General features: G+C 70.9%; 50 protein-coding genes (2 of these 50 only partly in view). 31 read left to right on the top strand and 19 right to left on the bottom strand.

The genetic code is table 11. The features are described from left to right. A protein-coding gene (locus AWQ70_RS18100) for an MmyB family transcriptional regulator (protein WP_067177448.1) crosses the window boundary here: on the bottom strand, positions 1-400 show its 5' portion. The gene continues 176 nt to the left of window position 1, outside the view; the window shows 400 of its 576 coding nt (coding positions 1-400); its start codon is at positions 398-400; its stop codon lies beyond the left edge, outside the window. A gap of 281 nt (positions 401-681) precedes the next feature. Here AWQ70_RS18100 and AWQ70_RS18095 point away from each other — a divergent pair, with 281 nt between their 5' ends. Further along, positions 682-1,704 (top strand): zinc-dependent alcohol dehydrogenase family protein, encoded by a 1,023-nt coding sequence (locus tag AWQ70_RS18095; RefSeq protein ID WP_067177446.1) that lies wholly within the window; start codon positions 682-684, stop codon positions 1,702-1,704. An 84-nt stretch (positions 1,705-1,788) separates the two neighbouring features. Here the strand turns inward: AWQ70_RS18095 and AWQ70_RS18090 are convergent, their stop codons facing one another. Further along, entirely contained in the window at positions 1,789-3,156 is a 1,368-nt protein-coding gene (locus AWQ70_RS18090) for a sensor histidine kinase (protein ID WP_067177564.1), read from the bottom strand. An 800-nt stretch (positions 3,157-3,956) separates the two neighbouring features. Here AWQ70_RS18090 and AWQ70_RS18085 point away from each other — a divergent pair. Genes AWQ70_RS18085 through AWQ70_RS18075 form a run of 3 tightly spaced genes read left to right on the top strand, consistent with a single transcriptional unit; the run spans position 3,957 to position 5,230 of the window. Next, a complete protein-coding gene (locus AWQ70_RS18085; protein ID WP_067177445.1) occupies positions 3,957-4,418 on the top strand; it encodes an SRPBCC family protein in 462 nt (153 codons plus the stop codon). Further along, complete coding sequence (locus tag AWQ70_RS18080) at positions 4,415-4,765, top strand: ArsR/SmtB family transcription factor (protein WP_067177443.1); 351 nt, start codon at positions 4,415-4,417, stop codon at positions 4,763-4,765. Before AWQ70_RS18085 ends, AWQ70_RS18080 begins: the two co-directional genes overlap by 4 nt. Before the next feature lie 21 nt (positions 4,766-4,786). Beyond that, entirely contained in the window at positions 4,787-5,230 is a 444-nt protein-coding gene (locus AWQ70_RS18075; protein ID WP_067177441.1) for an SRPBCC family protein, read from the top strand. 246 nt (positions 5,231-5,476) lie between these two features. Here the strand turns inward: AWQ70_RS18075 and AWQ70_RS18070 are convergent, their stop codons facing one another. The 6 genes from AWQ70_RS18070 to AWQ70_RS18045 are packed head-to-tail and all read right to left on the bottom strand — an operon-like array spanning position 5,477 to position 12,347. Beyond that, on the bottom strand, positions 5,477-7,096 hold the full coding sequence (locus AWQ70_RS18070) for an ABC transporter substrate-binding protein (RefSeq protein ID WP_067177439.1): 1,620 nt from the start codon (positions 7,094-7,096) through the stop codon (positions 5,477-5,479). Positions 7,097-7,113: 17 nt separating this feature from the next. Further along, entirely contained in the window at positions 7,114-7,917 is an 804-nt protein-coding gene (locus AWQ70_RS18065) for an ATP-binding cassette domain-containing protein (RefSeq protein WP_067177436.1), read from the bottom strand. Continuing rightward, positions 7,914-8,885, bottom strand: a complete 972-nt coding sequence (locus AWQ70_RS18060) for an ABC transporter ATP-binding protein (protein WP_067177434.1) — start codon at positions 8,883-8,885, stop codon at positions 7,914-7,916. The genes AWQ70_RS18065 and AWQ70_RS18060 overlap by 4 nt, the downstream gene beginning before the upstream one ends. Then, a complete protein-coding gene (locus AWQ70_RS18055; protein WP_067177432.1) occupies positions 8,882-9,742 on the bottom strand; it encodes an ABC transporter permease in 861 nt (286 codons plus the stop codon). The genes AWQ70_RS18060 and AWQ70_RS18055 overlap by 4 nt, the downstream gene beginning before the upstream one ends. After that, positions 9,742-10,689 (bottom strand): ABC transporter permease, encoded by a 948-nt coding sequence (locus tag AWQ70_RS18050; protein WP_067177430.1) that lies wholly within the window; start codon positions 10,687-10,689, stop codon positions 9,742-9,744. Before AWQ70_RS18050 ends, AWQ70_RS18055 begins: the two co-directional genes overlap by 1 nt. Next, complete coding sequence (locus tag AWQ70_RS18045; protein WP_067177562.1) at positions 10,686-12,347, bottom strand: ABC transporter substrate-binding protein; 1,662 nt, start codon at positions 12,345-12,347, stop codon at positions 10,686-10,688. The genes AWQ70_RS18050 and AWQ70_RS18045 overlap by 4 nt, the downstream gene beginning before the upstream one ends. A 305-nt stretch (positions 12,348-12,652) precedes the next feature. Here AWQ70_RS18045 and AWQ70_RS18040 point away from each other — a divergent pair, with 305 nt between their 5' ends. The 7 genes from AWQ70_RS18040 (at position 12,653) to AWQ70_RS18010 (ending at position 20,289) form a co-directional block, all read left to right on the top strand. After that, positions 12,653-13,336 carry a pyroglutamyl-peptidase I gene (locus tag AWQ70_RS18040; RefSeq protein ID WP_084517291.1) on the top strand — a complete coding sequence of 228 codons (684 nt, stop codon included), beginning with the start codon at positions 12,653-12,655 and terminating at the stop codon, positions 13,334-13,336. Between the two features lie 5 nt (positions 13,337-13,341). After that, positions 13,342-14,574, top strand: coding sequence for an amidohydrolase family protein (locus AWQ70_RS18035; protein ID WP_157530137.1), 1,233 nt, complete (start codon positions 13,342-13,344; stop codon positions 14,572-14,574). Next, positions 14,571-15,965, top strand: a complete 1,395-nt coding sequence (locus AWQ70_RS18030; protein ID WP_067177427.1) for a dihydroorotase — start codon at positions 14,571-14,573, stop codon at positions 15,963-15,965. Before AWQ70_RS18035 ends, AWQ70_RS18030 begins: the two co-directional genes overlap by 4 nt. Continuing rightward, the gene (locus tag AWQ70_RS18025; RefSeq protein ID WP_067177425.1) at positions 15,953-17,002 is read left to right on the top strand and encodes an aminopeptidase; all 1,050 of its coding nucleotides are present in this window, start codon (positions 15,953-15,955) and stop codon (positions 17,000-17,002) included. Before AWQ70_RS18030 ends, AWQ70_RS18025 begins: the two co-directional genes overlap by 13 nt. 61 nt (positions 17,003-17,063) lie before the next feature. Next, positions 17,064-17,825 (top strand): (S)-ureidoglycine aminohydrolase, encoded by a 762-nt coding sequence (gene allE, locus AWQ70_RS18020; RefSeq protein ID WP_067177423.1) that lies wholly within the window; start codon positions 17,064-17,066, stop codon positions 17,823-17,825. Beyond that, positions 17,812-19,089 (top strand): amidohydrolase family protein, encoded by a 1,278-nt coding sequence (locus AWQ70_RS18015; RefSeq protein ID WP_157530136.1) that lies wholly within the window; start codon positions 17,812-17,814, stop codon positions 19,087-19,089. Before allE ends, AWQ70_RS18015 begins: the two co-directional genes overlap by 14 nt. 90 nt (positions 19,090-19,179) lie before the next feature. Further along, the gene (locus AWQ70_RS18010; protein ID WP_084517331.1) at positions 19,180-20,289 is read left to right on the top strand and encodes a LacI family DNA-binding transcriptional regulator; all 1,110 of its coding nucleotides are present in this window, start codon (positions 19,180-19,182) and stop codon (positions 20,287-20,289) included. An 80-nt stretch (positions 20,290-20,369) separates the two neighbouring features. Here the strand turns inward: AWQ70_RS18010 and AWQ70_RS18005 are convergent, their stop codons facing one another. From AWQ70_RS18005 to AWQ70_RS17990, 4 genes are all read right to left on the bottom strand, one after another. After that, positions 20,370-20,903, bottom strand: coding sequence for a DUF421 domain-containing protein (locus AWQ70_RS18005; protein ID WP_218004566.1), 534 nt, complete (start codon positions 20,901-20,903; stop codon positions 20,370-20,372). Positions 20,904-21,087: 184 nt separating this feature from the next. Further along, a complete protein-coding gene (locus tag AWQ70_RS18000) occupies positions 21,088-21,405 on the bottom strand; it encodes a dihydrofolate reductase family protein (RefSeq protein ID WP_174552397.1) in 318 nt (105 codons plus the stop codon). A gap of 78 nt (positions 21,406-21,483) precedes the next feature. Continuing rightward, positions 21,484-23,874, bottom strand: a complete 2,391-nt coding sequence (locus AWQ70_RS17995) for a bifunctional metallophosphatase/5'-nucleotidase (RefSeq protein WP_067177414.1) — start codon at positions 23,872-23,874, stop codon at positions 21,484-21,486. Between the two features lie 252 nt (positions 23,875-24,126). Continuing rightward, the gene (locus AWQ70_RS17990; RefSeq protein WP_067177411.1) at positions 24,127-24,804 is read right to left on the bottom strand and encodes a winged helix-turn-helix transcriptional regulator; all 678 of its coding nucleotides are present in this window, start codon (positions 24,802-24,804) and stop codon (positions 24,127-24,129) included. Between the two features lie 86 nt (positions 24,805-24,890). Between AWQ70_RS17990 and AWQ70_RS17985 the strand changes: the two genes are divergently transcribed. From AWQ70_RS17985 to AWQ70_RS37760, 3 genes are all read left to right on the top strand, one after another. Further along, the gene (locus tag AWQ70_RS17985; RefSeq protein ID WP_067177409.1) at positions 24,891-25,733 is read left to right on the top strand and encodes a class I SAM-dependent methyltransferase; all 843 of its coding nucleotides are present in this window, start codon (positions 24,891-24,893) and stop codon (positions 25,731-25,733) included. 242 nt (positions 25,734-25,975) lie between these two features. Further along, positions 25,976-26,941 carry an endonuclease/exonuclease/phosphatase family protein gene (locus tag AWQ70_RS17980; protein WP_067177557.1) on the top strand — a complete coding sequence of 322 codons (966 nt, stop codon included), beginning with the start codon at positions 25,976-25,978 and terminating at the stop codon, positions 26,939-26,941. A gap of 259 nt (positions 26,942-27,200) precedes the next feature. Next, complete coding sequence (locus AWQ70_RS37760; RefSeq protein ID WP_157530134.1) at positions 27,201-29,663, top strand: cellulase family glycosylhydrolase; 2,463 nt, start codon at positions 27,201-27,203, stop codon at positions 29,661-29,663. A gap of 94 nt (positions 29,664-29,757) precedes the next feature. Here AWQ70_RS37760 and AWQ70_RS17970 read toward each other — a convergent pair whose 3' ends face one another. Beyond that, positions 29,758-31,836: an alpha-galactosidase gene (locus AWQ70_RS17970; RefSeq protein WP_067177407.1), complete on the bottom strand. Its 2,079-nt coding sequence runs from the start codon at positions 31,834-31,836 to the stop codon at positions 29,758-29,760. 107 nt (positions 31,837-31,943) lie between these two features. On the opposite strand from AWQ70_RS17970, the gene AWQ70_RS17965 reads away from it, so the two are divergent. The 12 genes from AWQ70_RS17965 to AWQ70_RS17910 all read left to right on the top strand — a co-directional run bounded on the left by AWQ70_RS17965 (position 31,944) and on the right by AWQ70_RS17910 (position 47,595). After that, positions 31,944-33,149, top strand: a complete 1,206-nt coding sequence (locus AWQ70_RS17965) for an ROK family protein (RefSeq protein ID WP_067177404.1) — start codon at positions 31,944-31,946, stop codon at positions 33,147-33,149. Between the two features lie 272 nt (positions 33,150-33,421). After that, positions 33,422-34,690 (top strand): ABC transporter substrate-binding protein, encoded by a 1,269-nt coding sequence (locus AWQ70_RS17960; protein WP_067177402.1) that lies wholly within the window; start codon positions 33,422-33,424, stop codon positions 34,688-34,690. A 2-nt stretch (positions 34,691-34,692) separates the two neighbouring features. Further along, positions 34,693-35,664, top strand: a complete 972-nt coding sequence (locus AWQ70_RS17955; protein WP_067177400.1) for a carbohydrate ABC transporter permease — start codon at positions 34,693-34,695, stop codon at positions 35,662-35,664. Between the two features lie 2 nt (positions 35,665-35,666). Continuing rightward, positions 35,667-36,506 (top strand): carbohydrate ABC transporter permease, encoded by an 840-nt coding sequence (locus tag AWQ70_RS17950; protein ID WP_067177398.1) that lies wholly within the window; start codon positions 35,667-35,669, stop codon positions 36,504-36,506. 4 nt (positions 36,507-36,510) lie between these two features. Next, on the top strand, positions 36,511-38,511 hold the full coding sequence (locus AWQ70_RS17945; RefSeq protein ID WP_067177397.1) for a beta-galactosidase: 2,001 nt from the start codon (positions 36,511-36,513) through the stop codon (positions 38,509-38,511). Continuing rightward, positions 38,511-40,382: a glycoside hydrolase family 5 protein gene (locus AWQ70_RS17940; protein ID WP_067177395.1), complete on the top strand. Its 1,872-nt coding sequence runs from the start codon at positions 38,511-38,513 to the stop codon at positions 40,380-40,382. The genes AWQ70_RS17945 and AWQ70_RS17940 overlap by 1 nt, the downstream gene beginning before the upstream one ends. 15 nt (positions 40,383-40,397) lie before the next feature. Further along, positions 40,398-42,410: a phosphocholine-specific phospholipase C gene (locus tag AWQ70_RS17935; RefSeq protein ID WP_067177394.1), complete on the top strand. Its 2,013-nt coding sequence runs from the start codon at positions 40,398-40,400 to the stop codon at positions 42,408-42,410. 24 nt (positions 42,411-42,434) lie between these two features. Further along, positions 42,435-43,271: an EamA family transporter gene (locus AWQ70_RS17930; RefSeq protein ID WP_245647025.1), complete on the top strand. Its 837-nt coding sequence runs from the start codon at positions 42,435-42,437 to the stop codon at positions 43,269-43,271. A 247-nt stretch (positions 43,272-43,518) separates the two neighbouring features. Beyond that, on the top strand, positions 43,519-44,052 hold the full coding sequence (locus AWQ70_RS17925) for a hypothetical protein (protein ID WP_067177389.1): 534 nt from the start codon (positions 43,519-43,521) through the stop codon (positions 44,050-44,052). Between the two features lie 43 nt (positions 44,053-44,095). After that, positions 44,096-45,112 (top strand): hypothetical protein, encoded by a 1,017-nt coding sequence (locus tag AWQ70_RS17920; RefSeq protein ID WP_067177387.1) that lies wholly within the window; start codon positions 44,096-44,098, stop codon positions 45,110-45,112. Between the two features lie 23 nt (positions 45,113-45,135). Continuing rightward, the gene (locus tag AWQ70_RS17915) at positions 45,136-46,470 is read left to right on the top strand and encodes a Dyp-type peroxidase (protein ID WP_067177386.1); all 1,335 of its coding nucleotides are present in this window, start codon (positions 45,136-45,138) and stop codon (positions 46,468-46,470) included. Between the two features lie 255 nt (positions 46,471-46,725). Next, complete coding sequence (locus AWQ70_RS17910; protein WP_067177384.1) at positions 46,726-47,595, top strand: bile acid:sodium symporter family protein; 870 nt, start codon at positions 46,726-46,728, stop codon at positions 47,593-47,595. 92 nt (positions 47,596-47,687) lie between these two features. Here the strand turns inward: AWQ70_RS17910 and AWQ70_RS17905 are convergent, their stop codons facing one another. After that, positions 47,688-48,047, bottom strand: a complete 360-nt coding sequence (locus AWQ70_RS17905; protein ID WP_067177382.1) for a hypothetical protein — start codon at positions 48,045-48,047, stop codon at positions 47,688-47,690. A gap of 142 nt (positions 48,048-48,189) precedes the next feature. Here AWQ70_RS17905 and AWQ70_RS17900 point away from each other — a divergent pair, with 142 nt between their 5' ends. Then, positions 48,190-48,864: a response regulator transcription factor gene (locus tag AWQ70_RS17900; RefSeq protein WP_067177381.1), complete on the top strand. Its 675-nt coding sequence runs from the start codon at positions 48,190-48,192 to the stop codon at positions 48,862-48,864. Beyond that, the gene (locus AWQ70_RS17895) at positions 48,864-50,180 is read left to right on the top strand and encodes a sensor histidine kinase (RefSeq protein WP_067177380.1); all 1,317 of its coding nucleotides are present in this window, start codon (positions 48,864-48,866) and stop codon (positions 50,178-50,180) included. The genes AWQ70_RS17900 and AWQ70_RS17895 overlap by 1 nt, the downstream gene beginning before the upstream one ends. 42 nt (positions 50,181-50,222) lie before the next feature. On the opposite strand, the gene AWQ70_RS17890 is transcribed toward AWQ70_RS17895, so the two are convergent. Next, positions 50,223-52,616, bottom strand: coding sequence for a glycoside hydrolase family 3 protein (locus AWQ70_RS17890; protein WP_306303405.1), 2,394 nt, complete (start codon positions 52,614-52,616; stop codon positions 50,223-50,225). A gap of 186 nt (positions 52,617-52,802) precedes the next feature. Between AWQ70_RS17890 and AWQ70_RS17885 the strand changes: the two genes are divergently transcribed. Continuing rightward, positions 52,803-53,396, top strand: a complete 594-nt coding sequence (locus tag AWQ70_RS17885) for a TetR/AcrR family transcriptional regulator (protein ID WP_067177376.1) — start codon at positions 52,803-52,805, stop codon at positions 53,394-53,396. 170 nt (positions 53,397-53,566) lie between these two features. Here the strand turns inward: AWQ70_RS17885 and AWQ70_RS17880 are convergent, their stop codons facing one another. The 4 genes from AWQ70_RS17880 to AWQ70_RS17865 all read right to left on the bottom strand — a co-directional run bounded on the left by AWQ70_RS17880 (position 53,567) and on the right by AWQ70_RS17865 (position 57,288). Beyond that, entirely contained in the window at positions 53,567-54,805 is a 1,239-nt protein-coding gene (locus AWQ70_RS17880; protein WP_067177375.1) for an MFS transporter, read from the bottom strand. A 97-nt stretch (positions 54,806-54,902) separates the two neighbouring features. Next, a complete protein-coding gene (locus AWQ70_RS17875; RefSeq protein WP_067177374.1) occupies positions 54,903-55,595 on the bottom strand; it encodes an alpha/beta fold hydrolase in 693 nt (230 codons plus the stop codon). Positions 55,596-55,676: 81 nt separating this feature from the next. After that, positions 55,677-56,579: a 5'/3'-nucleotidase SurE gene (gene surE / locus AWQ70_RS17870; protein WP_067177373.1), complete on the bottom strand. Its 903-nt coding sequence runs from the start codon at positions 56,577-56,579 to the stop codon at positions 55,677-55,679. 133 nt (positions 56,580-56,712) lie between these two features. Next, the gene (locus AWQ70_RS17865; RefSeq protein ID WP_067177371.1) at positions 56,713-57,288 is read right to left on the bottom strand and encodes a TetR/AcrR family transcriptional regulator; all 576 of its coding nucleotides are present in this window, start codon (positions 57,286-57,288) and stop codon (positions 56,713-56,715) included. Positions 57,289-57,347: 59 nt separating this feature from the next. On the opposite strand from AWQ70_RS17865, the gene AWQ70_RS39020 reads away from it, so the two are divergent. Both AWQ70_RS39020 and AWQ70_RS17860 read left to right on the top strand, forming a co-directional pair. Beyond that, a complete protein-coding gene (locus AWQ70_RS39020) occupies positions 57,348-57,491 on the top strand; it encodes a hypothetical protein (protein WP_174552396.1) in 144 nt (47 codons plus the stop codon). Beyond that, positions 57,488-57,513, top strand: partial view of an ABC transporter permease gene (locus tag AWQ70_RS17860; protein ID WP_067177369.1) — the 5' portion only. The gene runs 841 nt beyond the window's last position; 26 of the gene's 867 nt are visible here — the first part of the coding sequence; its start codon is at positions 57,488-57,490; its stop codon lies beyond the right edge, outside the window. Before AWQ70_RS39020 ends, AWQ70_RS17860 begins: the two co-directional genes overlap by 4 nt.

Below are 57,513 nucleotides of genomic sequence, written 5' to 3'. Positions count from 1 at the left end.
CGAGGGTGAGGCCGCCGACCGCGGGGTGGTGAAAGGTCTTGGCGCCGCTGTGGTGGAGGCGGACGTTGTGCTGGGCCCAGCGGGTGCGGAAGTCCGCGCTGCGGGTGCACAGCTCCCCGATCAGGTCGGTGAGGCCCTTGTCGAAGGGGTCGCGGCCGGCCTCGGTGCGCAGCAGGGCGACGGTGATGTCGGCGGAGGTGTCCCAGTCGGGGAAGAAGTCGGGTCCGGCAGGGTCGAGGAACTGGAAGCGGGCGATGTTGGGCGGCTGGGTGGGGCCGGTGACGGGGCGCGGGCCGGGCACCCGGCGGCGCACGCCGGGAGCCAGCCCGGCCTGCTCCGGGGTGATCCTGGCGCGCCGGCTGGCGAGGAAGGCGCGGATCTCGTCGCGGTTGTCGTGCACGTCTTTCACTGTAGGCAGCGGCCGCGGGCGGAAGGGGGTAGAGGTTGTCCCCCCGATAAACGCGACCTCCCGCACGCGCGACGCAGCCGGTTTCCTGGGCGTTGCCATAAGGAGTGACGGCATTCCGGCGTTCCCGGGCAGGAACGCCTGTGTCAACCGAAGCCGCAGGAGGGTGATCCGGCCCCGCAACGTACATCGCCGAAGCCGGGGACGACTTCCTCACGATCGGGCGGCCCGCTGACCTGAACTCACACAGCACGTCATAGCGAGGAGATCCACCCATGCGTGGAACAGTTCTGTATGCCCCGGGCGACGTCCGCGTCGAGGACCGCCCGGACCCGAGGATCGAGAAGCCCACCGACGCGGTCATCCGCCTGGCCGCCACCTGCGTGTGCGGCTCGGACCTGTGGCCCTACCGCGGCATCGAAGCGGTGAACCAGCCGACCCCGATGGGCCACGAGTACGTCGGCATCGTGGAGGAAGTCGGAAGCGAGGTCCGCACCATCAGGCCGGGCCAGTTCGTCGTCGGCTCCTTCTTCGCCTCCGACAACACCTGCGCGATCTGCCGGGCGGGCTACCAGTCCCGGTGCGTGCACGCCGAGTTGATGGGCGCCATCGGCACCCAGGCGCAGTACGCCCGTATCCCGCTGGCCGACGGCACTCTGGTCGCCACACCCGGCATGCCCGAGCCCGATCTGATCCCGTCGTTGCTGGCCGCCTCCGACGTCCTGGGCACCGGCTGGTTCGGCGCGGCCGCCGCCGAGGCGGCCCCGGGCAAGACCGTCGCGGTGGTCGGGGACGGCGCGGTCGGCCTGCTCGGCGTGCTGGCCGCCCGGCGGCTGGGCGCCGAGCGGATCATCACGATGAGCCGGCACGAGCCCCGGCAGAAGCTCGCCACCGAGTTCGGCGCCACCGACATCGTCACCGAGCGCGGCGACGACGGCGTCGCCACGATCAAGGAGCTGACCGACGGGCTCGGCGCGCACTCGGTCATCGAGGCCGTCGGCACGCAGGAGTCGATGATGCAGGCGATCCGCTCGACACGTCCCGGCGGGCACGTCGGGTACGTCGGCGTCTCCCATGGCGTCGAGTTGCCCGGCGAGGAGCTGTTCTTCTCCGGGGTGCACCTGCACGGCGGACCCGCCCCGGTGCGCCGGTTCCTACCCGAGCTGATCGACCTGATCTGGAACCGGACGATCGACCCGGGCAAGGTTTTCGACCTGGAGCTGCCCCTGGAGCAGGCCGCCGAAGGCTACAAGGCGATGGACGAGCGCCGCGCCATCAAGACCCTGCTCACCCTGTGAGCCAGGCGCCGGGGCGCCACCGGATCCTCGCCGCGATCAACGCCGTCCACACCCACGGCACACCCGACCGGCGCAAGTCGACGTCTACCGCCTGTGGCGGGAGCGCGACGGCGGCGCGTGCAGCAGAGGGACACGCAGGACGAACCGTGCCCCGCGGGTGCTGTCTTCGATGGTCAAAGTGCCGCGGTGGGTTTCGGCGATCTGCCGCGCGATCGACAGGCCGAGCCCGGTTCCTCCGGCGTCCTTCCTACGGGAGGCCGCCAGACGGGTGAACCGCTGGAAGACCACCTCCCGCTGGTCGGGGGCGATCCCTTCGCCGTCGTCGCGTACCTCCAGCACCGCCGCATCCCCTTCGCGGGCGACGGTGACGGTGATGGTGGAGGCGGCGTGCCGTTCGGCGTTGTCCAGCAGGTTGTTGAGCAGCCGGGTCAGCCCGATCCGCTCCCCGTTGACCATCACGCCGGGGGTGAGGTGACGCACGACCGCGGCCGTGCGCGGGCGGCGATCCAGCTCGCATCGGACGAGGCTGGTCAGGTTGACGGGATCGTGCCGGCCGCAGATGCCGGCGTCCAGCCGGGCGATCTGGAGCAGGTCGGTCACCAGCTCCTGGAGGCATTCCACACTGTGAAGGAGCGCGGCCGCCGTGTGCGGCCAGTCGGCTTCTTCGGGGTACATGAGCGCCTCCTCGATCCGCGCGCGGATCGCGGTCAGCGGGCTGCGCAGATCGTGCGAGGCGTCGGAGGCGAATCGGAGCTGTTGTTCGACCGCCGCCTGGGCGCGGTCCAGGGTCCGGTTCGCGGTCTCGGCGAGGTCCTTGAGCTCGTCTTCGTAGTTCGGTACCGGGACGCGATGCCCCAGGTCGCTGGCGGTGATCTGGGCGAGCTTGCCACTGATGGCCCCCACCGGTTCAAGGGTCTTGCTCACGATCCAGTACGCGCCGAACGCGGTCACCGTCACCAGCAGGAGCGAGCCGCCGACCAGGGATGCCAGCAGCCCGAAATCGCCGTACCAGGAAGGGGCCGGAGCCGCCGCGTGCAGCCACCAGGTCCCATTGGCCATGTGGATCGGCTGGTTGAGCACGACCTTGCAGTCGCCGGGGAATCCGGGGAGGTCACACGTCTCATAGATCGTGTACGTGTCGGACCCGGCGACATTCACCATCGGCGGCGTGCCGGCCATGTTCCGTGTGGAGGACACCAGCTTCCCGGTGGGATTGAACAACTGGGCGGCCTTGCCCGGCGCCTCGGGCAAGGCGGAAGGCGGACCTTTGATCACGGTCCGTTCAACGGTCTTCAACGCGTTGGCGATCAACGTCGCCTTCCGGAACTCCATGGCGCGCCCACGTACGGCGATCAGCACGAGAACCGTGGCTGCGGCGCAGATCAGCGCCATGCCGCTGCCGGCCACCACAGTCAGGCGGGTCCTGATGGTGCAACGATGCCAGACACACATCCTGATCACCCCCCGAGACCAGATCCGGGCCTCTCTATGACGGCCCCTTACCGGTCAGGGGGAGACTCACCGCCAAAAGCACGCAAACGTCAGCAGGCCTGGGGACTGCGCGGGACAGGACCCTCGGCCCGGCCCGGGCCGATCGTGTTGGTCCTGATGGCGTCGCCTGCGTGCGCCGGCGCCGTCGTGGGGGCGACGCCGAGACGGCGGCCCTGAGCCCCGTACGCACGCCGTACGCACCGATGATCGCGTCCTGCTGTGCGCACCCCCGTTCGAGGCCGTGGGCCGCGGATGCCTACACGCTCGCCCTGAGCGGACTCGTGCCGCCGCGAAGACCGCCTCGCGGCAGTCCGAGTTCCCGCTCCGCCCCTGGCCCTGTCCCCCGAGCAGCAGGCCGCGAACCCGGTACTGGCGACCGTGGTCGGCGGTGAGGTGCTGCTCCACGCCCTGAACGAGGCCCCCACGAAATGACGCAGGTGACGTTTCACTGTCCCGAGGCCAGGCTGCACGTCACAGCGTCGAGGGCCGTGTCGAGCTGACGGCGCAGCGACGCCGAGTCCGCCGCGAGGGCGGAGGCCAGGATGCCGGGGCCGCGCAGCGCCATCAGGGCGGCGTCGTCGCCGAAGGCGCCGCACGTGCGAAGGTCCGCGTGGGGCGCGCGGGGGGGCGGCTCTCCGGACCCTTCTCGCGCAGCCGGCAAGGCGGACCGCGCCCGTAGGACACCGAAACGCAACCGATGGTTGCGCAACAACGGCGTCCCGGATAGCCTGACGCGCAACCAAACATTGCAGGAGGGTGACGTGGAGTTCGGAACCATCGAGCGGGAGATCTATATCGAGGCGTCGCCAGAGATCGTCTTCGAGGTGGTGAGCAGTCCCGACCACCTCAAGGAGTGGTGGCCGGACGACGCCCGCTACGAGCCGACGCCCGGGTCCGCAGGGGAGATCGTCTTCGGTGACCGCGACACCGGCGGGGCAGTGGTGCCGTTCACCGTCGTCGACATGCGACCACCGCGGACGTTCTCCTTCCGCTGGACGCACCCGGCCAACGAGGTCGCGGCGGAAGGCAACTCGCTGCTGGTCACCTTCGACCTGACCCCGTCGGACGGCGGGACGCTCCTCAAGATGACCGAGACCGGCTTCCGCGAGATGGGCTGGGAGGTCGCCGTCCTCGAGCAGCAGTACCAGGAGCACGTCACCGGCTGGGACTTCTATCTGCCGCGGCTGGCACCGTACGTCGCGTCGCTGCGGGTGCGGTCATGAGCACCGCGGTGGCCGAAACGGTCGACGACGACCTCTGGTCCGCGATCGGAGACCCGACCCGGCGCCGAATGCTCGACCTGCTGCTCATCGAGGGTGACGGCACCGCGACCACGCTGGCCCAGCGGCTACCGGTCACCCGTCAGGCGGTGGCCAAGCACCTCGGCGTCCTCGACCGGGTCGGCCTGGTCCGGGCGACGTCGGCGGGCCGGGAGAAGCGGTACCGGGTGGACGATGCCCAGCTCGCCCGCGCGGTGGCCCAGCTGTCGTCGGTCGGGGCGGCGTGGGACGCCCGGCTGCAGCGGATCAAGCGGATCGCCGAGGCGATCCAGCGCACCCAACAGGACTGACGAGACCAAGGAGAGCCGGAGATGGTGGACATTCTGCACAGGATCGGGGTCAAGACCCCGACACCGGAGAAGGTGTACGACGCGCTGACGACCGTCGAGGGCCTGGCCGGCTGGTGGACCGACGACACGAAGGGAAGCGGCGACGTCGGCGGCGTACTCGAGTTCCGGTTCCCGGTCGGCGGCTTCGACATGGAGGCCGTCGAGCTACGGCCCTTCGAGCGAGTGGCATGGCGGGTGGTCGACGGCCCTGAGGAGTGGATCGGGACGACGATCGACTGGGACCTCCGCCAGGACGGCGACTACACGATCGTGCTGTTCAAGCACCAGGGCTGGAAGGAGCCGGTGGAGTTCATGCACCACTGCAGCACCAAGTGGGGCTCGTTCCTGATGAGCCTGAAGTCCCTGGTGGAGACCGGCGAGGGCGCGCCCGCACCGCGGGACGTGCAGATCAGCGACTGGCACTGAGCGGTCGCGGGTGGGCTGGGCGATGACGGCGTGACGGATGCGTCACGACTCACCGGCAGCCCCCGGCCCACCCTCCATCAAGCCGCTCCACGAGATCGGCGGGCACCTCCTCGCCGAGGTAGATGACGAGGAGGTCTTCCGGGGACGGTCGCGGATCGACCGGCCGAGCCGCGTCGTGAACGGGTTCCCGATGCCGGCCGGCGGTCGGCCGGCCGATTCTTGCGGCGGGCGTGGCCGGAGCACCGATCAGCCGGACCGGCCGATGTCCGCGGCCCAGGGGTAGGTGATCTGTACTGAGGAGGTCGGCGCTCCGGTGAGGCCCTTGCCCAGGAACAGCGTGTTGAACGGCGCGTACAGCGGTATCCAGATCAGCGCCTTGACGGCGATGTCCTGGGCTCCGACCACCAGCTTCGCTCGCTGCGCGGGGTCCCCGGCCGAGGCGGCCTCGGTGACGAGCCGGTCGTACTCCGGGTTCGACCACCTGGCGTAATTGAAGGTGTCGCCGGTCTGGAGGTACTGGTAGATCTGCGTCGGGTCGGGGAAGTCGGTCTGCCAGAGCGAGAAGATCAGATCGATCCCCTTCCGCGCCTCGGCGTCGCTGTAGAGGGCGTTGTAGTTGTCGGCGGGCAGGGTCCTGATCTCCACCTTGAGGCCGATCGACTCGCCCGCCCGCTTGACCTCGGCGCCGATGACCGGCATCTCGGCCTGCGAGCCGGTGACCGCGATCGTCACCGGGGCGGAGGGCACGCCCGCCTCACGCACCAGTGCCCTGGCCTCCTCGAGCCGGCCGCCGGGATCGGGCAGCGCGTCATAGGCGGCGCGGAGGGCCTCCTTCTCGAATCCCCAGCTTCCGGGGGCGGCCGGCGCCTTGAGCGGCTCGGCGGCTCCCGCCACGGCGGCCTTGACGATCCCCCGCCGGTCGATGGCCAGCGACAGGGCCTTTCGGATCCTGACGTCGCCCAGTGCCCCGTTCAGGTCGGTCACCATGGCGACGTAGCTTCCCGACGTACGGCCGAAGTAGAGCGTTCCGGTGTCGGTGGCGCGAAGCCTGGCGAAGCCGGAGGAAGGCACGTACCAGGAGCCGTCGAGTTCACCGGCGAGCAGGGCGGTGATCGCCGCGGCGGGATCCCTGATGAAGTCGAACCGGACGTGCCCGGTCTTGGCGCGGTGTGCGGCGTCCCAGTAGGCGTCGAAGCGGTCCAGTGTGATGGACTGGCCGGTCGTCCAGGTGCCCAGCTTCAGGGGCCCGGTGCAGTCCGGCGCCTCGCCGGGCTTGCCGAGGTCCTTCCCGGCGGCCTCGGACGCGGCCTTACCCAGGATGCGACCGGCCGCGGTGGCCATCGACTGGTGGAAGAGCGCGTCGGGCGCCTTGAACCGGACGGTGACCTCGAGGTCGCCGGTGGCCCTGATGTCCTTGACGTTCTGGTAGACGGCGCCGTAGTACGAGCCGAGCGATTTGTCGAGGTGGCGGCTGAGGCTGTAGGCGACGTCCTTGGCGGTCAGCTCGGCGCCGCTGTGGAACTTCACTCCGGGGCGGAGCTCGTACACAAGGGTGAGCGGGTCGGGACTGCTCCAGGACTCGGCCAGCGCGGGGGTGTAGGAGAAGTCCGGCTCGATCTTCACCAGGCTCTCGCAGACGTTGGCGAGAACCTCCAGGGGCGGCAGGTCGCTCGGGTACATGGGGTCGAGCGTCGAGGGTTCGGCGTGCAGGGCCCACCGGAGCGTGTCCAGCTCACCGGTGGCGGCGGGCAGCGACTCGGTCAACGTCGGCAGCGTGGCCGCCCCTGTGGCGGGCGTGCCGCCGCAGGCGCTCAGCGCGAGCATCACGCACAGGGCCGGACCCGTGAGGCGGGCGGTGACAGGCATGGGTGTTCCTTCGGAGGTCAGAGGGTGGCGAGAAGATCGCGGCGGGTGCGCGCCACCACGTCGGGATCCCAGCCCGCGTGCGGCACGCTGGACAGCAGCAGCCGGGTGTAGGGGTGCTCCGGCGTCTCCAGCACCTGCCGGGTGGGGCCGTGTTCGACGACGGAGCCGCGGAACATGACGGCGACCTCGTCGGTGATCCATCTGACGACCTCCAGGTCGTGGCTGACGAACAGCAGCGCGACCTGCGTTTCTTCACGGATCTCGGCGAGCAGGTCGAGGATCTGTGCCTGGATGCACACGTCGAGCGCGGCGACCGCCTCGTCGAGGACCAGGAGCCGGGGCCGCGCGGCGAGCGCGCGGGCGATGGCGACGCGCTGCCGCTGCCCGCCGGACAGCGCGTGCGGGATCGCGGCCGCCTCCCGGGACCCGAGGCCGACCTGATCCAGGAGTTCGGCGCGGCGGCGTTGCCGCTCGGTCGTCCCCAGGCGGGTGTGCAGCCGCAGCACCTCGTCGAGCGTGTCGGCGACGCTCTGCCGGGGGTCCAGGCTCTGGTAGGGATCCTGGAACACGAGCTGAACCACGCGTGCCAGCTCCCGGCGGGTTCGCCGGCCGCTCCCCGCGAAGCGGTGACCGTCGAACGTGACCGTTCCGGAGTCGGGGCGCTCCAGACCGACGATCATTCGAGCGGTGGTCGTCTTGCCGGAGCCGGACTCCCCGACGATCCCGAAGGAACCACCGGCCGGCACCTCGAAGGAGACATCGTCGACGGCCACGACCTTGCCGTAGGTCTTGCGGAGCGCGTTCACTCTCAGGAGGCTCATGAGTTCTCCCCGGTCAGGACGAGGTCGCCCGCGCGGTGGCAGGCCACCCGGCGGGAGTCGGCGGCATCGAGGCGAGGGGACCGCTCGTGGCAGATCTCGTGGGCGTGATCGCAACGGGACGCGAACGCGCAGCCCGGCGGCGCCTCGAAGAGCCCCAGCGGGCGGCCGGCGATGACCCGGAGGTCGTCGCGGCCGGGCTTGGGGCGGGAGGCGAAGAGCGCGGCGGTGTAGGGGTGGCGGGGCCGGCGGTGCAGGTCGGCGGCGGGGGCCTCCTCCACGATCGAGCCGGCGTACATCACGTTGATCCGGTCGCAGCAGGCCACGGCCAGGTCCAGGTCGTGCGTCACCAGGACGATGGCCAGCTCGCGTTCGCGGCGCAACCGCAGCAGGATCGACATGATCTCGGCCTGGGTGGTCACGTCCAGGGCGGTGGTGGGCTCGTCGGCGAGCAGCAGCTCGGGCTCCGCGGCCAGTGCCGCGGCGATCATGACGCGCTGCAGCATGCCGCCGGACAGCTCGTGCGGATACTGGCGCAGGTGCCGTTCGGGGTCGGGCAGGCCGACCTCCTCCAGGAGCCCGGCGGCTGCACGCATGGCCTCGCGGCGCCGCATGCCCCGATGTACTCGCAGCCCTTCGGCGAGGAAGACCCCGAGGCGCTGGAAGGGGTTGATGTGCGCGCGAGGGTCCTGGAAGATCATCGCGGCGGTGCGCGACCTGATCTCGCGTATCTGCGCGGCGGGTGCGCCGAGCACGTCCCTACCCGCGACCCGCACCCGGCCCTCGGTGCGCGCGCCGGCGGGGGTGAGGCCGACCGCGGTGCGCAATGTCATGGACTTGCCGGAGCCGGACTCTCCGACCAGCCCCACGATCTCGCCGGGTCCGCAGGTCAGGGAGACGGAGTCCAGGATGGGCCGTCGCGCGTCGCCCGAGGACACCGACAGGGAGAGGTCCTCGATCCGCAACATCATCGGGCCGCCTTTCTGACGTGGTCGGCGATGCCCTCGCCGAGCAGGCTGAACGCGACGACCGCGGTCACGATGGCGGCGCCGGGGGCGAGCGCGGACAGGGGCATACCCTGCAGCAGCGCCGTCTGGCCCTCGGAGATCATGGCTCCCCAGTCGGATCGCGGGGGCTGGACCCCGAACCCGAGGAAGGACAGCCCGGCCAGATCGATCATGGCGTAGCCGAAGCAGAGCGACGCCTGGGCGAGGACGAACGGCGCGATGTTGGGGATCAGATGTCGTAGCGCGATGCCCCAGGCGGCGAACCCCTGGAGTTCCAGCGCGCGTATGTACGGGCGGTTGCGCTCGCTGAGGGCCACCCCCCTGGTGATGCGGGCCATGTACGGCGTGTAGGCGATCGCGAGCGCCAGTACGGTCGAGTCCAGCCCGGCGCCGAGCACGGCGACCAGCAGGATCGCCAGGAGCACGCCGGGGAAGGCGAAGATCAGCTCGATCATGCGGGAGAGCGCGGCGTCGACCCAGCCGCCGCGCCACGCGGCCACGACGCCGACCGTCACGCCGAGAAGGGTGGCGCCGACCACGACGCCGAGCGGGCCGAGCAGCGAGATCCGGGCACCCCAGATGAGGCGGGACAGCACGTCGCGGCCGGCCTGGTCGGTGCCGAGCGGGTGCGCGGCGGACGGCCCGTTCAGGCTCTCGGCGAGCGAGACCGCGTCGGGGTCCTGAGGGGCCAGCCAGGGTGCCAGCAGCGCGACGAGGACCAGGCCGGCGAGTACGGCGACCGCGGATGCGGCCATCCAGCCGGCGCCCCGCAGGCGGGGCAGCCAGCGGCGCCTGACCAGGGGCAGTGCCTGTGTGGCCATCAGCCGGCCGCCCTTCCGCGCTCTCGCGGGTCGATCAGCGGGTACAGCAGGTCGACCACCAGGTTGGAGACGGCGAACGCCGCGACGATGATCAGGACGATGGCCTGGGTGACCGGGAAGTCCTTCGCGTTGACCGCCTGTACCAGCAGCGACCCCATGCCGTTGAGACCGAAGGCCGTCTCCACCAGCGTCGTGGTCACCAGCAGGCCGGAGACCACCAGGCCGGTGAGCGTGACCACCGGGGCCATCGCGTTGCGGAAGGCGTGCCGCCAGATGAGGCGCCGTTCGGAGAAGCCGCGGACCCGTGCCGTCTCGACGTACTCCTTGCCCAGCTCGGCCAGCATCGAGGAGCGGGTCGCCCGTGCGATCAGCGCGGCCGAGGACAGCGCCAATGCCACGGCGGGCAGCGTCAGGTGCCACAGCCGGTCGAGCAGGCCCTCTCCCGCCCCGAACGCCGGGAACCAGCCGAGCGTGACGGCGAACAGCGAGGTCAGTCCGATGGCGACGACGAAGGACGGGGTGCCCATGGCGACAGTGGTCCCGATGACGGCGGCGGCGTCGACCACGCCGCGCCGGATCGCGGCGATGACACCGATCACGACGCCGGAGATCAGGATGAGCAGCGAGGCGTAGCCGATCAGGAGGAGCGTGGTGGTGAGCCTGGAGGCGATCAGGCCGCCGACGGGCTGCCTGAACTGCAGTGACTGCCCGAAGTCACCGGTGAGCAGGCCGCCGAGCCAGGACAGGTACCGCTGGAGGAAGGGATCGTCCAGGTGGTACTGGGCGCGGATGGCGGCCAGCGTGTCGGCGGTGATCGAGTTGCCCCGGGCCAGGAACGACTCCGGCGAGCCGGGCGCCAGGTACATCGCGGAGAACACCACGAACGAGGTGACGAGCATGACCAGGGCGAGGGCGAGCAGCCTGCGCCCCACGAGTGCCGCCGTCATGCCGTCGCTCCGAGGTCGGCCGCCCACGGGTAGTGGAGCTGGACGTAGGAGGCAGGGCAGCCGCTGAGCCGCTTGTTGAGGAAGAGCGTGTTGTAGGGCGTGTAGAGCGGGATCCAGATGAGCCGGTCGACGACGATCCGCTGAGCGGAGGCGATGAGCTCGGCGCGGGTCTCCGGTTCACCGGTGCGCGCCGCCTCGGTCATGAGCTCGTCGAACGCGGGGTCGGAGAAGCCGGAGAAGTTGTAGAGGTTCCCGGTCTGGAAGTACTGGTAGATCTGCAGCGGATCGGGGAAGTCGGTGCCCCAGCTGGTGAGGTACAGGTCGATGCCCTCGCGGGCCTTCTTGTCGGTGTACACGCCGTTGTACTGGTCGGGCGGAATGTTCTTGATCGCGACGGTCAGGCCGATCCGTTTGGCCGCGGCCTGGATCTCGGCGCCGATGACCGGTAGTTCGGCCTCGCTGGTGGTGGTGGCGACGGTGATCGGCTCCGCGGGTGCCCCCGCCTCCCGGACCAGCCTCTTGGCGGCGTCGAGGTCGCGCCGCGTGATCGTGAGGTCGTCCCACGCCTTGCGGTAGACGTCCTTGGCGTATCCCCACGACCCGGGCACCGCGGGTGCCCTCTGCGGCTGGCCGGCCCCGCGTAGCACGGCGTCGATGATGCCCTGGCGGTCGATGGCCATCGACAGCGCGCGGCGGACGCGCACGTCGCGCAGGGGGCCGTCGGCGTTCATCACGATGGCGTTGAAGCCCTGTGTGCTCGGACCGTAGTAGACGGTGCCCTGCCCGCCGGTGGACAGGCGGTCCAAGGACGCCGACGGCAGGCTCCAGCCGCCGTCGATGGAGCCCGACAACATGCCGTTGACCACGGCGGCCGGGTCGCGGACGAAGCTGAACACGACCTCCTTGGCCTTGGCCCGGTGCTTGGGGTCGAAGTAGCCGTCGTCGCGGGCCAGGGTGATCGACTGTCCCTTGTCCCAGGACGCCAGGGAGAAGGGGCCGGCGCAGTTGACGCCGCCGTCGGGCGTCCCGTACGCCTTGCCCTTGGCCTGTACGGTCGCCTCGCTTTCGACGATGCCGGCGGGGCTGCTCATGTAGGAGTTGAAGAGGGCGTCGGGCTGCTTGAGGGTGACCGTGACCTCGAGCGGGCCGGTCTCCTCGACCGAGGAGACGTTGGCGTAGGCGCCGGCCCAGAACGAACCGGCCTTGGCGTCCAGGTGGCGGGTGAGGCTGAAGACGACGTCCTTGGCGGTGAGCGCGGTGCCGTCGTGGAACCTCACCCCGGGACGCATCCGGTACACCCACGTCGTCGGGGTGGGGTTGGCGACGGACTCGGCCAGCGCGGGTTCGAGCGACATGTCGGGGGCGAGCCGGAGCAGGCCCTCGCACACGTTGGCCATGATCTGGCCGGTCTCGAAGCTCGCGTTGTAGATCCAGTCGAAGGACGCGGGTTCGTTCTGGACGGCCCAGGTCACCCGGTCGAGGGGCCCGGACGCGGCGGGTGTCGTCTCGGTGACGTCGATCGCCTTGCCGCCGTCGCGCGCCGCGCCGGACGGCCCTCCGGAGGAGGGGTTCCCTCCGCATCCGGCGAGGAGCAGGGAGCCGACGGCGACCGTCGCGGCGAACCGGCGGGGACGGGACCATACGGATGCTTGGGGCAAGAGGTACCTCCGGGGCTGGTGCTGGGGCGGCCCGGACAGGGTCGTGAAGGGGGTGGAGGGGCTCGGGGACTCGCGGCGGTCCGGCCGCCGCTGCGGCGCCATCCGGTTTCCGGCGCGGCTTGTCCGGCAGTTAACACCCGTCACTCTGCGGAGCGCAAGGCTTGGGAGAAACGTTTCTTTTCGAAGAGAAACGTTTCTTTTTTCCCAATCATGGGTCATGATGCTGCCCGGCGGCCGGTCCGGAAATCTCCCGGTCGCGGTCCTCTCCGTGGAGTTCACGGACTCCCCCTGCCGGAAGTTGAGTGATGACCCAGCCCTGGATCCTGCTCACCGGAAACGGCTCCTTCGGCGATTCGGCCGAGCGCGCCGAGTTGCGCTACAGCGAGAACCCGAGCAGCACCGTCGCCCTCGCCCTGGACGGCGAGACCGTGGCCGGCCACCGCGTGGTGGCGCGCAGCCTCGACTGGGACGTCCATCCCGAGGAGGCCCTCGGCCCCCTGATGCTGGGCGGCGGCCCGCCCCCCTCCGCGGTGGTGTGCTGCGGAGTCTTCTCCGGGCGCGCCACCGTCACCGCGGAGCGGATCGCCGTCAACGTGCAGGACTTCCAGTTCGCCGACGGGGGACGGCGGCCGGCCGGAGAGCCGGTCTACCCCGACGGGCCCGCCGCCTACCTGTCGACCCTGCCGATCAAGGCCATGACGGCGGCGATGCGCGCCGCCGGCGCGCCCGCGCTCGTCTCCAACTCGGCGTCCACGCACGGCTGCAACGCGCTGATGTACACCGCGCTGCACCTCGCCGATCGGCACCTGCCCGCCGTCAGGTGCGGATTCCTGCACCTGCCCGACTCCGCCGAACATGTGGCCCGGCTGGGGCACAACGGGCCGAGCATGGACCTTCCGCTACAGGTCACCGCGGTTCGCGCGGCCCTGCGTGCGCTGGTCGAGCACCCCGTCGACATCAACGTGCCGGCCAACGAATGGGAGTGGTGACCGATATGCCGCAAATACCCGATCTGCTGATCCGCGCCGGGCGCGTCCACGGCCGTGACGGCCAAGTGGACGTCCACATCCGGGACGGCCTCGTCACCGACGTGGAACCGTCCCCCGCGAAAGCCGCCCCCGCGCACCGGGTCCTGGAGGCCGCCGGCGGGCTCGTCTCCCGCTCGTTCACCGAGCCGCACTACCACCCCGACAAGGCCTACAGCAGACGGCTCGCCCCGCCGGGCCTGTACGACGGGTTCGCACGCGCCCGGACGATCAAGGCGGGCTTCACCGTCGAGGACGTCGCCGACCGTGCGACCCGGGCGCTGCGACTGGCCTCCGTCAACGGAGTGACGGCACTGCGCGCCAACGTCGACGTGGACTCGGTGGCCGGGCTGACCGGACTACACGGGATGCTGGCGGCCCGGGAGCGGGTCGCGCACCTGATGGACGTGCAGATCGTGGCCTTCCCCCAGGAAGGGCTCGGTCGCGACCCGGGCGCGCGGGAACTTCTGGAGGAGGCGTTGCGCCTCGGCGCCGGGCTCGTCGGCGGCTGGCCCAACGTGGAGGACGGCGCCGACGCGCAGCGGGCCCACGTGCGCGAGGTGTTCGACATCGCCGAACGGTTCGCGGTCGATGTGGACATCCACGTCGACTGCATGATCGACGCCTCGGAGACGATGATGGAGTTCGTCGCGGCCGAGACCCTGCGGCGCGGCTACCAGGGCAGGGTGCTGGCCAGCCACTGCTGCGGCCTGGAGATGTACGACGAGGCGGACGCCGCCAGGGTGGTCGCGGCGGTCGCGGAAGCCGGCCTGCGGATCGTGATCGTCCCCATCAACCTCGCCGACGGCGGCCCGCGCGGGCTTTCACGGCCCAGGGAGCTGATGGCCGCAGGGGTCGTCGTCGCCGCGGGCAGCGACAACATGAACGACGGCTGGTACGCGCTCGGCACACTGGACCCGCTCGACAGGGCACAGACCGCCTACCACGGCGCCGGCTTCCACGACGACGCTTCGGTCGACGTGGCCTGGGACATGGTCGGCTCGCAGGCGTCGGTCGCGATCGGCGGGCGCGACGGCGACGTCCTGATCGGCGAGTCCGCCGATCTGGTCGTCTTCGACGTGCCGGACCGGGCCACCGCGCTGGCGTCGATGCCCGGCCGCCGTACCACGCTGCGGCGCGGGCGGGTGGTGAGCAGCCGCGACACGACCGGCTCGCCCGCGCTGGAAGTGGTGGGCGCATGACAGGCGACGCGCCGGTCCGCGCCGATCTCGCCGTGGCCGGCGGCACCATACTGACGCCCGGAGGGCCGGTCGCGGCCACGCTCCTGGTGGACGGCGGCCGGGTGCGTGAGACGGTGCCACCCGGCACGCCGGTGCGGGCCGCCGAGGTGATCGACGCGAGCGGCCTGCACGTCATGGCCGGAGCGATCGACCTGCACGTCCACTTCGACGTCCCTGGAATCTCGTTCGAGGACGACTTCAACGCCGGCACCCGCGGCGCCGCCGCCGGAGGCGTGACCTTCGTCGTCGAGCACCCCTTCTCCGACCCGCCGACCACGACCGCCGCCAGGTACGCCGACAAGAGCGCACGCGCGGCGGCCGGCGCGGTGGTCGACTTCGGCCTGTGGGGCGCCCTGACCGGGCCGTCCCTCAGAGAGATGGCCGGCCAGCACGCGCTCGGCGCGCCCGGCTTCAAGGCGTTCCTGCCCGACAACGACATGGACTTCCCCCCTGCCACCGAGGCGGACCTGCTGACGGGGATGGCCACGGCGGCGCGACTCGGCGCCCGGGTGCTGGTCCACGCCGAGGACCGCGAGACGATCGCCGTCGCGGAGACGCGGTTGCGCGCGCGCGGGCGCACCGACATCGCAGCCCTGCTGGAGGCCCGCCCGCCCTCGGCCGAGATCGAGGCGGTGCGCGGCGTGCTGGAGGCGGCGCGCCGTACGGGATGCGCGGTCCACCTGGTCCACCTGTCCACTCCCGAAGCCGTCGACCTGGTCGCGCAGGCGCGTGCCGCCGGGGTGGACGCGACCTGCGAGGTGACGGCGCACCATCTGCTCCTGGACGAGGACGACCTGCGACGGGTGGGCGGATTCGGCGTGTGCGCCCCGCCGCTGCGCGACGCCGGGCGTGTCGCCGCCCTGTGGGACCGGGTGCGCGCCGGGCTGGTCCAGGCGATCGTGTCCGACCACTGCCCGTACGGACGCGCCGACAAGCTGAAGGGGAGCGCCGACGTCTTCGCCTGCCCGTTCGGGATCCAGAGCGTGCAGGAGTACATGCCGCTCGTGCTGAGCGAGGCGCTGCGCCGGGGCGTCGCGCTGACCCGCATCGTGCCGCTGTTCACGGAAGGGCCCGCGCGCGTCTGCGGAGTCGACGGCTCCAAGGGGGTACTGACGCCCGGCATGGACGCCGACATCGTGCTGCTCGACCTGAACCGCCCGTGGGTGATCAGCGCCGAGAGGCAGCAGCACGCGGTGGAGCGCTGGTCGCCGTACGACGGCCGCGCCTGCGACGTGCGCGTGGTCAGGACGCTCGTGCGGGGCCGCACCGTGGCGACCGGAGGCGACGTGGTGGCACCGCCCGGCTGGGGCCGGTTCGTACCGCTCTCCCAGGAGGCCCGATGCCGCAGCTGAACGAACCGTCTCCGGACCGCTCCGCTGACCGTGCCGCCGGTGCCGCCGCGCTGCGCCGCGGCGCGGCCGAACTGGTCGGCTCCTGCCTGGCGGTGACCGACCGGGACCGGGTGCTCGTGCTGACCGACCGGGCCACCCGCCACCTGGCCGAAGTGATCGCCGGCGAGGCCCGCGCCCTGGCTCCCGCGTGGGTCGTCGTGCTGCCCGACCTCGCCACCCGATACGCGGCGGCCCGGCGGTCGATCGACGCGGCGGTGGCCGCCCACGCCCCGACCGTGACCGTGTTCGCCGCGGCCGACCCCGTGGACGCGCTGGCCTGGGACGCCGGGTTCTGGAGCGAGCTGGAGCGGCGCGACATCAGGCACGCGCACATGCCCGCGCTGGACGAGACCTGCCTCGGCGTGGGCATGGCCGTCGACTACGCGCGGGTGGCCCGGTTCACCCTCGGCGTCCGCGACACGCTCACCGGCGTCCAAGAGGTGCGCGTCACCAGCGCGAGCGGCACCGACCTGATCCTGACATGCGGACGGGAACGCCCCTGGACGCCCTTCACCGGCCTGTACCGGTGTGCCGGTCAGGGAGGGAGGCTCCCCCAGGGAGAGGTCTTCTGCACGCCGCTGTCCGCAGAGGGGGTGCTCGCCGCCTCCGTGGTCGGCTACCCGTTCAACGCCCGGTACGGCCTGCTCGACGAGCCCGTGCTGATCGAGGTGTCCGGCGGCGCCGCCCGGAGCGTGCGCCATCCCAACGCAGAGCTGGAGTCCGGACTCGGCCGCTGGCTGGCGGAAGCGCCGTACGGGCTGCGTCTGGGCGAGCTGGCGCTGGGCACCAACCAGGCGCTGCCCGCCCTCACCGGCAACCTGCTGTTCGACGAGAACGTGCCCGGCGTGCACATCGCCTTCGGCCATCCCTTCCCGGAGTACACCGGCGCCGACTGGGAGTCCCCGGTTCACGTCGACCTGGTGGTGGACCGGCCCACCGTACGGGCCGACGGGCACGAGGTGCTGGACGAAGGCGCCTACCGCCTCAACCCGCGGTGACCCGTGCCGCGACCGCCGTCCGCCGCCCGAGAACCCATGACCACTCATCGGAGGTACCGACATGACCGGACCGGCCATCCGTGCCGACTACGTGAGCGCCAACCGCGGACGCGTCCGCGACTCCTACATCCTCATCTGCCCCGAGAACCTCGTGGAGAACTCCCTCCCCCACCTCCGCGGCGTGAACGCCCAGCCGCTGGCCACCCCGCGCGCCCTGCCCGCCCGCTTCGGGGAGTACCTGCTGGACTTCGAGCCCGGCGCCGGCACCACGCGCCCGATCGGAGCCGGCTTCGAGAACTTCCTCTACGTCCTGGAGGGCGAACTACGGGTACGCGCCGCCGACGACGGCTACCCGATCAAGGCGGGCGGGTACCTGTTCCTGCCACAGGGCGTCGAGTTCGAGGTCGACGCCGCCGGCACGGCCCGCGCACTGTGGGTCAAGCGCAGGTACGAAGCGGTGGACGGGGTGGCCGCCCCGGAGATCGTCGCCGGGCACGTCGACGAGGTCGAGCACATCCCGGACGAGACCATCGGCGGCACGTACGCACCGCTGCTGCCGCTCGACGAGCGCTATGACATGGCGATGAACGTGATGCGCTTCGACCTCGGCGCCCGCTTCACCATGGTGGAGGTCCACCACCAGGAACACGGGCTCTACATGCTGGAGGGGCAGGGCGTCTACTACCTGGGCGAGGACCACGTGGAGGTCGCCGCGGGCGACTTCGTGTACATGGCGCCGTACTGCCCCCAGTACTTCTACGCGACCGGGTCGGCCAACGCCGCCTACCTTCTCTACAAGGACATCAACCGTGACGGCTTCTGACCTGCCCACCTCAGTGGACCTGATAATCGAGAACGCCACCGTCGACGGCGGCCGAGCCGACGTGCTGGTGCGCGACGGCGTGATCGTCGCCATCGGCACCGGCGCCGCCGCGGGCGTCACGGCAGGTGAGCGGATCGACGCCGCCGGCGGCCTGGTCGCGCCTCCCTTCGTCGAGGCGCACAGCCATCCGGACAAGGCGCTGAGCAGACGTTCGATCCCCCGGCTCGGCCTTCCCACCGGGCTCACCGAACGCGATGCGATGATGCGGCGGCAACGCGACCTGAAGGCGACCTTCACCCGTTCCGACGTCGCCGAGCGCGCCGGGGCCTTCCTGCGGCTGGCGGCGATCCAGGGCATCGGCACCGTCGCCGGGCAGGTCGACGTCGACACGGTGACCGGGCTGACCTCGTTCGAGGGCGTCATGCTGGCCCGGGAGGAACAGGCCGACCTCGTGGACGTGCGGGTCACGGCGTTCCCTCAGGAGGGCCTGATCCAGGACCCGGGCGCGTACGACCTGGTCGCCGCCGCCCTGGCGGCCGGGGCGCACCGGGTCGGCGGCTGGCCCAACAACGAGCGCGACCACCAGGACGGCATCGCCCACCTCGACCACGTCTTCGCCCTCGCGGAGCGCTTCGGCGTCGGCATCGACATCAACGTCGACTACTTCACCGACCCCTCCGAGCGGATGCTGGAACCGCTGGCCGAGCGCACGATCGCGCACGGCATGCAGGGGATGGTCAACGCCAACCATGTGGGCGCCCTCGAAACCTACCCGGACGACGACGCGCGCCGCGTCATCGACAAGGTCGCGCAGGCCGGGATCACCGTGACCGTGTGCCCCACCAACCTCGGCGGCTCCCGTCCTCACCGGGGCTTGTCCCGGGCCGCCGAGCTGCTCGCCGCCGGAGTGACCGTGGCGGCCGGTACGGGCAATCTGCAGGACAACTGGGATCCGTTCGGCAACCTCGACCCGATGGATCTGGCCCGGCTGGCCTGGCACGCCGTCCCACTGGCGGACGAGACCGACGAGGGGGTGCGTACGGCCTGGGACCTGGTGGGATCCAACGCGGCCAGGGCCGCCGGCGTGCCGTACCGGGAGCCGGTCGTGGGCGCCCGTGCCGATCTCACGGTCCTCGCGGCGGACAACCTCATCGACGCTCTGCGCAACGAGCCGGGACCCCGCTGGACGGTGCGGGACGGCCGGATCATCGCCCGGCGGCGGGGTGCCGTGTGGACCGCGCCCTCCCCCGTGAGCGCGGCATGATCGGCCGGTCGCGCCCGAGCCCGTACCGGCACTTTCCGGCCGCCCGTTCGGCGACCGGCGGCGGCACGGGACGGTGATAGCGTGAACGGCGTGTCCAACGCCATCGGCGGCCGAGTGACGATCCGGGACGTCGCCGCCGCCGCCGGGGTCTCGGTGACGACGGTCTCCGACGCGCTGAACGACAAGGGCAAGCTCCGGGCGGAGACCCGGGCGCGGATCCAGAGGATCGCTCGCGAACTCGGCTACCGCCCCAGCCGCGTCGCCCAGGCGTTCCGGCAGGGCCGCACCGGCACGATCGCGCTGGTCCTCCCCAACGTGGGCGGCCCGGCGGACGAGCTGGAGATGATCAGCCTCGACTTCTACATGTCGGTGGCGGCCGGAGCGGCACGCGCGGCGTTCCGCGAGGGATACGCGGTGACGCTCACCCCGCGGATCAGCACCGCCGAAGAGTGGCACCTCATCGGGCCGGACGGCGTGGTGCTGTGCGACCCCCTGTCCGCCGACTCCCGGATCGACATGCTGGAGGAGATGGGCATCCCGGTCGTGTCCATCGAACGTGACCCGGCGCGACCCGGCTCCCCTTACTACGCCTCGGGCGACAACGCGCAGAACATCCGCGACCTGCTCGACCACATGCATCAGGCGGGCGCGCGCCGGATCGCGCTGCTGTCGGCGGAGGCGACCTGGGCCTGGGTGCTCGACGGCGAGCACGCCTACCGGGCGTGGTGCGCCGAGCGAGGGCTCCCTCCGCTCGTGGTCCCGGTGTCGCTGGATCGGCTCGAGGCCGACTCCTACAGGGCGACCTGCGCGCTGCTGGACGGCGACGAGCCCCCGGACGGCATCATCGCCTCCGCCGAGCAGTACAGCGAGGGCTCGACCAGAGCGTGCCGGGAGCGGGGCATCCGCATCCCGGACGACCTGCTCCTGGCCGTCGGCATGGACAGCCGATTCGCCCAGCAATGCGATCCGCCGATCACCGCCATCGACCTGCGCCCCGCGGACCAGGCGACGGCGGCGGTGGACCTGCTGCTGAAGCGGCTGTCCGGCGAGCAGGTCGACGGCCCCGCCATCGTGCCGAGCAAACTGCACATCCGCGGCAGCACCCAGCGCGGCCCGGCCCCGTTCTCCGATACGGCGACAGATGACGGCCACAGCCGGCGACGAGATCCGGCGGACGCATGGCCGATGACGCCGCCCTGATCGCTGTCCAGCGCGTCCCCGGTCAATGACCGGCCGGGTACCGCGTATGCCGCCGGTATGACCGCGTCCGGGGCCCGGAGTCAATCACCGGCTGCTCGCCGTTCCACGCGCTCCAGCGCTTCCTGGGTGACTTCCCCCACGTCGTCGCCCCTTCGGACGACACTGATCACCCCTTTCGGCTCAAAGATCACATAGCGCACGGAGGAAAGGGACATGACACCCCGCCGGCGCAGGATCGTGTACAGGTCCCTCTCGGTGAGCCCGCAACGCCTGAGCTGCCTCGGGTGAATCTCGCCTTCGGTCACCAGAACGCGCGGCGCGTGATCGAACCAGTGGGGAAAGGGGTGGCGCAGTCGCAACTGGGTGATGGCGGCGTGGACGGCGATCACCGTGACAAGGGCCGCCGCTCCGGTGAGATAGGAGGTGTCCAACGCCGTCGCGGTGCGGCCGACGATCGCACCGACGGCGACGGCGGCCACGAAGTCGAACGGCGACAGCTCGGCGATCATGCGTCGCTTCGTCAGCCGCAGGCCGGCCACGGCCGTGACATAGAGCAGTAGCGTCTTGACGGCCACCCACCCCAGGGTCGCGACCTGCCCGAACAACAGGGACACGATTCCTCCCAGACGACCTTCGCAGGACCATGGCAGATGCGCCGGCCGGCCGCTGCCCCCTCCACTGGACGGGCCTTCCCCTGCGCCCGGCTCCACTACCGCCGCTGAAGAAGGACTGGTACACGGCATGGACGACCTTGATTCGCTGGACGTTCATGACAGTGAGAGGGACGGGCGGCGTTCATCAGCCCCGAGGCCGCGCCGGAGCCCTGGTCCAGGCGCCGTACGCGCGGTCACGGGGGTCGGCGGACGGGTCGTCCGCGACCGTCGGCCAGTAGCCGAAGAAGCCTTCGCCGTTGATGCGGCCGAGCAGTGCGGTGGTCGCAGGCTTCCAGAGCTCCGTCAGGTGGTCGCGGGCGACGTCGCTGATCGCGTACGGCATCAGCCATCCCATGTCCGCGGGCCCGCCGGGTCCGCTGTAGTACCCGTCCATGCTCAGTGCGATGTTCGCGACGACGCATCGGCTCTGGTGGCGCTGAAGATCCGGCGTGCGTGGTGCCATGAGCGCACGAGGGGCGGCGGCGCAGAACGTTGTCCACGCCACCGCCCCTGATCCGGCTCGGACTACCGCATCAGCGGGTCAAAGCCCCTTGCACTGCCCGGTCCTGGGACCGGACACGGTGTTGACCTTGCCGTTGTTCGCCGGCGCCGGGGAGTTTCCGCTGCAGCTCAACGGCCCGCTGATCCGGTTGCCGGACACGACCGGCGCGTCGGTCACCTGGTTGTCGGTCAAGCTGACCGGACCGGTCACCGTGGAGTCCGAGATGGTGAGCTTGCCGGTGGCACCGTTGACCGTCACCGGACCACTGACAGTCGTGCGGTTCAGCGAGACATCGACGGCCTTCGAGGCGCTGATCGGTCCGCTGACATTGGCACCGGTCGCGTAGAGGCTCGCGCCCTTCTGCACCGTGACCGACCCGGAGACCACTGCTCCGTCCAGGCAGGTGACGCCGGAACCCACCTTGAGGGGTCCAGCGTGGCGGCCGGTGATCGTGACCGTGCACGCCGGCCCGGTGTCAGCGGCCAGCGGGATCGCTACGGTGACTGTCGTGCCGGTCGTCTCGCCGGTGATGACGAGGTCCGCGCTCGTCGCGCCCCCTTGCGCCGCGTCGGCGGGCACCGCGAATCCGACGGTCGCACGGCCGACCTCGTCGGTGTTGTTGGTGTTCGCGTCGGCCGTGGCGTCGACCGCGAACGTGCCGACCTCTTGGCCGGCGAACGTAGCCGCGACCTTCTCATCCTTGGGCTCGTTGCTGGTGAACACCAGCGACGACAGGTTGACCGTCACCGTGTCACCCGCCTTGAAGCCATCCTGTGGCGCGTCGAACCGCACGCCGATCGCGCGCTGCGCGAGATCCGGAGCGACGGGCGAGTTGCCGCCCAGGTAGGCGACCATGGACTGGAGGTCGACCTGGCCGGTGTCCCGCTTGTCCGCCCCTTCGTTCAGGGTGCTGAAGTTGTCCCCTCCCGAGGCGAGGAACGAGTTCACGACCACGCGGTAGGACTTGGCCCGGTCCAGCGGCTTTCCGTCGAGGGTGACCGAGGTGATGTGCCGGCCCTTGGGCGCGGTCGGGTCGTAGGTGTAGAAGAGTCCCTTGGACACGCCGAGCTTGAGGAACGGCCGGCTGGCCCCCTCGGGCTGCCACTGCTCCTCGAGCACCTGGACGATCTGCTCACCGGTCAGGGTCATCGTGACCAGGGTGTTGGCGAACGGCTGGACCTCGGCCGCCTCCTTGTAGGTGACGGTGCCGTCCGCCTTGCCTTCGGCCCGGTACTTCATGTCCGTACGGAGCCCGCCCGGGTTCATGAAAGCGATCTCAGTGGATGGGTCGGTGGTGCGAGCACCCGCGAGTTGCGCGTCGGCGACGAGGTTGCCCAGGGTCGATTCACCGCCGCGGTTCTCGGTCGTGCCGTTGGACTGGCGGGCCCGGTTGAAGTCCGCGGTGATCTCACCGAGCTTGCGCGCGCCCTCCCTCTTGGCCACCTCGACGGCGTCGTCCACGATTCCCTTGACCGTCGGATCCACGCCGTAGAGGGGCTTCCACGAGCCGTCCGCCTGCTTCTCGGTCAGCGGGACGATCTTCGATTCGACGTCGACCGCCTGCTTCTTGGCCTTGTCGTACGTGAACGTGATCTTGTTGAGGTTGTAGCCGTACTGACCCGCAGACACGACCGGGCGCACGGTCACCGGGCGCTTCTCGTCCTGCCACTCCTTGACCGGGACCTTGTGGTCGTACGCCAGGTGGGTGTGGCCTGAGATGATCGCGTCGAAGTTCTTGTCGAGCCCGTTCACGATCTTGCCGAAGTCGCTCGCCGGGTCGACGGCCGACTCGTATTGCGTGGTGGCGGCACCCTCGTGGACGAGCAGCACGACGATGTCGGCCCCCTCCTTGGCCTTCAGCTCGTCGGCGACCTGGTTGACCGCGCTCGGGATGTCCAGGATGTCGAGCATGGAGATGCCCGCCGGGGTGACGAGTTCGTCGAGATGCTCGGTCACCGCGCCGACGAAGCCGACCTTGACCCCGTCGACCTCCTTGACCCAGGACTCGGTGAGCTCCTTGTACCTGTCCTGGAGCTCCTTCTTGACCTTGACGTTGGCGCCGATGTATTCCCACGTGGCCCGCGGGATGACCCGGTTCGTCAGGTTGTCGTAGCCCCGGTCGAACTCATGGTTGCCGACCGCGCTGACCTCGAGGCCGGCCGCGTTGAGCGCGTCGATGGTCGGGTTGTCCTGCTGGATGAACGAGGTGAACGTCGAGGCGCCGATCAGGTCCCCCGCCGCGGCGAAGACGGTATTGGGGTTTCCTGCCCTCATCTCCTTGACCGCGGTCGCCAGCGCCGCGGCTCCCGCTTCCTGGCCGTTCGCCTCCAGCCGGCCGTGGAAGTCGTTGATCCCGAGGATATCGATCTTGACAGAGTCGTCGGCGAGCGCCGCCGGCGCGCCGACCAGGCCCCCAGCCATCGCGGCCATTGCGACCAACGGAGCCAGACGCCTGCGCAGGCGCGTACGGGGTCCCCCGTGTGTTCGGACAGATCTAGCAAAGGCAAACATAAGGCATAGCATTGCCAGGAGGAGGCAAAAGAGCCAGTTTGTGGTGCGATTCGGCGGTCATGGAGAGCGGCCGACGTTGTCGTCACCGCTGTCGTCGACAGCACGGTGCGCGGGGGCAGCGGAGTGCCGGCCGCGTCACTCGTCCGCGGGAGTGTTCGGGCCCCGCTTCGGTCAGGTGGGCCGAGGCACCGAGGCGAACTCAGAGAGTATGAACCAACGGGGCAGTTGCCGGCGGAACGCCTCGGGGCCGCGCACGTCGATCACGCCGGAACGCAGGGCGTCGCGCCAGCTGAGATCACCGCGCCAGACCGCGACCATGTGGCGCAGGCCGGCGGTCACCGCGACCGCCACGGTATAGCCGGGGTCCACGTCACAGACGTCGGCTTCGCCGGAAGTGATCACCAGCCACCAGTCGCGAGCGCGCGGGTGCACGTCCGGGAAGCTGAACAGCACGACGGTCCGGCCGACCGGGACGGCGGCGTGGTCGACGCGCCGGTGCATGTCCCACAGCAGCAGTTTCGGGTCCAGGTCCATATCGCCGAGGTCGCCGATCCATCGGGTGCCCCAGACGCCGAGCGCCTCAACGACCGGCCGCAGTTCTTCGCCGGCCGGGGTAAGGACGTACCGAACGTCGTTGCCGTCCGCCGCTCTCTCCACGATGCCGGCGCGCACCAGTTGCTGCATCCGCTTGGACAGCAGCGAGGGGGACATTCTCGGCACACCGCGGCGCAGCTCGTTGAAATGCTGGCTCCCGGACAGCAGTTCCCGCACGACGAGCAGCGTCCAGCGCTCGTCGAGCATCTCCATCGCCTTCGCGACGGGGCAGAACTGGTAGTAGGAGGAGCCCATGGATCGCAGCGTAAGCCCCGCCCCCGGCGCCTTCCAGTACAGATGTTGTACTAGGAGGCGATTTCGCCGGAACCTAGTCTCGTTTCATGAGCGACTTGATCAGCGCGGCGGAGGCCGACCGCGCCCTGAAGACGAGGCACCGGGCGATGTGGGCGCTCGGTGACTACCCCGCCGTGGCCTCGGAGATCATCCCCGACCTGGGCGCGACCCTGGTGCAGGCATGCGATGTGCGGCCCGGCGACCGGGTGCTGGACATCGCGGCCGGAACGGGCAACGCCGCGATCCCGGCGGCCGTGGCCGGCGCGCAGGTCGTCGCCTGCGACCTGACGCCGGAACTGCTGGAGGCCGGGCGCCGATCATCGGCTGAGCACGGCGTGGAGCTGGAGTGGCGTCAGGCTGACGCCGAGGCGCTGCCGTTCGCCGACGGTGAGTTCGACACCGTGCTCTCCTGCGTCGGGATCATGTTCGCCCCGCACCACCAGGCCGCCGCCGACGAGATGCTCCGCGTCTGCCGCCCAGGCGGCACGATCGGCCTGATCAACTGGACGCCGGAGGGGTTCATCGGGCAGATGTTCGCGGCGATGAAACCCTACGCGTCCCCGCCGCCGCCCGGCACGCAGCCGCCGCCCCTGTGGGGGCGCCCGGACCACGTCCGCGCGCTCTTCGGCGACCGGATCACCGATGTCACGGCCGATCGGCGGACCGTGCGGATCGACAGGTTCACGACACCCGAGGCATTCCGCGACTACTTCAAGTCCAACTACGGCCCGACCGTCGCCGCTTACCGCGCCATCGCGAACGATCCCGACCGTGTCACCGCTCTGGACCATGACCTGGCCGCCCTCGCCCATCGCCACACTCAGGACACCGGCACCACCTCCATGGCCTGGGAGTACCTGCTGCTCACCGCACGCAAGACCGAGGGGTAGCCGAAGAGGCGCTCAGCTCGTCCCGGAGGTCACCGCGTGGGTCGATCAGCAGCTCACGCGCGCCGGCGACCGACTCCTCCACCGAGACGCCACGAAGGCGGAGGACTCCGAGACGTGATGTCGCCCCGGTCTTGTGGACATCACCGTGTCCGACGCGATATCAGTGTGACTTCGCTGTCGGGTCAGGCCGCATCGGCAGCGAGGCAGGGAGGGTTGTGGCCGCCGAGGGGCGACGTCATCGCATCGACCGATGGCGCTGGGGCACGGACGCGAAAGGCCGCACGCGATGGACCCGGGGGCGGATCCTCGCGTCGTTTTCCGTGCTGGTCGCCGGGCTGCTGCTGTTCCACGCCGCCGTGCCGAACACCGCCGGCAACCTCGGCAGCCTGCTGGAGACCTTCCTCCCCTGGCTCGGCCTGGCCGTCCCTGTGCTGCTCTGCCTGGCGACGCTACGCCGCTCGGCCACCGCGACGGTGGCCACGGCGCTGCTCGCGGCGGTCTGGATCGCCCTGTTCGGCAGGCTCGTGCTGCCCGCGGACCGGGGAACGGCACATGACCTGATCGTGCTCCAGCACAACGTCAACGACGAGAACCCCGATCCCGCCGGCACCGCGCGGGCCCTGGTCCGCGCGGGAGCCGACCTCGTCGCCCTCGAAGAAGTGACGCCTGCCACGCTCCCCGTGTACGAGGCCGCGCTCGCGGCCGGCTATCCGCACCGTGCCGTCGTGGGGACCGTCGGGCTCTGGTCGAGGTATCCCCTCGCCGACTCCCGGCCGGTGGACATCAGGCCGGACGGCGTCGACGGCGACTGGAGCCGGGGGTTGCGGTCCACCGTCCGGGTGCCGTCCGGCGACCTGGCCGTCTACGTCGCCCATCTTCCCTCGGTACGCGTACGACTGCCGGGCGGCTTCAGCTCCGGTCGGAGGGACGAGAGCGCCGTCGCCCTGGGCGCGGCCGTCGCCGCGGAGAAGCTGGACAAGGTCATCCTGCTGGGGGACCTCAACAGCACCCTCGATGACCGTGGCCTGGGCCCGGTCACCTCGCGGATGACCCCGGCGGAGGGAGGCTTCGGCTTCAGCTGGCCTACGGCCTTTCCCCTCGCCCGGATCGACCACGTCATGGCTCGCGGGGCGACGCCGACCGCCACCTGGACCCTGCCCGCCACCGGCAGCGACCATCTGCCGGTCGTCGCCCGCGTCACGCTCTGACCTGGCCCGCGTCCCGAAGGGGTCGGCCGAGACGGTCGCCCACGCAATCCGCACGATCTTCGCCCAGCCCGCGCGCCGAACACCAACAGCGCGGCGAGCTTGAACAACTCGGCGATGAGCTCGCCGAAGTGCTCGAACGACTCACGCTGACGCTGCCCGCGTCCACGGGGCTCGCCGACGACTTCGAAGCGGGACATCCGCATTGTTACGGATCCGACTCTTTATATGTGAGCATTGCTCATATATGGTCGCTGACGCTATGAGGAACCCCTGGTTGTCGCCGATCGCCGTCGTGGTGCTGGCCGCCGTCATCGTGCTGGGGGCGGCTTTCGACCCGTCGGGGCTGGCCGCGCCGTACACGTGGACGGGCGCCGACCTGCTACCCGTCGCCGGGCTGTGGCAGGTGGCCGCGCCGGCCGTCTATGTGCCGCTGCTGCTGGCGGGAGTCGGGACGCTGACGTGGGTGATCGCACGCGAGGCAGCCCCGCTGCGTACGGCACTGCTGGTGTGGGGCGCGGTGGTGTGGTCGGCGATGGCGGCCAAGCTGATGATGTCGCTGGCGATGGCCTTCGGTGATGTGGTCTACCTGGCGTGGTCGACCGGCTTCACCGGCGTCAAGGCGGCGATCTTCGGCCTGCCGGTCCTGGCGGCCACCTGGCTCACGCAGTTCCTTCGCCGCCGTCTCACCTCACCCTCTGCGAGTTCGACCTCCCCACCCTCCCCAGGGTCGGGCACCGGACCTGCGGCGGCCTCAGAGTCGTTCTTTCCGCCGGCTCCGGGGCCGGGGTGGGTGGCGGCGGGGGTGGCCGTGGTCCTGGGTGCGCTGGTAGGTGGAGTTTGGTGGGGCGGCTCACCCGTCGGGTACGCGATCGGCGACTCCCCGCTGGCCCCGGCGCCCGAGGCGGGACCGCTGGGCCGCATCGCCGCCGTCACCCTGCTGGGCGTGACGACCTGGGCGCTGAACCGCCGGCTCGGTACCGCCGCCTCGCCGCGGGCCGTCGTGGCCGGGATCTCCGCGCTGGGAGCGGCCGCGACGCTGGGCCTGGCCCAGGCGGCCATCGGGCTCCCCGGCGACCTGGCGGGCTGCGACACGTTCTGGGCACCGGCGATCATGCTTCGTCTCGCCCCCGCACTCTCTTTCGGCGCCCTCCTCGCCTTCGCGACGGCAGCCCTCGTCGCCCTCCTCCCCGCCACCCTCCCGGCGCGAAGAACCGTCCTTGTTCCGGCGCGTACGGGCTTCACCGTTTCTGCGGCGACAGGAATGGCGGCTGTCGTGGGCGCGGCGGCGCTCGCCATACCGCTCGCGCAACCCGGAACCGCCACCGCGCAGCCACCACGCACCAAGGGCCTGACACTCTCAGCCGACCGCAGGATCGTCGACACCGACGGCAATGAGGTGCTGCTGCGGGGTGTGAACGTCAACCAGCTCGAAGACTACTTCCAGAAATTTCCGGACAAGGCGGTGACGCGACCGCTGACCGAGGCCGACTTCGTCGGCATGGAGCAGATGGGCTTCAACGTCATCCGCCTCGCCCTTTCCTGGTCAGCCCTGGAACCCCGGCCCGGCCACTACGACCCGGCCTACCTCGCCAGGATCTCCTGGGCCGTCGAGACGGCGGCCAAGCATGGCCTGCACACGGTCATCGACATGCACCAGGACGCCTGGGGCAAGGGCGTCGACGCCGCCCCTGGCACCACCTGCGCGAAGGGTTCCCCGATGCACGGCTGGGACGGCGCACCCACCTGGGCCGATCGCTTCGACGGCGCCCCCAAGTGCGAGTTCACCGGACGCGATATCTCTCCCGCCGTCGCCCGCGCCTTCACCAACTTCTACCAGGACAGGGACGGCATCCAGACCCGCCTGGTCGCCGCCTGGGGCATGCTGGCGGAGCGGTTCGCGAGCGAGCCCATGGTCGCCGGATACGACCTGCTGAACGAGCCCGGCTTCGGCGAAGCCCCGCCGATCACCTCCGGTGTGCTGCTCGGCCGCTACTACGACCGAGCGATCAAGGCCATCAGGGCGGGCGAGAAGCGCGGCTTCCCGCACCTGATCTTCTTCGAGCCGTCCGTGCTCTGGTCGGGTCTGGGCTTCGAGGTCTCGGTGCCCAAGGACTTCACCGACGACCGGCTGCTCGTCTTCGCCCCTCACCTATACAACGAGTCGATCACCATCGACCAGGGCACCGGCGTCACCATCACGAGCATCGAGCGCGGCTTCGACCTGGCGAGCCGGGCGGCGGCGTACTACGGCGCGGGGCTCTGGTCGGGAGAGTGGGGGTGGTTCGGCGACGCTTCCTCGGCCCCGATCAGGAGATACACCGACCACGAGGACCGGCACCGAATCGGCGGTGCGTTCTGGGTCTGGAAGCAGTCCTGCGGCGACGCCCACGCCGGAGCCGAATCCAGGACCGGCGGCAACCTCATGATCGAGGACTGTGCCACCGGGAAGGACCTGCCCCCACCCCCCGAATACGTCGCCGAACTCTCGCGCCCCTACCCCCGTTCCGCCCCCGGCCGCCTGACCGGCCTCACCTCCGACCAGGCGAGCCTCACGGCGCAGGGCGAGGGCGCCGGATGCGGCCTCGACGTGTGGTTCCCCGGCGGCGCCCGGCCGGTCGTCCGCAGTGCCGGACTCACGGGCGTCGCCGCCCGGCAGACACCGGGCGGCTGGCGCATCAACGGCTGCGCACGGGGCGCCTACACCCTGACGGCACACCGCTAGACGATCGAGTGCAAGGGATCGCCCGCGGAAATGAACGCTCGCCGCCGACCTCCACTCCGGTGGCGTACGGCCGATCCCGGGAGGCGGTCGACTCTCACTCGACACGGGTCAGGCGGACGAGGGCGCTCGCGTGACCGCGGCCCGGCAGCTCAAGCGGGAGGCCATGAGCCAGCAGAACGGCCCCGTGATGGACGGCGCCGGTGTCGTCGTCGCGGTAGCGGGCGTCCGGGTCCAGGGCGCGCAACCGCAGAGGCGCGGGCGGGGCTCCGAAGGGGGACGACAGCCGCCAGGCGAGCACGACGACCCGGCCGTCCGCGACATACTGGGCACCGGTCAGCGGCGGCTCCCCCAGCCGGTAGTGGACGCCGTGCTGCACGACCGGGCGGATCTCCTTGTAGAGCGCGACGAGCTCCGCCGCCTCTTCGCGCTCGGCGGCGCTCCAGCGCGACAGGTCGCCGCCGACGCCCAGCACTCCGGCCATCGCCACATGGAAGCGGAACCGCAGCGGCAGATCCCGGCCGGTCAGGAAGTTCGGGCTGTCGGTCACCCAGGCCGCCATCGTCCGGGCGGGATAGATCTGCCCGAACCCGTGCTGGATCGCGATCCGGTCGGCGGCGTCGGTGTTGTCGGAGGTCCACGCCTCGTCGGTACGGCGCAGCACACCGAGGTCCACCCGGCCGCCACCGCCCGCGCACGCCTCGATCCGCAGCCGGGGATGGTCGGCGCGCAGCCGGTCCATCACCTCGTACACACCGCGCACATGGTCGATCCAGGGCCGGCCCGGATCGCCGGCCCCGGGCCGCCCCACCTCGGTGAGAGCCCGGTTCATGTCCCATTTGAGGAAGTCGATCCCGTGTCCGCCCACCAGCCGGTCCAGCCAGTCGTGCGCCCATGAGGCCACCTCGGGCCGCCCGAAGTCGAGCACGAGTTGGTTGCGCAGCAGCGTGCGGCGCCGGTCCGGCTCGTGCAGCACCCAGTCGGGATGGGCGCGGTAGAGGTCGCTGTCGGGGTTGACCATCTCCGGCTCCACCCAGATCCCGAACCGCATGCCGAGCCGGTGCACCTCGGCGATCAGCCCGTCCAGCCCCGTGGGGAACTTGCCGGGGTTCGGCACCCAGTCACCGAGCCCGGCCCCGTCACTGTCGCGCGCGCCGAACCAGCCGTCGTCCATGACGAACATCTCCGCGCCGACCTCGGCCGCGAGGACCGCGAGCCCCTTCTGCCCCTCCTCCGTCACCGCCCAGCCGGTCGCCTCCCACGAGTTGTAGACCACCGGGCGCAACTCGGCCCCGGCGGGCAGCACATGCCGCGCGATGTACGCGTGCCAGGAGCGGCTCGTCCCGCCGAATCCGTCCGGGCGGTACAGGCCCGCGAAAACCGGCGTCTCCAGCGACTCGCCCGGCTCCAGCCGCCAGGTGACGCCGTCGTGGCCGAACCCGCCGCTCCAGCACAGGCGCTCGGCGGGTGAACGGTGCAGCGTGATCCGCCAGCTCCCGCTCCAGGCCAGCGCGGTGCTCCACACCTCCCCGTGCTCCTCGCCGGCCCCACCGTCGTCGATCATGAGCCATGGATTGGCGTGATGCCCCGATACGCCTCGCCTGCTCGTCAGCACGGTCTCCCCTCCTGGGAGAGCCTCGCGTCGCAGCCGGAACTCACTGCCCCACGCCCCGGTCACATGGCTCAGCCGGTAGCCCGCCAGATGGGGAACACTCCACGCGGCCGAGTCCACACGCAGCACTTCCAGCGGCGCGTCACCCCCCGAGTGCCGCAGTACGGTCCACCGCTCCAGCACGTCGCCGTCCTCATGCACCCGGTAGTGCAACTCGGCCGCGAGCGGACGGCACCGGTCGTGCAGCCGGATCGTCAGATGACCGCCCTCGACCGTGTGACCGTCGAAGCGCCACTCGATCTCCTGCCCTCCGCCCGGGAAACGGACCTGGAGGGCGGGCGGCCCGAACCCGGCGACAGGAAACTCCGCCCCGTCCGCCCGCGGGTGCTCGAAGCTGCTGTCCGCCGGGTCGCGGAAGGGCGGTACGGCCGCCGCCTGCTCCAACGTCAGGGCGCGCCCCCAGTGCACGTGCCGGGGAGTGCCGTCCTCGTCCAGCCGCAGCGCGTACGCGGTGGTGGGCGTGCTGAGCAGCCAGATCCGGTGGCGGGGGTCGAACTCGATCACAGTGGGGCGCTCCTCGCGAGGGTCGGCGACGGTCCGGAAGTGTAGAGCGCGGCCACCCCAAATTAAATTCTTGACGAAGTTAATTAGTTGACCCTACGGTAACCCGCATGCCGAGAAGCCAGGGCTCCAAGGCGCCCGTCGCCAGCCCCGCCGCCGCAGCGGTCTTCACCACGGTCCTCACCCGGGGCCCGGCGAGCCGGGTCGACGTCTGCCGGCTCACCGGCCTCTCGTCCGCGGCGGTGACCAAAGCCGCCCGCCCCCTGATCGAGGCGGGCTACCTGCGGGAACTCGCACCCACCGAGCGGACGGCGCCCGGCGCGGGCAGGCCCGCCAGCCCGCTGGCGATCGCGCCGGAACGTGAGTACTTCGTCGGAATCAAGATCACCGGTGATGACCTCATCGGTGTGGTGACCGATCTCGGCTCCCGGATCGTGACCTCCCAGCACCGCCCGGTGCCCGGATTCGACGTGCGGACCGACGCCTCCGCCTCTTCCATGGAACCCGCCGACGTGGTCGCGGCCATCGCCGCGCTCACCACGGAGCTCTTGGACGAACACCCCGACTTCCGAGAGCGGGCCCATCGGCTCGGCGTCGCCATCTCCGGCGACGTCGACCGCGACACCGGCACCGTGCGCTACTCCCCCTTCCTCGGCTGGCGGGACGTCCCGCTCGCCGCGCTGCTGGATGAGGCCACCGGGCTCACCACGACCCTGGAGAACGACGTCAAGGCCCTCGCCGTCGCCGAGCACTGGTTCGGTGAAGGCGTCGGCGCGTCCTCCTTCGCCCTGGTCACCGTCGGCACCGGCATAGGCAGCGCGTTCGTCGTCAACGGCGGTCTCGTCTCCGGCGCGTTCGGCGTGTCCGGGGAGATCGGCCATGTGCCGATCGGCGTCGACGGACCGCGCTGCCACTGCGGCGCGACCGGCTGCCTCGAAGCGCTGGCCTCCACCCAGGCACTGCTCACCGAGGCGCGCCGCGCCACCGGCGTGGACGATCTCACCATCGACCAGGCGGTCGATCGGGCCCGCTCGGGCGACCAGGTCCTCCGCAAGGTCTTCGCCATCGCCGGCCGGGCGATCGGCCTCGGCCTGGCCGTGGTGGCGAACCTCCTCGGCCCGGAAAGCCTCGTGGTGTCCGGCGAAGGACTCGACGCCTACGACCTGTTCGAGGAGTCGATCCGCGAGGCGTTCTCCGCCCAGGCATACGGCAGCGCGGGGCGGTGCGGCCTGACCATCCGCCCGCTGCCGTTCGAGGAATGGGCGCGCGGCGCGGCGACCGTCGCCGTCCAGTCCATGGTCGGTACACCCGGCTGACAGACCACGCCTGCCGCGCGCGGCCCGGACGGCGCTTCGCGGCACTGTGGCCCGTCGACGAGACACCTCGCCGGCTCGGAGTTTCCGCGTGGCCCGGGAACGGGCGGAGGCTCCGCTCCGGCCTCCTCCTCTCGACGCATCCGCCCGGGACCCACTGGATCCGCGGTCGCGCGGGCGGCGTTCGTCAGGCAGTCCCCAGCACCATCTCCGGGAACACCGGCCCGCGTCATGGGCCGGCGGGCGGCTCGGCCCCTCAGAAAGGAACCCCCCGAATGAGCACTTCCCTGACATCCCGCCGCGCCTTCCTCGGCGGATCGCTCCTCTTCGTCGGCGGCATCGCGCTTGCCGCGTGCGGCAAGGACGACGCCGTCAAGGCCGGCGCCAAGGTCACGCTGGAGCAGTGGTACCACGCCTACGGCGAGGCCGGCACCCAGCAGGCGGTGATCCGGTACGCCAAGGAGTACACCAAGGCCAACCCGGACGTCGCCATCAAGGTCAACTGGATCGCGGGCGACTATTCCGCGAAGCTCCACTCGACGCTGCTCACCCCGCAGGCGCCCGACCTGTTCGAGATCGGCGACTTCCAGTACGTCGACGTCAAGAACGGCCTGCTCGCTCCGCTCGACGACATCATCAAGGGGCAGGAGGCCGAGTACTCCAAGGCCTCACTGGACTCCGCCACGGCCGACGGCAAGCTCTACGGCCTGAAGATGATGGACGACGCGATGGTCCTGTACTACCGCAAGAGCGTCCTGGAGAAGGCCGGGATCGCCGTGCCGCAGACCTTCGCCGATCTGGCCGCCGCCGCCAAGAGGCTCACCAGCCGGGAGCAGAAGGGCCTGTTCGTCGGCTCCGACGGCATCGGCAACGCGGCGTACCTGCTGCTGTGGTCGGGCGGCGGCGACCTGCTCGATCCCGAGGGCAGGAAGGTCGTCTTCAACTCGCCCGAGGGCGTCGCCGCGATCTCCGGACTCAAGCAGTTGCACGACGACAAGTCGCTGCTGCTGGACTTCACCACCGACTGGTACGACCCGGGCGCGTTCGTCCAGGGCGCCGCCGCCATGCAGTGGTGCGGTCTGTGGGCCATGCCCGCCATCAAGAAGGCGCTCGGTGACGACTTCGGCGTCATCGCGTGGCCGAAGTTCGGCGACACGGGGCAGGCGGTCTCCCGCATCGGCGGCTGGTTCGCGGCCGTGAACGCCAAGAGCAAGCACGCCGAAGAGGCCAAGAAGTTCATCGAGTGGCTCTGGATCAAGCAGGCGGATCTGCAGAAGGACTGGTGCGTCAGCTACGGGTTCCACGTCCCGTCGCGCAAGAGCGTCGCGGCGCGGACCACCGAGTTCGGCTCGGGCCCGGCGAAGGACGCCGCCGACGTCCTGGCGAACACCGGCAGGGCCTACCCGAACCTGTGGAACACCACGATGGACTCCGCGTTCGCGCAGGCCGTCCTGAAGATCGCCAAGAGCGGCGGCGACGCCAGGTCGCTGCTCGACGAGGCCGCGGCGAAGGCGCAGGCCGAGCTCGACAAGCAGCTGGCCTGAGCATGTCAGACACCGCCACGACCGGGCAGACGGCCGCCGCCGCGCGCCCGGCCGGGGTCCGGCCCGGCCGCCGCGGGCGGCCGACCGACTGGAGGGCCGTGGGCGCGTTCGCCGTGCTGACCGCGCCCACGGTCCTCGGCCTCGGCCTGTTCAAATACGTCGCCATCGGCTGGAGCTTCCTGCTCAGTTTCAGCGAGGCTCGCGGCACCGTCGATCTCGGATCCTGGGTCGGCTTCGACAACTACACCTTCCTGCTCGGGGACGAGGCGTTCCGGTCCTCGATGACCGGGGTCATCCTGTTCACGATCTTCATCGTGCCGGTGACGTTCGGCATCTCGCTCGGGCTCGCCGTGCTGCTGCACGGGATGCGCCGCGGCCGGGCCTTCTTCCGCACCGGTTTCCTCATCCCGGCCGCCGTCTCCTATGTCGTCGCCGCGCTGATCTGGAAGATGAGCCTGTTCAACGGCCTGCCGTCCGGCGTCGCCAACACCATCGGCGGGCTGTTCGGCTGGGACGTCCAGTCCTGGATCGCCAGCACCGACCCGCCCCTGTACTGGATCGTGATCATCACAGTGCGCCTGTGGCTCCAGGTCGGCCTCTACATGATCCTGTTCCTGGCCGGCCTCCAGGCCATCCCGGTCCACCTGTACGAGGCGGCCGCACTGGACGGCGCGTCCCGGTGGGCGCGGTTCCGGCACATCACCCTGCCGATGCTGCGCAACACGTCGGTGGCGATCCTCATGCTGATCCTCATCGCCGCGTTCCAGGCGTTCGACGAGTTCTACAACGTGTTCATGACCACCACCGGCAACTCCACCGCCCCCGTACGGCCGCCGCTGGTGTTCCTGTACGACACCGCGCTCAAGGGCCAGGACTACGGCGTGGGCTCGGCGGGCGCGTTCCTGCTGACCCTGTTGATCGTCCTGGTGACCCTGCTGCAGGGACGCCTCGTCGGATTCGGCCGGAAGGACTGACCATGCGCAAGACCACGCGCAGGACTCCGGCGACGGTCCTGACCTATCTGGTCGTCGGCGTCGCCGCCGTGCTGTTCCTGGCGCCTTTCTACTTCATGCTGCGCGCCGCGCTGATGACCGGGACGCAGGTCACCGACCCGGACTGGCACTGGCTGCCCGACCCGTTCACCCTGCGGGGCTTCACGGACCTGTTCGACGACCCGTCGGTGCCGATGGCGGGCGCGCTCGGGAACTCCTTCGTCATCGCGATCGTCACCGCGCCCGTCTCCACCCTGCTCGGCTCGATGTCCGGCTACGCCCTGGCCCGCATCTCGGTGCCCGGCCGCGGCGTGGTCATGTCCTTCATCGTCGTGACCCTGATGATCCCGACCTCGGCCACGTTCGTGCCCACCTTCGTGCTGGTCAGCGCGATGGGCGGGGTCGACACCCTGTGGGGTGTCATCGTGCCCGGCCTGTTCAACGCGTTCTCGGTGCTGCTGTTCCGCAACTTCTACCTGAAGTTCCCGCAGGAGATCGAGGAGGCGGGCCGACTGGACGGCCTGGGCCATCTGGGCGTGTACTGGCGGCTCGCGCTGCCCAACTCGGGCGCCCTGCTCGCCTCGCTGGGCACGCTGTCGTTCATCGAGAGCTGGAACGCCTTCCTCTGGCCGCTCGTCATCGGCCAGGACCCGGAGTCGTGGACCGCCCAGATCGCGCTGTCCACGTTCCTGACCTCGCAGTCGATCAACCTTCCCGCGCTCTTCGCCGGCGCCGTCGTCACGATCCTCCCGCTGGTCGTGGTCTTCCTGTTCGCGCAGCGCCACATCGTCCAGGGCATCGCCGCCACCGGAATGAAGGACTGAGCACATGAGTTTCACCGACCGCCTGGGCGGACTGGGCTTCGGCGGCGACTACAACCCCGAGCAGTGGCCGGACGAGCTCCGCGCCGAGGACGTGCGCCTGATGGCAGAGGCCGGGGTCAACCTGGTCACCGTCGGCGTCTTCGGATGGGCGCGGGTCGAGCCCGCGCCCGGCGCGTACGACTTCTCCTACTTCGACACGGTGATGGACGAGCTGGCGGCGGCCGGGGTGACGGTGGACCTCGCCACCATGACCGCCTCACCGCCGCCCTGGCTGGCCACGGAACACCCGGAGATCCTGCCGGTCACCCGGTCGGGCACCGTCCTTGCGCCGGGCGGCCGCCAGCACTACTGCCCGTCCAGCCCGGTCTACCGCGACCGGGCCACCAGGCTGGTCGAGGCGCTCGCCGCGCACTACAGGGACCACCCCGCCCTGGGCTTCTGGCACGTGGGAAACGAGTACGGCTGTCACGTCGCCGAGTGCTTCTGCGAGGAGTCGGCCCGCGACTTCCGTCGCTGGCTGCGCGGGCGATACGGCGACGTCGAAGGGCTGAACGCGGCCTGGTGCACCGACTTCTGGTCCCAGCGCTACACCTCGTTCGACCAGATCCTGCCCCCCAGGCTCGCGCCGACGTACGCCAACCCCGCCCAGCAACTGGACTTCACGAGGTTCAGCAACGAGGCGCTGCGCGCGTGCTTCGAGGTCGAAGCGGCGATCCTGCGACGGGTCACACCGGGTGTGCCCGTACTGACCAACTTCCTCGCCCACCACAAACCGGTGGACGTGCACTCATGGGCCGACCGGATGGACATCGTGGGGCTCGACAGCTACCCGGACCCGTTCCGGCCGAGATCGCACGTGGCGGCGGGCCTCGCCTACGATCTGGCCCGCGGCGCGCACGGCGGCGACCCCTGGTACCTCGTCGAACAGGCGCCGTCGGCGGTCAACTGGCGGCGGCGCAACGGCATCAAGGAGCCCGGCCTGATGCGCCTGTGGAGCTGGCAGGCGATCGCGCACGGCGCCGACGCCGTCCTCTACTTCCAGTGGCGGCAGTCGCGCGGCGGCGCGGAGAAGTTCCACTCCGGAATGGTGCCGCACGCGGGTCCGGACACCCGGGTGTTCCGGGAGGTCGCCGCCCTGGGCGCCGAGCTGGCCGCGGTGCCGGAGCTGGCCGGAACCCGCGTGGTCAACGACGTGGCCGTGCTGTTCGACTGGAACAGCTGGTGGGCGCTCGAGCTGGACTCCCGGCCGTCCGACGGGCTGAAGGCCGTCGACCGAGCGCTGGATCACTACGGCCCGCTGTTCGACCTGGGCGTGGGCGTGGACGTGCTGCCGCCCGGCGCGGACCTGTCCGCTTACAGACTGGTCGTGGTCCCCAACCTCTATCTCCTCACCGACGAGCACGCGGGGAGACTGGCCGGCTACGTCTCGGCCGGAGGCCACCTGCTGGTGTCGTTCTTCACCTCCGTGGTGGACGGCAACGACCGGGTCCACCACGGCGGCTGCCCGGGGCCGCTGCGCGAGGCGCTCGGCCTGCGCATCGAGGAGTACCGGCCCGCCGCCGAGGGTGAGACGTTCCCGCTCGGGGAGGGCACCGCCGATCTGTGGCGAGAGGACGTACGCATCGAGGGCGCGGACGTCCTGCTGGCCTTTGCCGACGGCACACCCGCGGTGACCAGGAACGGGTTCGGCACGGGCACGGTCCGCTACGTCACCACCCGTCCCGATGAGACGATCATGCGTACGGTCCTGGCCGAGGCGCTCGCCGAGGCCGGCGCCGAGCCGGTGCTGCGCGGCCTGCCCGACGGCGTGCAGGCCGCGGTGCGCACGGGCGGCGGCGGGGAGTTCCTGCTGTTGCTCAACCACACCGACGAGGCCCGCACGGTCGATCTGCCCCACCCGTTCCACCACCTGCTCGCCCCCGGGCGCCCCGAGGTCGAGCAGGTCACCCTCCACCCCCGCGACGTCGCGGTTCTCGCGCGTCACTCCAGATCTGAGGTGCCTTGATGCGATTAGGAGCACTCCTGGCGGTTCTCGCCACCGCACTCGGCGGCCTGGCCGCGGCTCCCCCTCCCGCGGCGGCCGACGCGCCGACCCCCCTGGCGGCGTCCTGGGAAGGACCGCTCAGCACCCGCGGCCGCTACATCGTCGACTCCACCGGCACGCGGTTCAAACTGCGGTCCGGCAACTGGCACGGCGCCAGCGGCACCTGGACCGGCAGCGGCGACGACGAGAACCCGGCGAACAACTATGCCTCGGAGACCTCTCACCGGGTCCCGCTCGGCCTGGACCGGGCGCCGATGAGCAAGCTGATCGCGGACTTCCACACGCTCGGCGTCAACAGCGTCCGCCTGCCGTTCTCCAACGAGATGCTCACCGACGCGCGGCCCGTCACCGACGCTGGCGTGGCGGCCAACCCGCAGTTGCGCGGCCTCACTCCCCTTCAGGTCTACGACAAGGTCGTCGAGGCGCTCACCGCCGACGGGTTCGCCGTCATACTCAACAACCACACGACCACCACCCGCTGGTGCTGCGGCGTCGACGGGAACGAACGGTGGAACAGCGGCCAGACCACCCAGAAATGGCTGGACGACTGGGTCTTCATGGCACGGCGGTACCGCGCCAACAAGCGGGTCGTCGGCGCCGACCTGCGCAACGAGGTACGCCGGGACACCTGGGACAACCCCAACTGGGGCTGGGGCGACGACCACGACTGGGCCGCCGCCGCGCAGCGGGCCGGCGACCGGATCCTCACCGAGGCCAACCCGGACATGCTGATCATGATCGAGGGGATCAACTGGTCCGGCATCCCGGTCGACGGCATCTGGCACGACAGGCCGATGCTCAAGCCGGTCGCGACGCTCTCGCAGACGCTCGTCCGCTCGCACAAACTCGTCTACGCCGCGCACTTCTACGGCTACACCGGCCCGCAGCACACCGGCGCGGACGGACTGGGCGAGACCCATGACGCCCGATACCGGGACCTGAGCCGCGCGGACCTCTTCACGGCCATGCGCGACACCGCCACCTACGTGGCGACCACCCCGGACCGGCACTTCACCGCCCCCGTCTGGATCAGCGAGTTCGGCGTCGGCAAGGTCACCACCGACAAGGACAGGGCCTGGTTCGCCAACATGGTCGACTTCCTCATCGAGAACGACGTCGACTTCGCGTACTGGCCGATGGTCGGCTTCCAGGAGAACGACCAGGGCAACACCTGGGGTCTCGTCCGCTACGCCACCGACGGCGGCCTGCGTAGCGTGTCCGACGCCGACGACTGGCGGGCGGCGCACTGGCGCCGCCTGATCGACGCCACCGGGTACACCGGGCAGGTCGCCCCCATCCGCACCTGGTCCATGCTCCAGGCCATCCGCGGCGATGCGAACCAGTCCGCGCGAATGCGCGCCCAGGGCGACTGGGACTCCGGCGCCCACAAGCTGTCCTGCCCGGACGACCAGCGCCTGATCGGCATCAGCCAGAAGGGCCAGGGCGGCCTGTGCACGGACGCCGGAGCGGCGAACCTGTGGGAGTCGGGCGACGCCAAGGTGGTGAAGAGTGAGAACGTCACGACCGACTGGGCGTACGGGTTCACCAAGTACCAGTGCCCCAACGGCCAGTTCATGATCGGCTACAGCCTGCGCGGCGACAAGATGTCGGCCGTCCTCTGCGCGCCCGGCCGGATCCCGTTGGCCGGCGCCGGCCGGACCCTGTGGGACGACCGGGGCGACAGCCGTCCCGCGTCCGGCGAGGGCGGCGACTACGCCTCCGGCTACTACAAGGCGCAGTGCGCCTCCGACGAGTACGCCGCCGGAATCGCGTTCTCCAACGGCGTCGGCCGCTACGGTACCCCCGACGCTCTCTACTGCCGCAAGCTCTGAAAGGCCTCCGCCTCCTTGTCTGCACTTCCCTCGTCCCTGCGGGCGGCGCTGGCCCGGCCGGTGCCGCCCGGGGGGCTCGACTCGATCCGGCACGTCGTGTTCTTCATGCAGGAGAACCGCTCCTTCGACCACTATTTCGGGACACTGCGCGGAGTGCGCGGGTTCGGTGACCGCAACGCCGTCACGCTGCCGGACGGCCGGCCGGTGTTCGAGCAGTCCGGCGTCCTCCCCTACTCCGTACGCGCCGGTACGGGTGACCGGGACCTGACCGAAGGCGACCTCCAATATGTCGAGGGCGTCGACCACGAATGGGACACCGGGCAGCGGACCCGGGGCGACGGCTGGCACGACGGCTGGATCGCGGGCAAGGGACCGGGCGCGATGGTCCACTTCGACCGTCGTGACCTGCCGTTCCAGTTCGAGCTGGCCGACGCCTTCACCCTGTGCGACGCCTATCACTGCTCGATGTTCGGGCCGACGAACCCCAACCGCCTCTATCACTGGTCGGGAACCGTTGGGCACGAGCCGGCCGGGCGGCGCACCACGGCGAACGACGCCTGCGTCGAGGACACCCACCCCGGCTACACCCACACCTCCTACCCCGAGCGGCTGACGGCGGCGGGCAGGACCTGGCGGGTCTACCAGGAGTGGGACAACTACCAGTGCAACTCGCTGGACTTCTTCGCGTCCTTCAAGAGGGTCGCGCGTGCGGCCCTGGCCCACACGCCCCATCGGAGCCTGCACTCCTTCTACACGTCGATCGCCGGGCTGCCCGAGCGGGAGCGTGAGGAGATGCTCGCGGCGCTGGAGAAGGGAGTCGCGCAGCTCGCCCCGGCGGATCTGGACGCCTACCGGCGGGGACTGTCCAGGGTCGCGCCGGGGCGGCTCGCCGCGTCCTTCCGCGCGGATGTCGCGGAGGGACGGCTTCCGCAGGTCTCCTACATCGTCGCGCCGGAGGCGTACTCCGAGCACCCCGATCCGTCCAGCCCGGCGCACAGCGCCGGACTCGTCCACGAGATCCTGGACGCGCTCGCCTCGCACCCGTCGGTCTGGGAGCGGACGGCGCTGTTCCTCACCTTCGACGAGAACGACGGGTTCTACGACCACGTGCCGCCTCCGCTGCCGCCGGAAGGCACCGAGGACGAGTTCGTCGACGGGCTCCCGATCGGGCTCGGCTACCGGGTGCCGATGACGATCGTGTCGCCGTGGACCGCCGGAGGGCACGTCTGCTCCGAGGTGTTCGACCACACGTCCACGATCCGGTTCGTGGAACGCTGGCTGGGCGTCGCCGAGCCCAACATCAGCTCGTGGCGACGGCGCGTGGCCGGCGATCTCACCTCGGCGTTCGACTTCACCCCGGTCGCGCGCCCCGCGCCCACGCCCAGGGTGCCGGACACCGGCACGGCCGTGGCCGTCCCGCCGTTCCGTGTGCGCTGGCGGGCGACGCCCCCCGCGGAAGGGCGGCTCGCCAGTCAGGAGCCCGGCACGCGGCCCGCCCGGCCGCTGCCCTACCGGCCGGAGGCGTCCGCCGTCCTGGCGGACGACGGGCTGATCGTCACCATGACCGACGTCGGGGATCGGGGCAGCCATTTCGCGCTCTATCCGTACGCCGGGGAATTCGCGTCCCCGCGCCATTTCGACGTGCTCGGCGCGGAGTTCGTCACCGTGCCCGCCGGGGCGGAGGGATACCGGCTGATCCTCACCGGCCCGAACGGGTTCCGGCGCGAGTTCGCCGGCTCCCGTACCGGCTCGGCCGCCCGGGTGGCGGTGTCCTCCTGCGGTGCGGGCCACCGGCTCTCGCTGACGATCGCCAACCCCGGACCGGTGCCGTTGACGTTCACGCTCGAAGCGCTCGCCTACGGCTCCGGCCGGCGCGAGGTGCTCGTCGCGGCCGGAGACCGGACGGTCCTCGACTGGGACACCGCGTCCGGCTGGTACGACCTGCGGCTGACCGTCACCGAGGACCCGTCCTTCCATCGGCGGGTCATGGGCCACCTCGAAAACGGCCATGCCGGCGTCTCCGGCTGACGCCTTCGCTCCCGGGGGTTGATCGTGCTTGCCGCCGTCGCGGTGCTGTTCGCCGGAGCACTCCACGCCACGTGGAACGCGCTCGCCAAGGCGGTGTCCGACCGGCACGCCGCCTTCGGCGTCATCGGGATCACCCAGTCGCTGATCTGCCTCCCGCTGCTGCCCTTCGTACCCCCTCCCGCGGCCGAGGCCTGGCCGTACGAGATCGTCTCGATCGCGCTGCAACTGGTGTACATGCTGCTGCTCATCCGCTGCTACGACCTGGGGGACTTCGGTCAGGTCTATCCCATCGCCCGGGGGAGCGCTCCACTGCTCGTCGCGACCGTGGCCGCCTTCCAGGGGGAGACGCTCACGGTCCCCCAGGTGTGCGGCCTGGCCGCGATGTGCGGCGGGCTGGCGGCGCTGGCACTCGCCGGGACGGGACGGCGACGCATGCCGTCCCGCGCGGCGGTGACGGCGGCCGTCCTGACCGGGGCGACCATCGCGGCGTACACCGTGGTGGACGGCATGGGCGTACGCAGGTCCGGGACCGCGCTCGGCTACACGACATGGATGTTCGCCATCGAAGGGGTGCTCGTCCTCGCGATGATGACGGCCGTACGCGGCCGGTCGGTGCTGCCCGCGCTACGCGACCGCTGGCGGGTCTCCGCCGCCGGAGGGGTGATCTCGATGCTGGGCTACGGCCTGGTGCTGTGGGCCCAGACCCGGAGCCCGCTCGCCGAGGTCGCGGCGCTCCGCGAGACGGGCATCCTGTGGGGCGCGCTCATCGGCGCGGTGTTCTTCTCCGAACGGCTCGGCCGCCTGCGTATCGCCGCGGCCGGAGTCGTGACCCTCGGCGTCGTGCTGCTGTCCGTGCACTGAGCCGCGCCACCGACGGCCGGCCGGACGAGCGGCTCTCGGCAGCGGTCGGGAGCCGAGGGCCACCGGCGGATGCACGGCCCGGCCGACCCCGATCTCCCGCACGAACGGGTTCGTCGCGGCCTTCGACGAGGAGTGGCGGAACGCGGCACCCCGAGGCACTTACGTCCCACTTATCCCGACCTGGGGGTATTGTCCGATTAGCTGCTCTGGCGCGTTCCCCCCACTGACCGGTGACGGAGGGAGAAGCATGGAGATCAAACCACAGGCAGTTGTCCTTCCCAAGGAAACCGACCATCTCGAGCAGGGGAAATACGGTCCCGTCTTTCCGCGGACCCCGGCCTGCTACGGGTTCACTGTCATCGCCAAGGTCAAGCCCGGCCGGGCCGAGGCGATCCGCAACTACGGCCACACGCTGGCGAAGGCGCTGGAGGGCGATCCGTACCTCCTCGCGCCGCTCAAGCTGCACTACCTGCGCTGGGTGCTCTTCGACGACGACACCCGTTTCATGTACCAGGGCATCTTCGACACCGACTTCGACAAGTACACCGAAGACGCCATCGCGCTGTTCACCAAGTCGGGCGTGAGCACCGCCTTCGAGAACCTCGAAGGGTTCCCCGAGGACTGGAGGACGAACCCCGAGGCGTTCATCAGGTTCGTCCGCGAGCACCAGTGCCCGAGCTTCATCGAGTACGGGGAATACCCGTACGTCACCGCCGACGAGATCAAGAAGGCGCTGCGGATCAAGAGCGCCCTGTCGGAGATGCTCGACCAACTGCAGTGAGGCCGGGCCACCGCCCGCCCGCAACGCCGTCAATGGAGACGTGATGAGTGAGTTCAGGACCGCACGTACCTACAACCAGAACCATGTGCCGCGCGAGTACACGCCCGGACGCCGGCGTGTGAGCATCTACGTCGCATGGAGCTACCCGGCCGAGGCCGGCCGGAACCCGGCCGAGCTCGACAACCGGTTCTCCACGATGACCGAGGTCCGGCGCGTGGCCTGGCCCGCGTACGAGGACCCGAAGTGGTCCGACCCGATGCGCTTCCAGCAGGGCATCGCCGGGACCCTTGAGCTGTTCTTCTGGGCCTGGGTGCCGTTCCAGCAGTTCGTCGAGGAGACCACCGGACACCCCGTGCCCGTGTACCAGCGCATCGATCAGGCCGGCTTCCGCACCCCGCTCGACGAGCGGGTGCTGGCGGACACCGACACCCTGTTCGTGTTCGGGCTGGACCACATGGTCACCGGGCAGGAGGCCGCGCCGGAGGAGATCGAGGCGCTGCGGCAGTTCGTCGACCGGGAGGGAACCTGCCTGGTCCTGGGGCCGCACCACGACGTCGGGGCCTCCGACGACCTCGCCGTGCGCGATATGGAGTACCACCATCACGGCGACCTTCTGGTCCCCCGCCAGCAGCGGTTCGGCAGGTACACCCGCTCCTTGATGCAGGGGCTCGGCGTGCCGGTGGAGAACCGCTACGGCTTGCGTCCCGCGGCACATGGACCCGGCAAGATCGCCCCGCTGTCCATCGCGAGGGATCTGGACACCAAGGGATGGCTGGACGGGGTGACGACCTTCAACTTCCACCTGCACCTGCCGCACTACGCCGTCACGACGGACGACCCGGACGCCGTCCACGTGCTGGGCAGGCAGCCGATCGACCTGTCCAAGCCGCACCCGTTCACCGAGGCGGGAAACACCGAGTTCAACATGTTCCTGTGGATGCCCCCGACCGGTGACCGCGGCGGCGACATACTCCTGGCGGACTCCACGATCTTCAGCTCGTTGTTCGGCGGAGACGAGAGCCTGCGCAACTTCTGGAGAAACATCGTCTCGTCCAAATAGCGCCGGGGAGGAGGTGAGGATTCGTGACCGAGCAGACCCATACCGCCCTCGAACTCGACGACATCCAGCGCGGGGTTCTCAGCCCTCGGCCGACGCCGTACGCGGCGACGTACATCCTGTTCCGCATCGACGACCGCGCGCAGGGCCGGGAGCTGATGCGGCGCGCGAGCGAGGTGGTGACCGCGGCCACCGACTCGATGAGTCCCCTGGGCGAGACCTGGGTGAGCATCGCGCTCACCTGCCACGGCCTCGCCGCGCTGGGCGTGGCGCGGGAGTCGCTGGACACGTTCGCCTGGGAGTTCCGGCAGGGAATGGCCGCACGGGCGAACGCGCTGGGCGACACCGGCGAGAGCGGCCCCGCCAACTGGGAATCGCCACTGGGCACACCCGACGTCCACGTGGTGCTGGTGGCGCTCGCGCCGGACGGCGCCCAGCTCGAAGCGGCCGTCGATCACGCCCGCCCGGCGTTCCGGCACCTGCCCGGCGTGGTCGCGGTCTGGCGGCAGGACTGCTACGCGCTGCCGACCGAGACCGAGCCCTTCGGCTACCGTGACGGCATCAGCCACCCGGCCGTCGAAGGCAGCGGCATCGCCGGCTCGAACCCCCTGGAAGCGCCGCTCAAGGCCGGGGAGTTCGTGCTCGGCTACCGCGACGAGCTCGGCGGCGTCCAGACCCCGCGGCCCGAGGTGCTGGGACGCAACGGCACCTATGTCGCCTTCCGCAAACTCCACCAACGTGTCGCCGTGTTCCGGCGGTACCTGAAGGACAACTCCACCGGCCCCGAGGACGAGGAGCTGCTCGCGGCCAAGATCATGGGACGCTGGCGCAGCGGCGCTCCGCTGGCGCTCAGCCCGCTGCGCGACGACCCCGTCCTCGGCGCCGACCGACGCCGCAACAACCGTTTCCTCTACGAACAAGACGATCCGGCGGGATTCACCACCCCTCCCGGCTGCCACATCCGACGGGCCAACCCCCGGGACGCCGCGGTCGCGGGGGCGCCGAGACTGCACCGGATGATCAGGCGCGGCACCGTGTACGGCCCGCCGCTGCCCGAGGGGGTCCTGGAGGACGACGGGGCCGACCGCGGGCTGATGTTCACCTTCATCGGAGCGCACCTCGGGCGGCAGTTCGAGTTCGTCCAGTCCCAATGGATGAACGACGGCGTCTTCTTCGGCGCCGGGAACGCCAGAGACCCGGTGGTCGGATCCGCCGACGGCGACGGCGAGTTCACGATCCCCCGGCGGCCGGTGCGACGGCGGGTGCACTCCCTGCCGCGGTTCGTCGTCACGCGCGGCGGCGAGTACTGCTTCATGCCCGGGCTGAACGCGATGCGCTGGCTCGGTGACCTCGAAGACTGAGGTCGCGGCGCCGAGCCGCGTCAGGGAGCGTCCCGGCGAATGCCGCCTCGTGCTACGGATCCAGACGGAGGCATCGCCGGACCGAGAAGCCGCTCGGGCGGAGCTTCCCGCCGAGCGGCTTCTCGGCCCGTGGAGACGTCGAGCCTGAGGAGGTCTCGCCGGCCGGGTCGTGCGCGGTAGGGCTCGACTTGTCAGACACGACCGATGGGCGGCCGGCATCGCCGGGCACCGTCATCACCAGGGTGGACGGACCTCATGGACACGCTGCATCTGCTCCTCAACGCGGTCACGGTGATCTTCATCGCGACCACCATGTTCGCCGCCGGTCTCGGAGCCACGCCGGCGGCGTTGCGTGCCGTCCTCGCCGACCTCCCACTGCTCCTGCTGGCGCTGACGGCCAACCTGGTGATCGTCCCGCTGCTGGGCTGGGGCATCGCCGCTCTGTTCGGTCTGCCCGCGGCGGCTTTCACGGCGCTGGTCCTGGTCGCGTCGTCACCGGGCGGGCCGTTCGGGGCGAAGCTCGCCATGGTGCAAACCGGAGACGTGGTCGCGGGCGCGGCGATGCAGGTGCTGCTCGCCGCCGCAGGCAGCATCACCTTCGGCCTGACGAGCAACGGCATCCTCTCGGCGGCCCATGCCGGCGCGAATGTCTCCATCGACGTCGCCGCGCTGGTGCGGACCGTGGCCATCCTGCAGCTCGTACCGTTCGCCATCGGGCTGATACTGCGTCGCTACGCGCCGCCCACAGCGCGATCGTGGCACCCCGTGGCGGTCAAGGTGTCGAACGTGACGTTCGTGATCGTGCTGGCGGGCATGCTGGCGGGCAATTGGCATGACGTCGTCGGGCTCCTCGGCTCACGCACCTTGCTGGCGGGGTTCGTCCTGTCCGTCGTCGCGTTCGCCGTCGGCACAGTGCTGGCCACCGGATCTCCGGTACGCCGCACCACCATGGGAGGCGTCACGGCGGTGCGTAACGCGGGGCCCGCGCTGGCTGCCGCCGGCATCGCCTTCGGCAACGATCCGGCCGTCCTGGGAGCGCTTGCCGCGGTGCTGCTCAGCGGCCTGGCGGCGGCCATACCGATCGCCGCGCTGCTCACCCGCGGGCGTGGCCGCGGCACTACGTGAAGCACGCGCCCCGTCGGCCGGATGCCGCCTCACCTGTCCCAACCGGCGGGCGCATGGCCGTACCGGAAGCCGGTACGGCCATGCGCGGGCGCCTACTCGGTAGCGGCGCTGGAGACGCAGGTGCGGGCGGGCGTGGACACGGCCGCCGCTACCGCCACCGAGGCGGCGGCAGAGGCGTCCCCCGCGCCGGTTCCGCTGTCCGCCGCTCCGGACGTCGCGGGCACCGACTTCGCGGGCGTGACCACGGCGGCGGCCGTGGCCTCCACCTCCTTGCCATCCACGATGCCGACGAGCTTGCCGTCCTTCTCCGTCACCGTGACGTCGGCGTTCTCGCATACGACCGGCGCGGGCCGCGGGGCCTCGTCGGCGCTGGCCGCGGCGGCGAGCGTGGTGGTGAGCGCCACGCCGAGGACACCGGCCGAAAGCGCCAGCCGTGCGCGCTTGCTGAGCATTGACATCTCCTTTGGTCGTCGATCCGTCGGGATCGACCCGTATCGGACGGGAGGATGCTGTCAGCCGCCACCTGAAGCGAAGCTGAAGCCGGCCGAAGGGGTCTTCAGGTTCGCTTCAGGTGGACTCGTACATGCTTCAGGCATGCGTGTGCTGTTGGTGGAGGACGAGCGGCGGCTGGCCGAACTCGTGAAGAGCGGTCTGGCCAGCGAGGGCTTCGCCGTCGACATCGCGCTCGACGGCACCGAAGGCCTGTGGCTCGCCACCGAGAACACCTACGACGCGATCGTTCTCGACGTCATGCTGCCGCGCATGAACGGGTACGCCGTCTGCCGCCGCCTGCGCGAGGCCGGGAACTGGACACCGATCATGATGCTGACGGCCAAGGACGGCGAGTACGACGAGGCCGAGGCGCTCGACACGGGAGCGGACGACTTCCTGTCCAAGCCGTTCTCCTACGTGGTGCTGCTCGCCCGGCTGCGCGCGCTCGTACGGCGGGGCGGCAGGGAGCGGCCTGTCGCGCTCACGGTCGGCGACCTCGTGATCGATCCGGCCGGGATGAAGTGCCGTCGCGGCGGCACCGAGATCGCGCTCACGCCCAAGGAGTTCGCCGTACTGCACGGCCTCGCCCGGCGAGCCGGCGAGGTGGTCTCCAAGGCGGAGCTGCTCGAACAGGCCTGGGACTTCACATATGCGGGCGATCCCAGCATCGTCGAGGTCTACATCAGCGCGCTGCGACGGAAGATCGACGCTCCCTTCGGCCGCTCGTCCCTGGTGACCGTGCGCGGTGCCGGCTACCGGCTGGACGGGCGGCTCTGATGCGGGTCCACCTGCCCGCGCGCTGGTCGGTACGCCTGCGCGCCACCATCGCGGCCACCCTCATCGTGGCCGTCGCTCTCGGCGGGGCCTCGGCCGTACTGAGGACGGTGCTGCACGGCAACCTCCGGCAGAGCGCACAACAGGACGCCGCGCGGCGAGCCGCGACAGTGGCCGACGCCCTGTCCGCGGTCTCTCCGGCGGCCACCGTGAGCCCCGCGACGCCCGCGACCGAACGACCCGGCGCGGCGATCGCCGAGGACCCCGACCTTCGGGTCAGCCACTCGACCGAACCATCGCAGACGGGCTGGGACACGGCGGGCTACGTGGTGGCCAGCGCGGCCGCCACGACCGGCGACGACGTCCTGACGGTCACCGCGCGCAGCTCGCTGGAACCGGCGGAGAACGCCCTGCGAACCCTGAACCGCCTGCTGATCTTCGGAGTCCCCGCGTTGCTCCTGCTCGTCGCCGGGATGACGTGGTACGTCATGGGCAGAGCGCTGGTCCCGGTATCCGGGATCCAGGCGAAGCTGGCCGACATCACCGCCCGCGATCTGCACCAGCGGGTCCCGGTGCCGAGCACGCGGGACGAGATCGCGGCGCTCGCCCGGACGGTCAACGCCACCCTGGATCGGCTGGAGAACGCCGTCGAGCAGCACAAACGGTTCGTCGCGGATGCGGCTCACGAACTACGCAGCCCGATCGCGACGCTGCGCACCCGCCTGGAGCTGGCCGCCCGATCGGAGCCGGCCGAGGCGCTCGCCGACGTTGAGCGGTTGCAGTCGCTCGCGGCCGACCTGCTCCTGCTGGCCCGGCTGGACGCGGGCGAACCTCCCCGCGACGACGAGGTCGACCTCGGGCAGGTGGCCGCCGAGGAGTCCCTGCGCCCACGCCCCCGCCCGGAGGTCGGGGTCCGCCTGGCCGTCGAGCCCGATGTCGTGGTCAACGGCTCCCGCGCCCACCTGGCCCGTCTGGTCACCAACCTGGTCGACAACGCCGTACGGCATGCCCGCTCAACCGTCGAGGTGCGCGTCGCGAACGAGGACGGCGTGGCACTGCTCGAAGTGCGCGACGACGGGCCGGGCATCCCTCCCGAGCATCGCCAGGCGGTGTTCGAGCGCTTCACCCGACTCGACTGGGCGCGGACGAGGGACTCGGGCGGATCGGGGCTCGGGCTGGCGATCGTGCGGGAGATCGCCCTCCTGCACGGCGGAACCGTGTCCGTCACCGACCGCGGGGCGGGAGCCTGTCTCGTCGTGCGGCTCGCCGCGGTGCCACAGCCCGGCACCGCGGCCTCGATGCACAAAAGGGATGAATGACATTCGACGTCCTCGGCTCCCGCCCCCGTCCTGCGTGCTCCCCTACAGGGTCAGGGCGGTGGTGAGACGGATGTCGTCGAGCGAATGCCCGGTCTGGAGCACGTAGTCCCCGGAGACCAGGCGCCATCCGCCCGCGCTCCAGACCTCTGCCGCGCGGCGCGGGATCTCCACGGACACCTCGGCGGTCTCGCCGGGGCCGGCCTCGGCGACGGCGAACCCGGCCAGCCAGCGCGCGGGCCGGGACGCGTCGGGCGCCGCGGGCGCCAGGTACACCTGCACCACCTCGCGCCCGGTGCGGCCGCCGGTGTTGCGCACCCGCACGGTGAGCGTCGCGTCGGCGTACTCGGCGGACTCGTAGTGCCAGGTCGTGTATCCGAGGCCGGCTCCGAACCCGAAGGCGGGAGCCCTGCCGGACCGCTCCCAGGCGCGGTAGCCGACGAAGACGCCCTCCTCGTAGCGCAGCACGCCGTCGACCGGGGCGACGTCGACGACCGGGCAGTCGGCCAGCGCCGCGGGCCAGGTGGTCGGCAGGCGGCCGCCCGGCTCGCCGCGGCCGAGCAGCACGTCGGCCAGAGCGTGACCGCCTTCCTGGCCGGGGAACCAGGTGAGCAGGACGGCGGCGACCTCGTCCCGCCACGGCATCTCCACGGGTGAGCCGGCGTTGACCACGACGACGGTCCGCGGGTTGGCGGCGGCCACCCGGGATACCAGCTCGTCCTGGCGGCCGGGCAGCTTCAGCGACGTGCGGTCGAAGCCCTCGCTCTCCACCTCCTTGGTCGTCGCCACGACGACCAAGGCGACGTCCGCCGCCGCGGCGGCCCGTACGGCCTCCTCGATCAGCTCGTCCGGGCCGAGCGAGGGCTCCCGGTGACCGAGCGTGGCGCCGACGAAGGGGAAGGACAGCAGGTCGGACCGGGGCACCGGGTGTTCGAGGCGCACGTCCACCGGCTCGCCGGCGGCCAGCTCCACATCGACGACGGTGCGCGGCGGCGCCATGAACATCGCGACGGGGTCGTCTCCTTCAGGAGCGATCACCTGATCGAAGCGGGTCCGCCCGCCGACGACGAGCCGGAAGCGGCCGACCCCCTCGATCGAGAACCGGTGGCCGCCTCCGACCTCGGGGGTGAACGTGCCGGTGATCTCGACGCCGCGCAGGTCCGCGAAGGCGACGCCGTCCGGCATCTCGCCGAGCCACTGGATCGTCCCCTCGGGCAGCGGGAGATCGGCCAGCACCCGCCCGTCCTCACTTCGGCAGACCGCGCGCAGCGGGAACCGGGCGGGGTTGAGCCGGTCGCTCGGATCGGCGCCGCGGGCGTACGCCGTCGGGACTCCCGCGGCGGCGAGCCCCTCGTACGGCGACACGACATGGGCGGGGAAGACCTGGGCGCTGCCCCCGCCCATCACCCGGGCCTCCTTCGCCGCTCCCCCGATGAGGGCCACGCTCGTGTCCGGGCCGAACGGCAGCACGCCGTCGTTGCGCAGCAGCGTGAACGACGCCGCCGCGACCTCACGGGCCAGCGCCTCCCCGTCCACGGGCGGCACGGGGTCGGCGGGGCCCGCGCCCTCCAGGGCGCCCACCCGGCGGGCCAGGGTGAGCACCCGGCGCGCGTGCTCGTCCACGACCTCCTCGTCCAGCTCGCCGGCGCGTACGGCCGCCGCGAGCGCCGGGCCGTACACGGTGGCGGGGCCGGGCATGGCGATGTCGAGCCCGCCGAGCGCGGCGCGGACTGTGTGGCGGGCGGCCGTCCAGTCGGAGACGACGACGCCGTCGAATCCCCACTCGCCGCGCAGGACCCCGTTCAGCAGCTCGTCGTGTTCCGTCATGGTGGGGCCGTTGACGCTGTTGTAGGCCGCCATGACGCCGAACGGCCCCGCCTTCTTCACCACGGCCTCGAAGGGCGCCAGGTAGAGCTCGCGCAGGGCGCGTTCGCCGACCAGGACGTCGGCGGTCATCCTCTCGGTCTCCGAGTCGTTGGCCACGAAGTGCTTCACCGTGGCGGCGACGCCGCCCTCCTGGACTCCGGTGACGTACGCGGCGGCGATCTCGCCGGTCAGCACCGGATCCTCGGAGTAGCACTCGAAGTGGCGCCCGCCGAGGGGAGAGCGGTGCAGGTTGACGGTCGGTGCCAGCAGCACATGCACGCCCTTCCGGCGGGCCTCCTGGGCCAGCAGCTCGCCGACGCGCCGGGCCAGCCGCACGTCCCAGGTCGCGGCGAGGGCGGTCGGGCTGGGCAGGGCGACGGAGGGCTCGTCGGCTGTCCATCGGGCGCCCCGTACGCCGATCGGCCCGTCCGACATGATGATCGGCTCCAGGCCGGCGTCGGGCGCCGCCGGCAGGCGCCACATGTCCTGTCCGGCCAGAATGCGCGCCTTGGTGTCGAGGTCGAGTCTGCTCAGTGCCTTTTCCACGACGTCGTCGCGCTCGGTTGCCGACACGGTCAGCGAACCCCCTCGATGTGAGTGACCAGAACTCTGCCCGCGATCACGCCGATCTGCTCGACCTCGCTGTGATCCGCTTCCCCCGGAGTATGCCCACGATTACCGAATAGTCGGTAGGTTGCGAGATGCAATCGTTATGCCCACTGATCGCGTTAGGCTCGGCGCGACGAGAGGGAGTGATCCATGGTGCGGCGCCGAGGGGCACGCGAGAACCGGCGGGAGGAGATCCTGCTGGCCGCGCTCGACGTGTTCGCCGAACGCGGCTACACGGGGGCGTCGATCGCGTCGATCGCCGAGCGGGTGGGCCTCAGCCAGCAGGGAGTGCTGCACTACTTCCCCAGCAAGGACCGGCTGCTCGCCGAGGTGCTGCGGCTGCGCGACGAGCGTAACCTCGACGTACTCGTGCTGCCGGGAGAGGGCGGGGCGATCACGCTGGAGACCGTGGCCGGCCTCGTCGAGTACAACGCGCAGCGCCGGGGCATCGTGCAGTCCTTCACCGTGCTCTCCGCGGAGAGCGTGCTGGAGGACCACCCGGCCAGGGACTTCTTCAAGGAGCGCTACGGAACCTCCCGCGCCTGGATGGCCGAGGTGATCCGCGCCGAGCTCGGCGACGAGCTGCCCGCCGGTCTCACGCCCGAGCAGGCCGCGCCCCTGATGTTCGCGGTGATGGACGGACTCCAGCTCCAGTGGCTGCTCGCCCCCGACGACATCGACATGCCGGGGCTGTTCCGCGCCTTCCTCTCCCTCCTGAGAGCCCGCCGATCGGTCTCCGAATAGCACTCCATGCGGCTCGCACTCGCCGCGAGGACCCTCGCCCGTGCGGCGGCAGCCGCTGCGGCGAGTACGACGAAGAGGCACTTTGCCCTCCTCGGCGGAGATGGCCTGGGGCCGACGATGAAGCGACACGGCGTCGCCGCGGTCGTCGCCCCGATCCCGGCGGATACGGCTCAGCGCACCGACCTGACGCGGAGCACGGTCAGAGCCCCCACGATCGCCACCGCGGCGGACGCAATGAAAAGCGTCGGGTAGCCGCCCAGGCCGATGAAGAACGCGGCGGCGAGCGGCGCGATCATCTGCGGCCCGGCATTGGCGACGTTGAGCACCCCCAGGTCCCTGGCGGCGTTCTCCGGGTTGGGCAGGACGAGGGTGACCAGGGCGGTGTCGACGGCGTAGTAGGCGCCGAAGCTCACCCCGTTGACCGCCATGAAGATCATCATTCCGGTCCAGGTGGGCGACAGCAGCAGGATCAGCGTGGCCAGCCCGGTGACCGCGCTGGAGATGAACACGAACATCCGGTAGCGCTGCAGCTTGTCGGCCAGCGGCCCGCCGATCAGGGTGGCGATGACGGACGCGATCGTGTTGACCATGGTCAGGGTCGCCACGCCTCCGACGGCTGTCACGCCCCGGGGGAGCGGGATGTAGTCCTGGAGGATGTAGAGCTGGAACATCAGCACCATGAAATAGCTGAGGTTCATCAGCGCGCGGCCGACGAACACCCACATGAAGTCGCGGTGCTTCAGGGCGGACACGAAGTCCGCCAGCGCGGCGAGCGGCTTCCTGCGCTCCTTGACCGCGATCTCGTACTCCCCGGGACGGGGGTCCCGGCTGAACAGCACCAGGAGCACCGCCGAGGCGACGACGCCCGCGCCCAGCAGCAGGTAGCCCGCGATCGAGCCAATGTACGCGGCCGCGATCTGGGTGCCGACGATGGCCGCGACCGAGGTGGCGATGCCGGCGACGGCCGAGGCGGTGCCACGCAGTTCCCTGGGCACGCGGTCGGGGACTATGGCCGTGAGCGCGGCCTGGAAGAGGTTCATCATCGCCTGGGCGATCGACCAGGCAACCAGGATCACGACGACGCCGCCGGCCGTGCCGAGGAACCACAGCGCGGCGAAGGCGCCCAGAGCGCCGCCGAGCAGCCAGGGGTTGCGGCGGCCGAACCGGGAGCGCGTGCGGTCGGAGAGCGCGCCGCCGATCGGGTTGAACAGGGTGGCGAAGATCGCGCTGATCGCGGCGACCATGCCGGCGTTGGACACCTTGTTGACGGGGTCGGCGGCTTCGACGGCGGTCTGCACGAGCGGGCCGCCCACCCCGAAGTAGACGGCGAACATCGCGGTGTTGGCGACGAACAGGAGCCCGAAGAGGCCGGCCTGGCTCGTCCTTTGGGGGGTGGTCCTGACGGTCATGATGCTCCAGGGGGGTGATCGGCATCAGTGGGTGCGACGGTCTCAGGACGGGAGGAGCGCGGCGGCTCGCCTCGTACGGGGGCCGTACCGGGACGGTCTAGATCCAGCCGTCGAGACCTGCCATGAAGTCCTCGAAAAGGTGGCGGTGGATCGTGTGCTCGGCGCCCTTCACGACCCGCACGTCGAAGCCCTTCGCGGCCAGGGCGTCGGCGGCCTCCGGGGGGACGAGGTCGCTCGGGTCGGCCAGTTGGACCAGTGACGGCACCACGGGCTCCGGTGTGAAGTCGGTGCCGGCGAACGAGCCGAGCGCGAGCGCGGTGGCCGGATCCCACCGCGCCAGCATCTCGACCTCGAGGGCGCACTCCTCGGCGGACCAGCCGGGGTGAAATCGCCGCACCATGTCCACGGTCTGGTCCTTGGCCGCGGCCAGCATCGCGCCGAGATCCACGTCGTCCCTCTTCGGGAACCGGAACCCGGGGTCGGAGTAGACCGCCCGGCCCGGCCGGAGCCGTTCGACGGCCACCGCCAGGGTGAGCCCGCCGAGCGAGTGGCCGATGGCGACGTCGGGCTCGGCGGGTACCGACTCCAGAACGCCCGACGCGTACAGCTCCGGGGTGTACTCCTGGGCGCGGGGGCTGAGCCCGTGGCCGGGCAGGTCGACGGCGACGACCCGGTAACCGCGTTCGGCCAGCGCCGGGCCGACCCGCCACCAGCAGCGGGAGTCGGCCATGATTCCGTGGATCAGCACGGCGACCCGGTCGCCCGAGCCCCATTCACGGGTGTGCAACATCCGATCACCTCACAGTCGTGTCGAGACGGAGCGGAATGCGCTGCGGGTCCCGCCGCGCCTCCCGCAGAATGTCGTAGCGGGTCAGCGCAGGCCTCCGAGGCGTGCGGTGGTCGCGCCGTAGGTCGCCGGGTCGGCCGTCCAGTCGGCGTCGATCGGGGTGATGCTGACCTTGCCCCTGGCGAGGGCGGCGAGGTCGCTCCATGCCTCGCCCTCGGTCTCGGCGTAGGAGACCTTCATCGTGAAGGTGTCGCCGCCGCTCGGCTCGTAGGCCACGCCGAACAGCTCCTCACGGCTCTGCCGGGTGAACGCGACGCCGGTCGGCGCGGCGAGACCGGGACGCGTCGGATAGTTGACGTTCAGACCGGCGTGCCTGGGCAGCAGGCGCCCGCCGCGCGCCGTGCGCTGAAGGCGCGCGACCAGCCGGGTGACGAAGTCCGCGGTGGCCGGCATGTTGGCGATCGTGTTCCGCATGTCGTCGAAGTCGAATTCGGTGCTCACCGCGATGGCCGGCACGCCGAGGTCGATGGCCGTGACGGCGGCGCCGACGGTGCCGGAGTTGTTGACGATGCCGCCGACGTTCTGCCCGAAGTTGGTGCCGGAGACGACCAGGTCGACCTTGCCGCCCGCGAGGACGTGGCCGAGGCCGAACAGGACCGAGTCGGCCGGGGTGCCGTCCACGGCCCAGACCTTGTCGGACACCTTCTTGGCGGTGACCTGGTGGCCGTCCTCGACGGTGCGCTTGGCGCTCGCGCCGCTCTGGTTGGCGGCCGGGGCCACGATGGTGACGTCGTGTCCTGCGGCGGTGAGCTTGTCGAAGACGGCCTTGATACCTGGAGCGCTGTAGCCGTCGTCGTTGCTGAGCAGGATGGTCAGCGGCCCGGCTGAGTCAGGACGCGGGGCGGCGACGGCGGAGGCGGTGGGAAGGGCGACCGTGGTCACGGCCACGGCGGCGAGGAAGGCGGTGCGTCGGCGGTTCGGCTTCATGGGGGGGCTCCGAATCTCGCGAAAGGTATCGCTGACGAGGAGCATGAGCCATCAGACCGAGTACTCGGTAGATCTTGTTATCGGGTCGTTACATATATCGCGTCGGACCGTGATCCGTCGCGGGGTGTTCCGGCTACCGCTCCGTCGCTCCGTCCGCCTCGGCGGAGGTCTCGTCCGCGCCGTCCATACGCGTCCCCCGGCCGGCGATGAACAGATCGGTCAGCCGGGAGATGGCCGCACCGACCCGCCCGTCCGTCCACAGTTCCGGGTCCTCCGTGCTGGCGAAATAGAAACCGCGGAGCATCAGGTAGAGGACGTCGGCAGCGAAGTCGGCGTCGGACACGCCCGCCTCGGCCACGGCGGCGCGCAGCATCCGGTGATGCTCCACGGCGTCCTGGCGGAGCAGTTCGAACGCCGCACTCCGCGTCTCGGCCTTGGCGGCGACGTCGAGCCATATCTGCCGCACGGCGCGGTCGTGGCCGACGGTGCCCGACGACCAGGCCATGTAGGCGCGCAGGCGCTGCGCCCCCTCATGCGGATTGACATGGCTGTCCAGGTCCTCCCGCCAACCGCGTTGCGCGTGGCGGATGGCGTTGACCAGAAGGTCGGAGCGGGTCGCGAGGTAATTGGTGACCACGGCGGTCGAGCCCCCGAGCTCGGCCGCGACCGCCCGGATGGTGATCGCCGCCGGCCCCTCGCGCTCGGCCACGCGCAGCGTGGCCTCGGCGATCTGCTCCAGGCGCTCGGTACGGAGTCGGGGCGCTCCTCGTGCAGAGTGCCGCGAAACAGGACCTCGCGATCGTGCAGGCGATCTCGCTGCTGCTGGTCGTCGCGTTCGTGGTGGTCAACATGCTGGTCGACGTGGCCAATGCGTTGCTCGACCCGCGGGCCGCGAGGAGGGCGGCCGGATGAGCGTCCTCCAACTGGCCGCCGC

It is taken from the genome of Microtetraspora niveoalba (assembly GCF_001570405.1).
Taxonomy (GTDB): domain Bacteria; phylum Actinomycetota; class Actinomycetes; order Streptosporangiales; family Streptosporangiaceae; genus Microtetraspora; species Microtetraspora niveoalba.
Note: the sequence above shows the minus strand (reverse complement) of the source record. Positions and strands in the feature narration are given on the sequence as shown.

Bases quoted from the DNA above. Each gene is read 5' to 3' on its own strand.
- AWQ70_RS17885 (WP_067177376.1), top strand. From the start codon at position 52,803: ATGGTGCGGCGCCGAGGGGCACGCGAGAACCGGCGGGAGGAGATCCTG.
- AWQ70_RS17880 (WP_067177375.1), bottom strand. From the start codon at position 54,805: ATGACCGTCAGGACCACCCCCCAAAGGACGAGCCAGGCCGGCCTCTTC.
- AWQ70_RS18070 (WP_067177439.1), bottom strand. From the start codon at position 7,096: ATGCCTGTCACCGCCCGCCTCACGGGTCCGGCCCTGTGCGTGATGCTC.
- AWQ70_RS18060 (WP_067177434.1), bottom strand. From the start codon at position 8,885: ATGATGTTGCGGATCGAGGACCTCTCCCTGTCGGTGTCCTCGGGCGAC.
- AWQ70_RS18050 (WP_067177430.1), bottom strand. From the start codon at position 10,689: ATGACGGCGGCACTCGTGGGGCGCAGGCTGCTCGCCCTCGCCCTGGTC.
- AWQ70_RS17900 (WP_067177381.1), top strand. From the start codon at position 48,190: ATGCGTGTGCTGTTGGTGGAGGACGAGCGGCGGCTGGCCGAACTCGTG.
- allE (WP_067177423.1), top strand. From the start codon at position 17,064: ATGACCGGACCGGCCATCCGTGCCGACTACGTGAGCGCCAACCGCGGA.
- AWQ70_RS18030 (WP_067177427.1), top strand. From the start codon at position 14,571: ATGACAGGCGACGCGCCGGTCCGCGCCGATCTCGCCGTGGCCGGCGGC.
- AWQ70_RS17960 (WP_067177402.1), top strand. From the start codon at position 33,422: ATGAGCACTTCCCTGACATCCCGCCGCGCCTTCCTCGGCGGATCGCTC.
- AWQ70_RS18090 (WP_067177564.1), bottom strand. From the start codon at position 3,156: ATGTGTGTCTGGCATCGTTGCACCATCAGGACCCGCCTGACTGTGGTG.
- AWQ70_RS17955 (WP_067177400.1), top strand. From the start codon at position 34,693: ATGTCAGACACCGCCACGACCGGGCAGACGGCCGCCGCCGCGCGCCCG.
- AWQ70_RS17940 (WP_067177395.1), top strand. From the start codon at position 38,511: ATGCGATTAGGAGCACTCCTGGCGGTTCTCGCCACCGCACTCGGCGGC.
- AWQ70_RS17945 (WP_067177397.1), top strand. From the start codon at position 36,511: ATGAGTTTCACCGACCGCCTGGGCGGACTGGGCTTCGGCGGCGACTAC.
- AWQ70_RS37760 (WP_157530134.1), top strand. From the start codon at position 27,201: ATGAGGAACCCCTGGTTGTCGCCGATCGCCGTCGTGGTGCTGGCCGCC.
- AWQ70_RS18055 (WP_067177432.1), bottom strand. From the start codon at position 9,742: ATGGCCACACAGGCACTGCCCCTGGTCAGGCGCCGCTGGCTGCCCCGC.
- AWQ70_RS18075 (WP_067177441.1), top strand. From the start codon at position 4,787: ATGGTGGACATTCTGCACAGGATCGGGGTCAAGACCCCGACACCGGAG.
- AWQ70_RS17995 (WP_067177414.1), bottom strand. From the start codon at position 23,874: ATGGCCGCGATGGCTGGGGGCCTGGTCGGCGCGCCGGCGGCGCTCGCC.
- AWQ70_RS18000 (WP_174552397.1), bottom strand. From the start codon at position 21,405: ATGGCACCACGCACGCCGGATCTTCAGCGCCACCAGAGCCGATGCGTC.
- AWQ70_RS17985 (WP_067177409.1), top strand. From the start codon at position 24,891: ATGAGCGACTTGATCAGCGCGGCGGAGGCCGACCGCGCCCTGAAGACG.
- AWQ70_RS17905 (WP_067177382.1), bottom strand. From the start codon at position 48,047: ATGCTCAGCAAGCGCGCACGGCTGGCGCTTTCGGCCGGTGTCCTCGGC.
- AWQ70_RS17875 (WP_067177374.1), bottom strand. From the start codon at position 55,595: ATGTTGCACACCCGTGAATGGGGCTCGGGCGACCGGGTCGCCGTGCTG.
- AWQ70_RS18065 (WP_067177436.1), bottom strand. From the start codon at position 7,917: ATGAGCCTCCTGAGAGTGAACGCGCTCCGCAAGACCTACGGCAAGGTC.
- AWQ70_RS17920 (WP_067177387.1), top strand. From the start codon at position 44,096: ATGAGTGAGTTCAGGACCGCACGTACCTACAACCAGAACCATGTGCCG.
- AWQ70_RS17910 (WP_067177384.1), top strand. From the start codon at position 46,726: ATGGACACGCTGCATCTGCTCCTCAACGCGGTCACGGTGATCTTCATC.
- AWQ70_RS18080 (WP_067177443.1), top strand. From the start codon at position 4,415: ATGAGCACCGCGGTGGCCGAAACGGTCGACGACGACCTCTGGTCCGCG.
- AWQ70_RS18025 (WP_067177425.1), top strand. From the start codon at position 15,953: ATGCCGCAGCTGAACGAACCGTCTCCGGACCGCTCCGCTGACCGTGCC.
- AWQ70_RS17990 (WP_067177411.1), bottom strand. From the start codon at position 24,804: ATGGGCTCCTCCTACTACCAGTTCTGCCCCGTCGCGAAGGCGATGGAG.
- AWQ70_RS18035 (WP_157530137.1), top strand. From the start codon at position 13,342: ATGCCGCAAATACCCGATCTGCTGATCCGCGCCGGGCGCGTCCACGGC.
- AWQ70_RS18095 (WP_067177446.1), top strand. From the start codon at position 682: ATGCGTGGAACAGTTCTGTATGCCCCGGGCGACGTCCGCGTCGAGGAC.
- AWQ70_RS17925 (WP_067177389.1), top strand. From the start codon at position 43,519: ATGGAGATCAAACCACAGGCAGTTGTCCTTCCCAAGGAAACCGACCAT.
- AWQ70_RS18040 (WP_084517291.1), top strand. From the start codon at position 12,653: ATGACCCAGCCCTGGATCCTGCTCACCGGAAACGGCTCCTTCGGCGAT.
- AWQ70_RS17895 (WP_067177380.1), top strand. From the start codon at position 48,864: ATGCGGGTCCACCTGCCCGCGCGCTGGTCGGTACGCCTGCGCGCCACC.
- surE (WP_067177373.1), bottom strand. From the start codon at position 56,579: ATGAAGCCGAACCGCCGACGCACCGCCTTCCTCGCCGCCGTGGCCGTG.
- AWQ70_RS17965 (WP_067177404.1), top strand. From the start codon at position 31,944: ATGCCGAGAAGCCAGGGCTCCAAGGCGCCCGTCGCCAGCCCCGCCGCC.
- AWQ70_RS17950 (WP_067177398.1), top strand. From the start codon at position 35,667: ATGCGCAAGACCACGCGCAGGACTCCGGCGACGGTCCTGACCTATCTG.